Genomic DNA, 57,671 nt, shown 5'->3' with positions numbered 1-57,671 from the left:
GGCATTTAGCAGATATTATTGGACGGCGGAAGTTGATGCTAACAGGAGAAGTGCTTAAAGTTTTTGCTTTTCTTGGAATGGTTCTTTGTAATTCTCCTCTATACCATTCGCCGTGGCTAACTTTTGTAATGTTGCTTATTATTGGTGTAGCACAAGGGCTGATTAATCCAGCGGGAGAAGCAATGCTGATTGATGTAAGTACACCAGAAAACCGAGCATTTATGTATTCCATAAGTTACTGGGCGAATAATTTGTCCATGTTAATTGGGATAATGGTTGGAGGATGGTTTTTTGTGGGACATCTCTTTCCACTTCTCGTAGCGTTGTTTATTATGTCGTTTGTGACTGCTTGGCTAACATTCAGCCTAATTTCTGAAACCTTAAAACAAAAGAAAACGCTAAAAAAAGGGTCTTATGGATTATTAGAAATGTTTAAAAGTTATGGCCAAGTTTTACATGATTATCGCTTTCTTCTATATACAGTTGGTGGAATTGCGATTATGTCGATTGAATTTCAAAGGAGTAACTATATTTCAGTGCGTTTAGCAGAAGATGTTCATAATTTACTTGTGAATTTAGGACCACTTGGAGCGATTCCTCTTAATGGCGTCCAAATTGTGAGTGTTTTGACGGCGGTAAATACGCTGTTTATCGTGCTTTTCACAGTACCAATTGCGAGATGGGTAACAAAACGAGCGCAACAACCGATTATGTATGTTGGTTTTGGATTATTTGCAATTGGATTTGCAGTGTGCGCTTTTGCTAATAGTATGCTAGTTTTATTATTTGCTACAGCCGTATTGTCGATTGGTGAGTTGCTCTATGTGCCAACGCGACAAACGATTCTTGCCTTGATTGTAGATGATAATAAACGAGGAGCTTATATGGCTTTTAATGGTATTATTTTTCAAATCGGTAAAATGATAGGCTCCGTAAGTCTTGTTTTTGCACCTTTCATCGGTAAGTATGGGATGGGGATTTTTACAATTTTATTAGGTGTTGTTGCTATCGGTTTCTCTGCAATAGCACTAAAATCAGGATATGAAAAAGTGCTTGCGAAATGATTTTTTGCAAAAAAGTGGGGAATGCCTCCACCAAGCCCCACAATCATTTTTATTCTTAAATACTAGTATAAATGGCTTTAAATAAAGGTTTGATCATTCTATTGTTTCGAAGGAATGATTTTTTTTTGCCCTTTTTTAAGTTTTGGGTGGTGCAAAGTGGGGAGATGTGGTAAAGTGGTATGGAGGAAAGTGGGTGAAGTCTAATGTTCATGGGAGAATATCAACATAACATCGATATAAAGGGCAGATTAATTGTGCCAGCTAAATTCCGTGAGCTTTTGGGGGATAATTTTGTTATAACCCGAGGACTTGATAAGTGTCTATTTGCTTATCCACAAGAGGAATGGAAAAAGCTAGAAGAAAAACTCCAAACCTTACCACTTACCAAAAAAGATGCTCGTTCCTTTACACGTTTCTTCTTTTCCGGTGCGTCTGAATGTGAACTAGACAAACAAGGTCGGATTAATATTCCATCCAACTTACTACAGTATGCGGATTTGGAAAAAGAAACCGTGATTATCGGAGTTTCTAGTCGTATTGAAATTTGGAGTAAATCAGAATGGGAAGATGTCTTCAATGAGGCAGAAGAATCATTTGCTGATTTAGCTGAAAATATGATTGGCTTTGATATTTAAGGAGGAAATCATATGTTTAAACATGAAACAGTTTTATTACATGAAACCGTAGATATGCTTGAAGTAAAACCAGATGGGATTTATGTCGATGCAACACTTGGCGGCGCAGGTCACTCAGAGTATTTACTAAATAAGCTTAATGAAAAAGGGCACTTATTTGCTTTTGACCAAGATCAAACAGCAATTGATAATGCAAAAATAAAGTTAGCAGCGTATAGCGATAAGGTCACCTTTGTAAAATCGAATTTTCGTTATATGAAAGAAGCACTAAACGAACGTGGGATTAGTGAAGTGGATGGGATTTTATATGATTTAGGTGTCTCTTCCCCGCAGCTAGATGAAAGAGAACGTGGATTTAGTTATCATCAGGATGCTGCACTTGATATGCGAATGGATCAAGAGCAAGAACTTACAGCAAAAATAGTTGTAAACGAATGGTCCTACCAAGAGTTAATTCGAATTTTCTTTCAATATGGAGAAGAAAAATTTTCCAAACAAATTGCTCGTGAAATCGAACGTCGCCGTGAAGTAAAACCAATTGAAACAACTGGCGAACTAGTTGATATCATTAAAACAGCTATTCCGGCACCTGCAAGAAGAAAAGGTGGACATCCGGGAAAACGAACTTTTCAAGCAATCCGTATTGCAGTTAATGATGAATTAGGCGCGGTAGAAGATTCACTTGAAAAAGCATTAACTTTATTAAAACCAGGCGGCAGAATTAGCGTAATTACGTTCCATTCATTAGAAGACCGCATAACAAAACATTTATTCCAAGAAGCGACAAAAGGACCAGATTTACCACCAGGTCTTCCAGTCATTCCAGATGAATATAAACCAGACTTTAAGCTTGCGACAAGAAAACCAATTTTACCAAGTGAAGAAGAACTGGAACAAAACAATCGAGCACGTTCAGCCAAACTACGTGTCATTGAAAAAATTATTAAATAGCAGGAGTTGAAAAAATGTGAGCAATGTCGCCTATAAATCTAATCTAGAACCAAATAAGGTACATAGAGAAGCAGAACAACCTAAAAAACAAATACTAAGACGAGGTCAAATGACACTTGGCGAAAAAGTAATCATCACGATAGCGCTTGCGATTGTTTTAGTTGTTGCTTTCCAAATTATTAGTGTACAAGCACAAATTTACACAGTAAACCAAGAAATTCAAACAAAAGAAGAGAAAATTGTCGAACAACAAAAATCAAATGAAGATTTAAAAGTAGAAGTAAAAGATTTAGGAAGATATGAACGTATTTTAAAAATCGCCAAAGAAAAAGGGTTAAAACTTGATGGTGATAACGTGAAAGTGGTAGATGGTCAATGAAACGGCGTATAGGTAACATGAGAAGGGGAGCGCTAGTGCTTTTTATCTTTTTCACTATTCTCTTTCTCTTAGTTTCTGGCCGTTTTCTTTATTTGCAAATTACGGGAGAGGCAAATGGGGTCCCGCTTGCAGCTAAAGCATCCAAGCAACATTTAAAAAGCAGTGTTCTTGAAGCAAAACGCGGCTCCATTTTAGATCGAAAGGGAGAAGTGCTAGCTGAGGATACGGCTTCTTACACGATTGCTGCGGTAGTTAGCGATAAACTTTCAAAAGCAACGAAAAACCCGATGCGAGTAGTTGACGAAGAAAAAACAGCTCGTATTTTAGCAAAATATATTCCAATGGATGAATCTGATATTTTAGATAAACTCAATGAAACCGGAAAATATCAAGTCGAATTTGGTGCTGCTGGGAAAAATATTTCTACAGAAACAAAAGCGAAAATCGACAAAGAAAATCTACCTGGTATTGAGTTTACACGTCAATCAGAACGTTTTTATCCTAATGGTACTTTCGCAACGCAATTAATTGGTTTTGCGCAACAAGAAGAAAAGAAAAACACCACTGTTTTAGAAGGGAAAATGGGTATCGAATCTCGTTTTAATAATGCGTTAACAGGTACTAATGGGAAAATTGACTATAGTACGGATCGCATGGGATATATTTTACCTAATTCTAAAAATAAAGTAACGAAAGCTCAAGATGGCAAAGATATTACTTTAACACTTGATAAAAAAATTCAAACCTTTTTAGAAGATACAATGACAACCGTGGATGCAAAATATAATCCGAAAAATATGATGGCAGTTGTGGCTGATCCAAAAACAGGAGAAATCCTTGCAATTAGTCAACGTCCATCCTTTAATCCAGCTGATCGTTCTACAATTACCGGAAACAGTTCAAGCATCTGGCAAGATTTACCTGTTGAATATGCCTATGAGCCAGGATCAGTAATGAAAATTATTTCACTAGCTTCTGCGATTGATACAAATGTTTATAATCCAAACGAATATTATCAATCTGGTTCTTATAACGTAGGAGATATCGCTATTCATGACCATAATAATGGTGCTGGATGGGGTTCCATTCCATATCGCGAAGGTGTAGAACGTTCTAGTAATGTCGCATTCGCTAAACTTTTAAACAAAATGGGTACAGATACATTCCATACCTATTTAGATAAATTTGGTTTTGGAAAGAAAACTGGGATTGATTTACCAAATGAAACAAGTGGGAAAATCCTTTATAATTATCCAATTGAAAAAGTAACTACTGTTTTTGGACAAGGGACGACCGTTTCCATGATGCAAATGATCCAAGCTGCATCAGCCATTGCTAGTGATGGGACGATGAAACAGCCTTATGTTGTTTCAAAAGTAACCGATCCAAATACTGGAACAGAAACCGAAACGAAAACAAAAACAACTGGAAAACCGATTAGTGCTGAAACCGCCAAAAAAACTCGAGATGAGCTAAAAAATGTTATTAGCGGAGAGCATGGTACAGGTAAACTGTATGCAATTCCTGGTTATGATGTCGCTGGTAAAACAGGAACATCACAAATTCCTAATCCGAAAACTGGAAAATACATGACTGGAGCAGATAATTATATTTTCTCATTTTTAGGTATGGCACCAGCAGATGATCCAGAGTTGGTTATTTATGTAACGATGCAACAACCACAATTATCTGGAAGTGAAACAGGCGGAGAAGCAGTATCGGAAGTTTTTAATCCAGTAATGAAAAATAGTTTGCAATATATGAATATCAAACCTGCTGACATCGAAAAATTAGCATCTGAAAAAGTCCCAGTTTTAGCAGAAAGAACTGTAGATGATGCTAAAAAAGCTGTGACAGATAAAGGTTTAGAACCAGTGATTGTCGGAAATGGTAAAAAAATTGTCCAACAATTACCACAAGCTAATAGCGATTTAATGCAAGGACAAAAAGTGATATTAATGACTGATGGTGATATGACAGCACCTGATATGGTAACTTGGTCCAAAGATGACGTTTTAAAAGTGTCGGAAATCACAGGAGTGCCTTTTGAATTTAGTGGTTCTGGCTATGTGAAAAGTCAAAGTGTATCAGCAGGTAGCATCATTAATAGTGAAACTAAAATGAAAATCACACTCGCTTCACCTGAACAAATTAGTCAATTTAATCAAAATCATGATCAAGATCAAGCTGAAAAGAATAAAAAAGCAACTGACATCCAAGAAAATGCCGGCATTGGAGATTTGCTTAATCAATAGTAGGAAGATAGAAGTATGTCGGCTCAAAAAACTGGCATACTTCTAGCTTTAACTACAATATGTGTCTTTAGTCGTGGTAGATATCATTTGTTGTTTTTGCTAAGATAGAAAAGGATTCTTTTTGATTTTAGCAAAAATAACAGAAAGAATAAGTTTGAGGAGATGGCAAGAATGAAGTTAAATGAACTAATGCGAGCTATCCCGGTATTCTCTGGGGAAGCAAGTGCTACAATTGAAGTTAGTCAAATAGCTCAAGATAGTAGGAAAGTGAAACCAGGCACACTTTTTATCTGTATTGACGGGGAATTAATCGATGGGCATCAATTTGCGAAAAAAGCAGAAGAGCTCGGAGCAGTTGCAATTATTGCTGAGAAACAACTAGATGTGGCTATTCCAGTTATTTATGTTAGAGATTCAAAACGCGCCATGGCAATGCTAGCTGATTATTTTTATGGTTCACCAACACAAGCATTAAAATTAGTCGGAATTACTGGTACTAATGGAAAAACTACTGTTAGCCATTTAGTTGAACAAATAGTCCGCGAAAATGGAGAACAGACAGGCTTGATTGGGACAATGTACCGTAAAATTGGCGATGAAATTTTGGAAACAAAAAATACAACTCCAGATAGCCTAACTTTGCAAGAAACTTTTCGTGAGATGCTTCTTCATGGCGTTAGTACTGCTGTAATGGAAGTTTCTTCTCATGCATTAGTTCAAGGTCGAGTATATGGTTCTGATTATGATGTGGCAGTTTTTATGAATTTATCACAGGATCATTTAGATTATCATCATACAATGGAAGAATACGCCTATGCCAAAAGTTTACTATTTGCGCAATTAGGCAATAGTTACGATACGAATAATCCGAAAATTGCTGTTTTAAATGCAGATGATAAAGTCAGTGCACGAATGAAAACAGCAACAGCTGCACATGTTATCACGTTTGGTATACATGCGGATGCTGATTTCAATGCATATAACATTCATATTTCAAGTCATGGTTCGAGTTTTGACTTAGCTACACCTGAGGGCAATTTTAAACTTAATATAAAAATGATTGGTAATTTTAGTATATATAATGTGCTTGCAGCGATTGCAACAAGCTATGCATTACATATTCCATTAGAAAAAGCGATTACAACTGTAGAAGCTATTCCAGGAGTGAAGGGGCGCTTTGAATTAGTAAATGCAGGACAAGATTTCCCTGTCATTGTTGATTATTCTCATACACCTGATAGTTTACTCAATGTATTGCAAACAATTGATGAGTTCGCGGAGAAACGTGTTTTTGTAGTCGTTGGATGTGGTGGCGACCGAGATAAAGGAAAACGTCCCCAAATGGCACAAATTGCCGTTCAATATGCAACCAACCCAGTATTTACATCAGATAATCCGCGTAGTGAAAATCCGTATGCGATTATTGAAGATATGATTAAAGGTGTTCCAGAAAGCGATTCATATGTAGTTTATGAAAATCGTCGTGATGCGATTCAATTTGCTATAAATGAGGCAGAAACAGGGGATGTTATTCTGATTGCTGGAAAAGGTCATGAAGATTATCAAATTATCGGCAACGAAGTAATTGATTTTGATGACCGAGTGGAAGCACGAAAAGCTATTGAAAAAAAACTCGGACTCGCATAAAATATGAAGTGCGTTGACAAACAGATTGGGGAGAATTTATTGTGTCTTTATACATGTTAGTATCAACATTTGCAGTGGCCTTTATTATTACAGTTATAGGTATCCCACTATTTATTCCATTTTTAGTAAAATTAAAATTTGGGCAAAGTATTAGGGATGAAGGTCCAAAAATGCATGAAAAGAAATCAGGGACGCCTACAATGGGAGCAGTCGTTTTCATTATTGCTATGCTTGTTAGTTTCTTGATCTTTTCTTTTATCAGCGGGGAAGCAAGTGCGGCAACTTGGCTATTATTTATTGCGTTAGCTTTGTTTGGTGCATTAGGTTTTCTGGATGATTATATTAAAGTAGTTCAAAAACGTAACTTAGGTCTAACTTCTAAACAGAAATTTTTAGGTCAGGTAGCGATTTCGATTTTATTTTATGTAGTGTATCATTTTAGTGGTTTTGCAGAAACGCTTAAAATACCATTTACCAACACCGAAATTGATCTGGGCTTTTTCTTTGTTATCTTTATTCTTTTCTGGTTAGTTGGGTTCTCCAATGCAGTTAATTTAACGGATGGTTTGGATGGACTTGTATCTGGACTTACCGTGATTGCTTTTTCTGCTTTTGGTGTGATTGCTTTTTATCAAGAACAAATGGATGTCGCTATTTTCTGTTTTGCGATTGTCGGAGGGATGCTTGGTTTCCTACTATTCAATAAAAACCCTGCGAAAATCTTTATGGGAGATACTGGATCACTTGCGCTTGGTGGAAGTATTGCAGCCGTTTCAATTTTACTACATCAAGAATGGTTATTACTTTTAATCGGCATTATCTTTGTTATTGAAACTGCATCCGTTATTTTACAAGTATTTTACTTTAAAGTCACTGGTGGTAAACGGATTTTCCGAATGACACCAATCCATCATCACTTTGAACTAGGTGGTTGGTCTGAGTGGCGTGTTGTTCTTACATTCTGGGGAATTGGACTAATTGGTGCAATTATTTCTGTTTGTATGGTTATCTTTTAAATAAAGCGCCGCGATTTTTGCGGCAAAAGCGTCTCTAGTTGACTGTTTTTAAACAGAATCTGGTTGGCGCTTTCCGTCGTTTTTGTGAATTTCATGAATCCGACCGCCAATTTTGATATAAATGGGGGAACCAAAGGAAATGAAAAAAATTGAAATGTACCATCACAAAAAAGTGCTTGTTTTGGGTTTAGCAAGAAGTGGTGTTAGCGCAGCAACAATTATGCATAAACTGGGAGCATTTGTAACTGTAAATGATCAAAAACCTTTTAGTGAAAATCCAGAAGCACAAGGTCTTCTTGAACAAGGAATTAAAGTTATTTGTGGTTCGCATCCGATTGAACTTTTAGATGAAGGATTTGAGCTTGTAATTAAAAATCCGGGTATTCCATACAATAACCCGATGATTGAAAAAGCGCTAAAACTGAAAATACCAGTTATTACAGAAGTAGAGTTAGCTTACCAAATTTCTGAAGCGCCAATTGTCGGAATTACAGGTACAAATGGGAAAACTACCACCACAACAATTATTCATCATATGTTAAATGCACATAAAGAAAATAGTTCCCTACTTGCTGGGAATATTGGTTTTCCAGCATCTGCAGTAGCCGAAAATGCGACAAGTGAACAATTTATTTCAATGGAACTTTCTTCGTTTCAATTAATGGGTGTAAACACTTTTAAACCGCATATTTCAGTAATTACGAATATTTATGAAGCGCATTTGGATTACCATACTGATCGAAGTGAATACGTTCAGGCAAAATGGCACATCCAAAAAAATCAAACAGCAGACGATTTTCTAGTTATTAACTGGGATCAAGAAGAGCTAATAAATTTAACGAAACAAACGAAAGCAAAAGTAATCCCTTTTTCAACAACGCAGCGTCTAGGTCAAGGAAGCTATGTCCAAAACGGCAATATTATGTTTGGTGATGAAGTGATTGGAGCACGTGATAGGATTTTACTTCCAGGTGAACATAATTTGGAAAATGTGCTGGCATCTGTTGCAGTTGCTAAAATATTAGGCGTAACAAATGAAGAAATTATGCAAGTTCTTGAAACTTTTAAAGGCGTAGAACATCGCACACAATTTGTTGTTGAATGGCAAGGACGGAAATTTTATAACGATTCTAAAGCAACCAATATTTTGGCTACTCAAAGTGCGCTAAAAGGGTTTAAAAATCCAGTCGTTTTACTAGCAGGCGGACTAGATCGTGGCAACTCTTTTGATGAGCTACTGCCATTTTTTAGAAATGTAAAATCCTTAGTTGTTTTTGGAGAAACAGCAGATAAAATTGGTCGTGTTGGAAAAATAGCGGGAATTGACGTACATTATGTGGATAACGTAGAAGCGGCTGTTCCGGTTGCTTATAGAGAATCGGCGCCAGGAGATATTATCCTACTTTCACCAGCATGTGCGAGCTGGGATCAATACCGGACATTTGAAGTTCGTGGTAATGCCTACATGGAAGCAATAAGCGAACTAATAGAAGAGGTGGAAAAATGAAAGTAGCCATAAGTGGTGGAGGTACGGGTGGACATGTTTATCCAGCTCTGGCATTCATCAGAGAATTAAAAAAATCACATCCAGAAGCAGAGTTTTTATATATTGGAACGGAAAAAGGTCTTGAAGCTGACATTGTTAAACGCGAAGGAATTCCTTTTGAAGCCATTGAAATTACTGGTTTTAAGCGTTCGTTATCACTTGAAAATGTAAAAACAGTAATGCGTTTCTTAAGTGGAGCTAAAAAAAGCAAACAAATTCTTCGGGAGTTTAAACCAGATGTTGTAATTGGTACAGGCGGATATGTTTGTGGTCCAGTCGTATATGCGGCGGCCAAACTAAAAATCCCAACATTGATTCACGAACAAAATAGTGTTGCAGGTTTAACGAATAAATTTTTAAGTCGATATGCAGACAAAGTAGCAATTTGTTTTGAAGAAGTAAGCGATTCTTTTGCATCAGAAAAAATTGTTTTTACTGGAAATCCGCGAGCTTCAGAAGTGATTGGTGTAGATTCTGACCAAGCTTTAGAAGCATATGGACTTGTCACTGGAAAACCAACTGTTCTCGTTTTTGGTGGTAGTCGCGGAGCACGTGGAGTGAATGAAGCGATTGAAGCGATTTTACCAGAATGGAATAAACGTGATTTTCAACTGCTATATGTAACGGGTGATGTTCATTATGAAAAAATAAAAGATACACTAGCCAGTTTAGAACTTGGAAATCATATTAGTATTCAACCATTTATTTATGATATGCCTAAAATTTTAAACGCAGTTACACTTGTGGTATCAAGAGCAGGAGCAACTACCCTCGCAGAACTTACGGCATTAGGAGTGCCTAGTATTTTGATACCAAGCCCCTATGTTACAGCGAATCATCAAGAATATAATGCTCGTGCACTAGAAAAAAACAATGCCGCAATCGTGATTACAGAAGCAGAATTAAAAGAAACAGATTTAATGGGAACGATTGATTCTATTTTAACTGATACGGAAAAGTTAAATGAAATGCAGGCTAGCGCTAAACAAATGGGTCGAGCGGACGCAGCTAGCAAACTTGTCGAAGTGGCAATAAGTATAATGAAATAAATCGTAGAAAGGAGCGAATAAAATGGCGGAAAATAGAAGAGTAGTATCTATTGAAAACCGTATTCCTGAATTAAAAAAATACCGGAAGAAAAAATTAATTAGACATCTAGCCATTTTAATCGGATTTTTTGCGATTTTAATATTAATCACGTTGTATTTTCTTTCCCCGCTTAGTAAGCTTGACGAAATAAGTGTAAGCGGAAATAAGCAATTGACTGAAAATGAAGTTCGGAAAGAAAGTGGACTAGTAATTGGTGAGTTTGTACTTGGAATTAGAAATAGCAAGACTGAAGAGACACTCAAGGAAAATACATTAATAAAAAAAGCAACAGTTTCTAAAGAAGGCATGAATAATGTCCAAATTGATATTACCGAATTTAAAACAATCGGTTATCAAGAAAAGGATGGCAAATATTATGATATTCTCGAGAGTGGCATCTTATTAACGGACCAACCAAGACAATTTCCAATTGGGAATGATCTACTGTTCCAGAATTTTGAAAATGGCAAAACACTAAAGAGAATGGTAGCGCAAATAAATCAATTATCAAATGATGTTGTTAGTTCGATTTCTGAAGTAATTTACAGCCCAACCGAAAGCGACAATAATCATATTGAACTCTATATGAATGATGGAAATAGAGTTTCCGCAACAATTGGTACTTTTGCTGAAAAAATGCAACATTACCCATCTATAGTTGCTCAATTATCAAAAGGACAAAAGGGCGTTATTGATATAGAGGTAGGTTCATACTTCCAAAGTTACTATCAACAAAATGCAGAGAAAAAAGCGGCAGAGGAGAAGAAAAAGAATTAATATAGTTTCTTCTCTGCCTTTTATACAAAAAGAAATAACAGATGTTGCAGAAATGTGACAAAATGATAACTGAAAAGCTATATATACCAACACTTGTTCGCTTTTTGAATAAAATAAAAAAAATATCTTAAGAATTTGCCAAAAATTGTTCTTTGTGCTTTTATTACCTTCTTTCTTAGTGTAGACTGTAAATAAGTGATTTTATATGTTAGGCAGAGTGGGCAATCATTCTACACTAACACCATATAAATAGAAAAGTAACAACGCTTTTCCAAGCAGGTTAAAAACCGGTTTTGATCGGTATAAAAATGAATTAGATATAATATTAAATGACTAGAATAAAAGGAGGTGCCGATAAATGGGTGATAGCGAAATTTATGTAAGTTTAGACATTGGAACAGCATCAGTGAAAGTAATCATCGCGGAAATGGCTGACGATCGACTCAATATTATCGGTGTTGGTAATGTCGAGTCTTCAGGAATTAAAAAAGGGATTATTATCGACATAGACAAGACTGTAGAATCCATTAAGAAGGCAATTGAACAAGCAGAAAGAATGGTTGGCGTTGAAATTTCTCAAGTAATTGTTGGGGTAGTATCGAGTCAAGTTCAATTAGAAGCTTGCCGAGGTATTGTAGCAGTTAGCAGTGAAAATCGCGAAATTACAGATGAGGATGTCTGGAACGTGATGGACGCAGCTCAAGTTGTTCCATTATCTCCCGAAAGAGAAATCATTAATACAATACCAGACCAGTTCGTAGTGGATGGTTTAACTGGCATTACCGATCCACGTGGTATGATAGGTGTACGTCTAGAAATGGAAGGCACACTTATTACTGGCTCAAAAACAATTTTACATAATACGTTGCGTTGTGTGGAACGTGCTGGCCTTGAGATTTCTGATATTGCTTTACAACCACTAGCGGAAGCGTCGATTTCTTTATCTGAAGATGATAAAGAATTTGGTACGGCACTAATTAATGTTGGTGCAGGAACGACTACCGTTAGCGTATTCGAACAAGGCAGATTAACGTATACGGGTGTTATTCCAGTTGGTGGAGATAATATCACCAAGGACTTATCGCTTGGTCTAAATACTTCAACAGCAAATGCAGATCGTGTGAAACTTGATCATGGCTATGCATTTTATGATGATGCTTCCCCTGATGAAGTTTTTGCCATTGATGTAATTGGTAGCGACCAAAAACAACATTTCACACAAGTGGAAGTTGCAGATATTATTGAGGCACGTATGGAAGAAATTTTCCAATTAGTTTTAGAAGAACTAGCTCGAGTTGGAAAAACACATCTTCCAGGTGGTTATGTTTTAACAGGGGGTTCGATGGCTATTCCAGGTGCGATTGATTTAGCTGGAAAAACGTTAGCAGCCCATGTTCGACTTGCCATTCCAGATTATATAGGTGTTCGCGAACCATCCTTTACAACTGCGGTAGGCTTGATTAAGTACGCTTATCAAATGGCTGAGTTAGAAGGTCGTGATGTTAGCAGTACAGCAAGTGAACCACAAAATGAGGATGCTCCAAAACAAAAACAACCTAAACAAAAGAAATCAGATGACGAAAAAGTTTCTACAAAAATGAAGAATTTTTTCGGCGCATTTTTTGAATAAACGTGAAAGCTGGTAAATCAGCAAGGAAAAATCATATCGTATAAATCGGCAAATAGGAGGCAATAATATGTTGGAATTTGACACTAGTTCAGAAAGTTTAGCAACAATAAAAGTAATCGGTGTTGGCGGCGGCGGAAACAATGCTGTAAACCGTATGATTGAGCATGGCGTTCAAGGTGTAGAGTTTATCTCAGTAAATACAGATGCACAAGCGCTTAATTTAGCAAAAGCAGAAATAAAATTACAAATTGGTACAAAGTTAACACGTGGTTTAGGAGCAGGAGCTGTACCAGAAATTGGTAAAAAAGCAGCGGAAGAAAGTCGCGAACAAATTGAAGAAGCTTTAAAAGGCGCTGATATGGTATTTGTCACTGCTGGAATGGGTGGCGGAACAGGAACGGGAGCGGCTCCGGTTATCGCTCAAATCGCCAAAGAAATGGGCGCATTAACAGTTGGTGTTGTAACTCGTCCGTTCGGTTTTGAAGGTCCAAAACGTACAAAACAAGCTCTAACAGGAACAGAAGCAATGAAAGAAGCAGTAGATACATTAATTGTAATTCCAAATGATCGTCTACTTCAAATTGTTGATAAAAATACACCAATGCTTGAAGCTTTCCGTGAAGCAGATAATGTTTTACGTCAAGGTGTTCAAGGTATTTCAGACTTAATCGCTGTACCAGGTTTAATAAACTTAGACTTTGCTGATGTAAAAACAATTATGACGAATCGTGGTTCTGCGTTGATGGGAATTGGGATTGCGACAGGTGAAAATCGTGCCGCAGAAGCAGCGAAAAAAGCTATTTCGTCTCCACTTCTTGAAACTTCTGTGGATGGTGCAAAAGGTGTCCTAATGAATATTACTGGTGGATCTAACCTTAGTCTTTATGAAGTACAAGAAGCTGCAGAAATCGTATCTAGTGCATCTGATGAAGATGTTAATATGATTTTTGGTTCTGTTATTAATGACGAACTAAAAGATGAACTTATTGTCACAGTAATTGCCACTGGATTTGATGAAACGAAGCAAGCGCAACAACAAGCGCAAGCAAATCGTCGTCCAAACCAATCTATTCAAGTAAATCGTCCAAACTATGCAGTACAAGAAGAACCGCAAACTGATTATGCGCAAACTGCACCGCAACAAGCAAATAATCCAGTTCATGAACAACCAGCGGAACCACAACAAAATAGTTCAGACGTGGATGTACCAGCATTTATCCGTAACCGTAATCGTCGCGGATAATTCTTATAACAGAAATTACACCCGGCCGCTTTTTGTTTTCTGAGTGACCGGGTATCTGATTATAACAAGAAGCGTTTTAAAAAAAGGGCTTCGGGAATTATATAAGGTGATAAAACAAATGACAAAACAAACAAATTTAGAAAAAGTAACCAAACAAATCGAGCTTGCTTGTGCAAAAAGTAATCGTAGTCAAGCGGAAGTGACACTGGTTGCTGTAACAAAAACGATTGATGCAACGGGAATGATGGAATTATATCATTTAGGTATTCGCCATTTTGGTGAAAATCGTGCAGATGTATTTCTTGAAAAAACAGCACAATTTGCAGATAAAGACGATATTTGTTGGCATTACATTGGTTCTTTGCAAACACGTAAAGTAAAAGATGTATTGCCAAAAATAAATTATTTGCATTCACTTGACCGAGTTTCTCTTGCGAAAGAAATCGAAAAACGAGCGACGAAACCGGTGAAATGTTTTTTACAAGTGAATATTTCAGGTGAAGAAAGCAAACATGGTTTTTCCACAGAAGAGGCGTTTTCATTTGTACAAGAAGCAAATTTTCAATTCATTGAGATTGTTGGATTGATGACAATGGCACCTATTACAAATAGTGAACAAGAGCTGCATCACGTATTTCATGAGTTAAAGCATTTGCAGCAAGAAATTCATGCGCTTCAGTTAAAAAATATTCCTTGTACAGAGTTATCCATGGGGATGACTCAGGACTTCGGAGTAGCGATTACAGAAGGTGCTACATTTATACGAGTAGGAAGAGCTTTGGTGAGTGACGAAAATATGGAGGTGTAACAAATGGGACTATCGAATAAATTTAAGTCTTTCTTTTTCTTAGATGAAGAGGAAGAATATTATGAAGAAGAAGTAGCGAGGGAACCAGAACCAATGCAAAAGAAAACGAAGAAAGAAAAACCAAGTAAAAATCGTTTCTATGCTGTGGAAGAAGAGGATGCGAAGGTGGTTAGTATGCAGGGAGCTCAGTATTCTAGTCGAATGGTACTCGCAGAACCGCGTGTATATGCAGAAGCCCAAGAACTAGCAGATTACTTAAAAGAATATAAAACGGTTGTTGTTAACTTACAACGCATTAGCCATGACCAAGCGACACGTATTGTGGACTTTTTAAGTGGAACAGTATATGCGTTAGGTGGAGATATCCAACGTGTGGGAAATAATATTTTCTTATGTACCCCAGACAATGTAGAAGTGGATGGCTCTATTTCTGAAATGCTCGATGAACAAAACTTTATGTGATGAATTAGAGGTGTAAACTAGATTGCAAAGTATTTTATATCAAGTGGTGGAAGTTGTTTTATTCATTATCAGATGGTTGCCAACCTTAATGTTTATTTATTTCTTAATGAGTTGGTTTCCAGGGGCAAGAGAATCAAAAATTGGTCGATTTTTAGCTCGTATTTTCGAACCGATTTTAGAACCATTTAGGAGGATTATTCCGCCGATTGGTATGTTTGACATCTCATCTTTAATTGCTTATTTTATTTTCCAATACGCAATGAGAGTTTTAACAAGTTTAATCCAAGTTTATGTTGTTCCAATGCTGTTCTAAAAAGCACACCCGTCTTCAAATGGGTGGCTTTTTTTTGAATAAATAAGCAGGAGTGGGATAGAAGCAGTCATTTTCATGGTATAATAGGGCTAAAGACTTGGGACGGATTGAAAGGGAGAAATTATTATGGACGCAATTTATCAACATTTTCGCGCAGAAGAATACGCATTTATTGATAAGATTCTTGGTATTACGGTGCAAGTGGAGAATGAGTATACACCACAATTAACGGATTTTTTAGATCCTAGACAACGTTATATAACGGAGACAATTATTGGCGGTTATGAGCAAATTAAAGTTCAGTTTTTTGGTGGAGTAGAACATGCTGAACGGCGTCGCGCGCTGATTTATCCAGATTATTATACACCAACAGAAGCTGATTTTGAGATTGCCTTATTTCATATTCGCTATCCAGTGAAATTTACTACATTGACACATCAAAAAATTCTTGGGACGCTAATGTCACTTGGTATGAAACGAGATATTTTTGGGGATATTTTAAATAATGGAACGGAATGGCAGCTTTTAGTAGAAAGTAATATGAAAGATTATTTAACTTTACAATTAGAAAAAATTGGCAAGGTTAATGTGATGTTAGAGGAAACCAATTTAACAGAAGCAGTTTTTACACCTATTGATTGGGAAGATTTTGGGATGACTGTTTCTAGTATGCGACTTGATGTGATCATTAGCAACGCGCATCATATTTCTAGGCAGAAAGCAAAACAAATAATTGTGGCAGGTCTGGCAAAAGTAAATTGGAAAACAGTAGAGAATCCTGATTTTGAATGTGAGCAAGAAGATGTATTGTCGGTTCGTGGTTACGGGCGGGTGAAAATTTTAGAAATTGCTGGTAGGACGAAAAAAGATAAAATCCGCATAGAGATTGGCTATATAAAATAAGAAAACGAAAGCTTCCAGTTATGGTGGCTTTCGTTTTCTTTTTTAACTAAGTTGGAGCATTCGTTCTAATGCTTTTAAGGCGAATTTGGTTGTCTGCTCATCCACTTTAATTTGATTTCTTTTTTCATTATTTTGAATGGATTCGAGTGTCCAAAGTAGATGGGGTAAATCTATTCTATTCATGGTCATGCACGGACACATAAATGGATTTAAGGAAACAATTTTCTTATCAGGATTTTCTTGTATAATTCGACCAACTAGATTCGCTTCTGTGCCTATTGCCCACTCTGTACCAGGCGCGGCATTACTTATCTCTGTCACAATTTTTTTTGTTGAACCAAAATCATCTGCTAAAGAAACAACTTCATGCGTGCATTCCGGATGAACGATAATCCGCATATTTGGTGAGTTTTTACGGATGGTTTCAATATTTTTAACAGTGAAATGTTGATGAACGGAACAATAGCCTTTCCAGAGAATCACTTTACAATCTTCTAAATTACCTTCGTATTCCAGCTTGTTTTTTATAGGATCCCAGATAGCCATGGCATCAAGTGGAATACCAAGTTCAAAAGCTGTATTACGACCTAAATGCTGGTCAGGAAGAAAGAAGATTCGTTCTTTTTGCTCCAAAGCCCACGCAACGATTGTGGCGGCGTTGCTAGAGGTAACTGTTGTTCCACCATATTCGCCAACAAATGATTTGATTGCCGCAGTTGAGTTAATATAGGTGACAGGGAGAATGGTGTCACCAAACAGATCTTGTAGTATTGGCCAAGCGTTTGTTAATTGATGAATATCGGCCATATCAGCCATGGAACAACCAGCGCGCATATCTGGCAAAGTTACCATTTGCTCGTTTGTTGTTAGCATGTCAGCAGTTTCGGCCATAAAATGAACGCCACAAAAGACAATATGCTTGGCTTGTTTATTACTAGCTGCTATTTGCGCTAATTGTAGAGAGTCACCAATCGCATCAGCAAACGGGACAACTTCATCTTTTTGGTAATGATGGCAGGGGATAAAAAGGTCTTCTCCGAGTTGTTGCTTAATTTCCATCACGCGGTTTGCTATTTCAGTTTTGGACATTAATTTATAATGTTCTGGCATAGTATCACTTTTTACTGTCTCTAGTAAATTCAATTTTTTAGTCCTCCTTGGCTATTAAAGCTAATATCAAGTGCACGTACAGAATGAGTTAACGATCCTAAAGAGATATAGTTAACACCACAGTTTTGGTACTTAGAGATATTATTTAGCGTAATATTGCCAGATACTTCGGTTGTAATATGATCTGGGACAAGTGCTACCAATTTTTTGATTTCTGCTGGTGTTTGATTATCAAACATAATAATGTCTGCGCCAGCTTGGACTGCTTCGGTTACTTGGGTTGCATTTTCAGTTTCGACTTCTATTTTTACCATATGTCCAAGTTTAGCACGCACATTGCTTATCGCCTCCGTTATGCCGCCAGAGAACGCAATATGGTTATCTTTTAACATAACGCCATCAAATAGACCATTCCGATGATTAAAGCCACCACCGACCTTTACGGCATACTTATCGAAGACTCGCAGACCAGGTGCTGTTTTTCGGGTGTCACAAATTCGAATCGAGGGGTCAGCTAGTTTTTTTAAAGCGAGGTTAGTCTGGGTGGCGATACCACTCATTCGCTGCATTAAGTTTAAAATAACACGTTCAGCAGTTAGAAGCGTGCGTACTGGTGCTGTTACTACACCAATAATTTCGCCTGCTTGAATAAAGTCGCCATCTTGTTTGTAGGGCTTATAGTCAAATTTGCTATCAAGAAGTTGATAGGCTATTCTAGGGATTTCAACGCCACACAAAATGCCAGTTTCTTTTGCGAGAAAAACACCTTCCCCCATAATTGTATAATCAAAAATACTATCAGCGGTTATATCGTATTGTCCAATGTCTTCTAATAAAAAACCTTGAATTGCTTGCTTTATAAGTATTGGATTCATTTTATTACTCCTTCTAAAATTCGATGTGCACCGAGACTTTCCGTGCGTTTTAGAGCGCTAGTTGCGATGAGTTTTGCAACTAGAAGCATATTGCTTATTTCGGCTTCTTCACATGTGCTGTTTGCCTGTTCAAAATGATTTGCCCAGTGTAGAAATTCTGTTAATTTTTCTTCAGTTCTCGTAATGCCTAATGCTATTCCGATTTTTTCTTGGAGTTGTTGCTTATCTGGTAAAGGATGTGTTAATAAATGTTTTGGAGGAGCGGGTGTAACTGATTGATTTCGTTTTTTTGCAGGATTTGCTTGGATATATGCAGCGACTTTCTCCCCAAAAACAAGTGTTTCAAGTAGCGAATTACTAGCTAGCCGATTTGCTCCGTGGACACCAGTATTGGCAACTTCACCGATTGCGTATAGTCCTTTAATATTCGTTTTGCCGTGAAGATCCGTCCGAACGCCTCCCATTAAAAAATGTGCCCCTGGATGAACTGGAATTCGTTTTGTTTTACGAAAAGGGACTTGATGTTTATCTAAACTAGCAGAAATTCCAGGAAAACGGGATTCAAAGTTTTTTACCGCTGTAATTTCAAGGAAAATTAGTTCCCCTTGAGCGATTTCATTAGCTAGTGTTGCGGACACAATATCTCGCGGAGCAAGGTCAAGTAGCGGATGAACGCCTTCCATAATGGCGGTTCCATCATCGCGAATAAGTTTTGCTCCTTCTCCGCGCACAGCCTCTGAAATAAGCCCATGGCAATGGCCGTCTATAAAAAGTAATGTTGGATGAAATTGAATAAACTCCATATCAGATAATGTAGCACCAGCATTTAAAGCAAGCGCTAAACCATCTCCTGATATAGTTCTAGCGTTTGTAGTAACCGGGAAAAGTTGACCTAATCCTCCAGTTGCTAAAATGATATGCTCTCCGTAATAATTATGTAACTGATTATTGCTATCTAAACAACAAACACCAACTGCTTGATGACCTTGTTTTATAATTTGGATGGCCATTTCTTGTTCGCGCCACTGAACAGCTGTTAGTTGGTTTTGTATAAAAGTAGTAAGAACTTTCCCTGTTTGATCGCCGCCAGCATGCAATATTCGTGGCATTTGATGAGCACCTTCTAATCCAAATAAAAACTCCCCATTTTGTTGGTCAAATGTCATGCCTTCTTTAATAAGTTTTTGAATGACAATTGGTCCATAAGTGGTAAGTTCACAAACTGCAAGTGGTTTGTTATGATAACAGCCAGCTTGAAAAGTATCGCGAAAGTGTTTTTTAGGAGAGTCATCTTTTGTTATTGCTGCTGCAACGCCACCTTGTGCTAACATCGAATTGCTTTCTTGTTTAGTTCCTTTTGTGATTATCGTCACATCATAATCCTGCATTAAGCGAAGTGCTGCAAGACTACCTGCAATACCACTTCCAATAATGATGATGCGTTCTTTTTTCATATTTTCCACCTCTTGCATAGTAGGGTCGATTAATTGTATACTTTTATAGCGAATATACAGTTGTCTTGTCATCTATAATCACACAAAATCCAACTTAATTCAAGCATAAAATTTCAGGAGGTAAAAAAGATGATTTATTTTGACCATGCTGCAACGACACAAATTAGTGATGCTGCGTTAAAGGTTTTTGTAGATGCATCAAAAGATTTCTTTGCTAATTCAGAAAGTTTGCATGATGCAGGGACTAAGGTGGCGACACTGTTAGAGCGATGCCGAGAAAACTTTGCAACATTATTGAGTGTTCCAGCAAGAGGAATTATATTTACAAGTGGCGGAACAGAAAGTAATCAAATTGCAATTCAAACTTTATTACATACTAGTAAGAAAAAAGAAGTATTAGTTAGTCCGCTTGAGCATGCTTCGATATGGCAGCAATTAGAAGCACTTGAACGAGAAGGGAAATGTGAGATTCGTTTGTTACCTGTAGGAAAAAATGGACAGGTGAATCCGACTAATTTAGCCAATATGATTTCTAAAAATACCGCGTTAGTAATTATTCAACATGTAAACTCGGAAATAGGAACTATCCAACCCATTGCAAAATTAGCGCAAATTGCGAAAAATGCCGGGGTTCCATTTCATACGGATATTGTTCAATCGTTTGGGAAAATTAATGTAGATTTAACGGATGTAACTAGTTTTAGCATTTCTTCGCATAAAATATATGGGCCAAAAGGGGTGGGATTACTTTTTATTAGACCAGATTTCCCTTTTCAAGCTATACTAGTAGATGTACATCATGAATTTGGCTTTCGGGCGGGTACTGTGAATGTCCCAGCAATTGCTGCCTTTACAACAGCTGCCTATGATATAATAAAAACTAGAGAAAAAGAAGCCCAGCGAATTAGTAACTTAAAAAAGGCGATTTGTTCCGCATTAACAAAACAAGTTACGATAGAGGGCGGACCAAATACATCTCCGTTTATTTTGGGACTAACCTTACCTAATATGCAGGGACAAGAGGCTTTGCTTGCCTTAAATGAAGCAGATATTCAAATTTCAACGACAAGTGCATGTAGCATACGTGATGCAAAACCATCCAGAACCTTACTTGCTATGATGAAAACGGAGGAAGAAGCAAGTCGCTTTATCCGTTTATCTTTTGGAAAAGAAAATGAATTAAAAGATAGTTTGATTTTTAACGAAGAAATGGCAAAATTACTAAGAAAAAGGTGATAAAATGAAAAAAATACTTGGTGATGAGCGTAGACATTTGATTTTAAATTGGTTAAAAGAGGCAGATTCACCTATTTCGGGAAATCAGCTTGCGAGTCGAACCAATGTAAGTCGACAAGTAATCGTACAAGATATTTCCTTACTTAAAGCTGGAAATGAACCAATAATGGCTACACCACAAGGATATATTTATGCAAAGGAGACAAGCTTCTCAGGAGAGCGACGAGTTATCGCCGTTAAACATACAAAAGAACAGACAGCCGAAGAATTAACTATATTAGTTGATCACGGGATTACAGTGGTGGACGTGATTGTGGATCATCCAATTTACGGTGAAATTACTGCTTCACTCCATTTGAAAAACCGTTTTGATGTAGAAAAATTTGTTAAAAAATTGCAGACTACGGGAGCAACAATGCTTTCTGGATTAACTGATGGAACGCATTTACATACAATTGAAGCAGATACATCGGAACAAATTGAGCAGGCTATTCATGCACTTGGTAAAGCCGGATTTTTAATCTAGCGTTTTTTCAATATAAATTCTAGGAAAAAGCCAGTATCTATGTTAGAATGTATGTTAGGTATTTATAAACAAAAAGTTGTATGGAGGTGCTAAATATGCCATTATCGCCGCTGGATATACATAACAAAGAGTTTACCCGTGGTTTTAGAGGTTATGACGAAGATGAAGTAAATGACTTCCTCGATCAAATCATTAAAGATTATGAACAAGTAATTAAAGAGAAAAAGCGTATTGAGGACACTTTAAATAATAGTGAAGAACGTCTAGGTCATTTTACCAACATTGAAGAAACATTAAACAAATCATTAATCGTCGCACAGACAGCTGCTGAAGAAGTGAAAGCTTCCGCTGAAAAAGAAGCAAAACTTATTATTCGTGAAGCAGAAAAAAATGCCGACCGAATTTTAAGCGACTCGCTTTCAAAAGCTAGAAAAATTGCGATTGAAATTGAAGACTTAAAACGTCAATCCAAAGTATTCCGTGAGCGTTTACGGATGTTAGTGGAAGCACAAATGGACTTGATTAAAAGTGAAGATTGGCAACAAATGATGGCTTATGATGTAGATGCAACAGAACTAGCATCTATTAAAGAAGTGGAACAGACTGAATCTGAAGAACGTTAAAAACGATAATTAGAGACAAGTATATTTTTTAGATAATGGATATGAAGCGAGTTGGTAAATGGTGCGAGACCAGCTATCCTCTAAAAAGTAGAAATCACTCTTTAGTTCTAACCCGAAAGAGCAATCGCTTGAGTAAGTGTTAGCGCGAGCCAGCGTTATGGCCTAAATGAAGTGGACAGGCAGATTAGATGCATGTCAACAAGGGTGGTACCGCGAATCTCGTCCCTTTTTGGGAGAGATTTTTTTTGCGTTTAAAAATAACAATTTGAAGGAGAAGAAAACATGGAATATAAAGATACTTTATTAATGCCAAAAACAGATTTTCCAATGCGTGGCAATTTGCCGAATAAAGAGCCTGAGTGGCAAGCAAAATGGGAAGAAGAAAAACTATACGAAAAAATTCAAGAAAAAAATGCAGGACGTCCAAGCTATATCTTACATGATGGCCCTCCGTATGCGAACGGAGAGCTTCATATGGGGCACGCTTTAAATAAAACAATTAAAGATATTATCGTTCGTTATAAATCAATGGCTGGCTTCCGTTCACCGTATGTACCTGGTTGGGATACGCACGGACTTCCAATTGAAACAGCGATTGCCAAAAAAGGCGTAAAGCGTAAAGAAATGTCTGTTGCTGAATTCCGTAAGCTTTGTGCTGAATATGCTATGACTCAAGTAGATGGTCAGCGCGCTGGCTTCAAACGTTTAGGTATTAGTGGCGATTGGGAAAATCCATATATCACAATGTTGCTAGAATACGAAGCAGAACAAATTAAAGTCTTCGGTGAGATGGCGAAAAAAGGTTATATCTATAAAGGGAAAAAACCAGTTTATTGGTCTCCTTCTAGTGAATCTGCGCTTGCTGAAGCTGAAATTGAATATAAAGATAAAAAATCAGCTTCCATCTTTGTTACTTTTAAAGTAATAGATGGTAAAGGTGTGCTAGAAACTGGAACAAACATTGTTATTTGGACAACAACGCCATGGACAATTCCAGCAAACCTAGGAATCACAGTGAATCCAGATTTAGAATATGTAGTGCTAGAATCTGATGGCGAAAAATATGTAGTTGCGGAGGCTCTTTTACCTGGACTGCGTGAAAAACTTGGCTTTGAAGATGCTGTTGTTCTTAAAACAGTGCGTGGTTCTGAACTTGATCGTATCACTGCAAAACATCCATTTTATGATCGTGAATCCTTAGTAATGAACGGGGAACATGCGACTGCTGAAGCTGGGACTGGTGCGGTTCATACGGCTCCAGGACACGGGGAAGATGACTTTTTAATTGGTAAAAAATATAACTTAGATGTATTAGCTCCACTAGATGATCGTGGTGTGTTTACAGATGAAGCACCTGGATTTGAAGGCGTATTTTATGATACAGCAAACAAAATGGTTACAGAAAAACTAGAAGAAGTAGGCGCATTACTAAAACTAGAATTTATTACTCACTCCTATCCACATGATTGGCGTACGAAAAAACCAGTCATTTTCCGTGCAACTGCCCAATGGTTTGCTTCTATTGATGCTTTCCGTGATGATTTACTAGAAGCAGTGAAAAGTGTAAACTGGACTCCAGCATGGGGAGAAACTCGTTTATTTAATATGGTCCGTGACCGCGGTGATTGGGTAATTTCTCGTCAACGTGCATGGGGCGTACCGCTACCTATTTTTTATGCGGAAAATGGAGAAGCAATTATCACTGATGAAACAATTAGTCATATCTCTGACTTATTCCGTGAACATGGATCGAATGTTTGGTTTGAACGAGATGTGAAAGATTTGTTACCAGCTGGATTTACCCATCCTGGCAGCCCAAATGGTGAATTTACAAAAGAAACGGATATTATGGACGTATGGTTTGACTCAGGTTCTAGTCATCAGGCAGTTCTTAATGCGCGTAAAGGATTAAGTCGTCCTGCTGATTTATACATGGAAGGTTCTGACCAATATCGTGGCTGGTTCAACTCGTCATTAACAACAGCTGTTGCAATCACAGGTGAGTCCCCATACCGCAATGTGCTAAGTCATGGTTTTGCGCTTGATGGAGACGGCCGGAAAATGAGTAAATCTCTTGGCAACACAATTCTTCCTGGAAAAGTAATTAAACAACTTGGAGCAGATATTGTCCGTCTTTGGGTAGCTTCTGTAGATTATCAAGCAGACGTTCGGGTGAGTGATGAAATTTTAAAACAAGTTTCAGAAGTATATCGCAAAATCCGTAATACAATGCGTTTCTTACTAGGAAATATTCATGATTTTGAACCAGCAAAAAATAGCGTTTCCTATGAAAACTTGCGCGAAGTTGACAAATATATGCTTATTAAATTAAATGATTTAGTAAAAAATGTGAAAGATAGCTATGAAGCCTTTGAGTTTTCTACTATTTATCACCAAATTAACAATTTCTGTACAGTAGAATTAAGCCAATTTTATCTGGATTTTGCAAAAGATGTTGTTTACATCGAAGCGATGGATATGCATGATCGTCGTGCTATGCAAACAGTCTTTTATGAATCAGTGATGACTTTAACTAAATTACTCGCACCAATTTTACCGCATACAACAGAAGAAGTATGGCATAATTTAATTGGTGAGGGAGCAAAAAGTATTCATTTACAAGATTTACCAGAAGTTAAAGTGCTAGCGGGTAGTGAGGAAATTACTGCTAAATGGAGTGCCTTTATGCAAATTCGTGATAATGTCCAAAAAGCATTGGAATTTGCTCGAAATGAAAAACTAATTGGTAAATCTATGCTTGCAAAAGTGACGCTTTATGTGGATGGAGAAGCAAAAACACTCTTTGACTCACTGGAAGGCGATTTTGCACAACTATTTATTGTATCTGATTTTGAATTAGTTGAAGGGGTCGAAAATGCTCCAGAATCTGCGCTAAAAGTGAACCAAGTAGCTGTTCAAATTACCGTAGCTGAAGGGGAAACTTGTGAACGTTGTCGTGTAGTGAAAAAAGATGTTGGTGCAAATCCAAACCATCCAACACTATGTGCTCGTTGTGCTGATATTGTTGTAAAGAATTACGAAGCATAAAAAATCCGCTTGAGGAAAATCCTAGTAATTAAAAAGGGGTTTCCTCAAGCATTTTTATTTTAAAATGTGGTATTATAGACATAATTCTAAATAAAGGAGTGGCTTTGAGTAATGGCAATAATCCACTATACGAAAGTGCATGGCTCGCAAAACAGCTTTTTCTTAGTAGATGAAGAAGAAAATAATATACATGATTGGTCTGACAATGAGCGCGCTGATTTTGCAATAAAATTATGTGATAAATCGCATGCCCTTGGCGGTGCTGATGGAATATTATTTGTTGCGAAAAGTAACGAAGAGGGAACTATCGGTCAAATGAAAGTAGTTAATTCTGATGGATCCTTTGCTTCGATGTGTGGCAATGGTTTAAGAACCGTAGCTCGCTATTTACTAGAAAAACACCAATTAACAGAAGCAAAAGTGGAAACAATGAAAGCTGTTTTAGATGTAAAAAAAGCAGACTCTCTTGGATTTAATATTCCAACTTATCAAGTCGAAATCTCTCCTGTTAAGTTTACACCAGCAAGTTTGCCGATGAATTTACCAGTTGAGAAATTGATGAATCAGATTGTGCCTGAACTAGATGAAGAACTTGCTTTTTCAGCTGTCTCAGTGCCGAATCCGCATTTAATTACTTTTGTTGATCAAGCTGTGTTAGATTCTGATAAACAGCAAAAATTAGCTAGCTATTTAAATGGTGAAAATCCATTTTTCCCTGATGGCGTAAATGTTAGTTTTGTCAAAAGATTAAACGATAATGCTATCTATGTACGAACTTTTGAACGTGGTGTTGGTTTTACAAATGCCTGTGGAACAGCAATGTCTGCTTCTAGTCTAATTAAAAAAATGTTGGATAATGATCCACTTGAAACACCGCTTAATGTATATAATGACGGCGGAAGAGTTCAAGTTACTGCAAAAGAAGATATAACAGGAGAACTATCATTGCAATTGATTGGAAATGCTACATTTGTAAGTAGTGGAACATTGAGCTATGATGGGGAAGAAGTAATAGCTTTAACAAATGAAAATACATCCGAACAAGCTAACTATACGCAACTTGCAGAAGAAGTAAAACAATTTTTAAAAACAACAGAATGAAAAGGAGTTAGTCATGAACACAAATCGAAAAAAAGCAACACCACTATTTGTTATCGGCGGATTTTGTCTAATTTTATTTATTACAATTGCCTCAGCTATTGCTATAGAAAGTAACTGGGTAGCACGTTTTGATTTAAATTGGATTGAAAAAATTCGCGGTGGAATTCAACCAGATAAAACTTCCATTGTAAAATTAGTAACCCATCTTGGAAGCGCAGAGACAACGATTATCCTAACTATTATCGTCGTTTTAGTTCTATTCTTTTTACGCAAATTTGTCGTTGGTCTTTGGTTTGGCGGAACAATGTTACTTTGCGGTGTGATACTAAATCTGGCTTTAAAAAGCTTAGTTGCTCGTAATCGCCCAGCTGGCATTAATTGGTTGATTAGTGAATCGGGTTTTAGTTTCCCAAGTGGACATGCGACAGCTACTGCCGTTTTTTACGGACTGGCAGGTTTATTTTTAATTTTTACGGTTCCTAAGATTTGGCAAAAAATCGTTATTGGAATTATTGCCTATGGTTTTATTTTATTTGTTATGTATACACGTGTTTATCTTGGAGTTCACTTCCCAACGGATGTACTCGGTGGGTTCTTCCTAGGAACAGCATCTGTATGTATTTCACTCGGAGTTTATTTTGTTGTTCGTAAACCGCTACATAACTTACTTGTGAAATGGCGCATTAAAGATAGAAGTATTATCGAATAAAAAGAAATCCTGCTATGAGTAAATTCGCTGATAGCAGGGTTTTTCACTTAGTAGACTGAATAATCTATTTTGTAACCGTGTGGCTTTTTCACTTGATTTATTTAGCAGATGGCGTTAATATATAAGTGTTGAAGCAAGCTGGTTTATGTATTATCAAGGGTATTGATTTCGATGAGTACATTTGATAATATGTGAATTTTGTAATTGAAAATGAAGTTAGCTTGTTGTTAACACGTTTTTCGTTAGTAAAAGAAACATATTAAGAAAATTTTTTGGAGGTTTGTGAAATATGCAAACAGGAACAGTAAAATGGTTTAACAGTGAAAAAGGCTTTGGTTTCATCGAAGTAGAAGGCGGAGATGATGTATTCGTACACTTCAGCGCTATCGAAGGTGAAGGATTCAAAACTTTAGACGAAGGTCAAAGCGTTGAATTTGAAATCGTTGAAGGTCAACGTGGCCCACAAGCAGAAAAAGTGACTAAACTTTAATTTGCTTACGTTAAACAAGTAAAAACACTCAGCAGACTTCTTAGGGAGAAGTTTTGCTGAGTGTTTTTTTACGCTAAATGAACTCGGTAGGTTTTAATTTCAAATGGAGTGATTGGGAAAGTTTGGCTTTGTTGTTCTGTTTCATTTTCTTCCAATAAATTACATTCGATCATGGTTGTAATGTCATAGTCACTCGTTAATGTCACTTTTCCGTGCGTACCAGCAAATTCATGTAAACGAACAATAATCCCGTCGCCATCTTCTGCTTGTTTCACACTATCAATCATCACATAGGGGTTGCTCACTTGGAAAAGGGAAAAGGACGCTACTGCTCCATTAGAGGTGAAAATTGGGTTATTAAGTTCCCAAGCAGCTTTTACTGTTTCCCCGTCAAGGAAATCACCTCTGTGTGGATAAAGCGAATAGGTGAATTTTTGGATACCTAAATCTGCATGCGTATCCGGATAACCAGCTGCTTTAAGTAAAGTTAAACGGATAGTAGAATCTTTGATATCATAGCCGTATTTTGATTCATTTAACAAACTAACCCCATAATTTTTCTCAGATAAATCGGCCCATTGATGTGCAACTGTTTCAAACCTGGCGTAATCCCAGCTTGTATTCCAGTGGGTAGGACGTTTAACATTGCCAAACTGAATATCATAACTAGCTTCACTTGCATGAACTGATACTGGAAAAGCAACTTTAAGCAATTGGTTTCGATCTTGCCAATCCACCTCTGTTTCAAAACGAATTTCCGGACTATCATGATAAAAATGAATAAGCTGTGTGATTTGAGATTTTTCAGAGTGAAGTATTTGTTTTATTGTTAGTCGAAGCGGTCCGTTTTCTACTAGCTCAAAAGAACTTAGATTAGTAATTTCTATTTGTTTTTCCTGATAAAATAAATCAATATCCCAAGCATCATGCCACATAGGTTTATCTTCAAACAACTGGAAAACATTACCACGAGCATTTTTCGCTAAAACTTGGCGATTATTTTTTTTATCAAAAATCGATGTAAATTGACCTTGTTCATTCCAGCTAATTTGATAAAAATTGGTTTCCAGTTGTTTATTAGTATAGTTAAAAGAAGATTTTTCTAATATTGTGGATGTTTCCCTAACTGAAATACTAGCTGCTCCAAGTGCGGGAAGAGCGGGATGTTGGATAAGCCACTGTCCACTTGCTAATTTTTGCGCTGGCAGTGGAGAATTTGTTTCATCAAAAAATGCCAATGATTCGGATGTGTTTTCTGGTGTAATCTCAATATAGCGTGCACCTGACCAAGTAGAGCTGTTCCAAAGTGCTATTTTTTCTTGCTCTGTAGTTGTTAAATGTGTAAGTTGTTCGTGGATAAGCGTCGTATTTTTTGTCATTGCTTCTGTGTATTCAAGAAAAGCATCTTCATAAACTTCTTTGATAGACGAGCCAGGAATAATATCATGAAATTGGTTTCGCAATAAAATTTGCCAAATATTAGCTAATTTTTCTGCTGGATAGCGCATTCCTTGTTTTAAATTTGTAAGTACTGAGAGCCATTCGCTATTTTTAAGGGCAAGTTCAATTTTACGGTTCATTTTTTTAGTAAAGGCTTGGCTCGTATAAGTTCCGCGGTGATATTCAAAGTAAAGTTCACCATTCCAAGTGTGAACATATTGATCGGTTGTTGCGATAGTTTGATGTAAGTCATGGAAATAATCTGTAACACTTTTTGGTTTTACTTCTGGAATTCCGGGCATGTTATCATAGCGACGGCGCATCTCAAGCATTTCCCGGTTTACTCCGCCACCCCCGTCTCCATAGCCATAAGCCAGCAAAAGTTCCTGATTAATATCTTTGTCTTGATATTTTGTCCAAAGTCCAGCAAGCTCTCGAGCAGTCATTTTGCCATTATAAGTGGAAATGGAGCTATTTTTTTCAGGAGCCGTTATAAAATGGGTTAGTATTTCTGTTCCATCAATCCCGCGCCACTGAAAAGTATCATGCGGCATTCGATTGTACTGGTTCCAACTTATTTTAGTAGTCATAAATGTTTTAATACCTGATTTACGAAGGATTTGTGGTAAGGCCCAACTATAACCAAATACATCAGGTAACCATAAAAAACTGGAGGGTTTCCCAAATTCTTCACGTAAAAACTTCTGACCATAAAGCATTTGGCGAACTAAAGATTCTCCGCTTGGGATATTGCAATCAGCTTCAAGCCACATACCGCCATCTGCTTCCCAAGCACCATCATTAATTTTTGTTTTGATTTTTTCATAAATTTCTGGATAGTCTTCTTTTAGATAAGCATAAAGTTGTGGTTGTGATTGTAAAAATAAATATTCTGGATAATCCTCCATTAAATGAAGTACCGTTGAAAAGGAACGTGCGGCTTTTTCGCGAGTATGTTTTAAACGCCAAAGCCAAGCAACATCAATATGCGTATGTCCAACTGCCGCTACTTTGATAGGAAAGTTTTTTGGTATCGTTTTTATTTCATTTTGAAGGAGCTGGTTTGCGATTTCCATGGATGCGATATTTTTCTCGGAGCCAGGGACAGCCCAATCAATCGCTAAATAAGCACGATTAACTGCATGCAGGAGACTGGCATAGCTTGGATTATTTTCTTCTAATACATCTAAAGTTTTAAGGGCTGCTTTACTAGTAAAATATAAATCGTCTATCGCTAAGTTTAAATAGCCAATAAATGCTTCTTTTAGCTGATGTGTTTGTACGGTTGGAGCGCCCCCTCCTTCAAGACCAGACCATAGGCGAAAAGTAAGTTCTATGGTTGTTCCAGCAAATTTATCTGGAAAAAGAACTTCTTGGTGATTTTGATCCACACCTTGGAATGGTTTTCCATTAACAAATAATAAAGATTCAAAGCCAGAATTATGACCATCCCCCGTGTTTCCAAAATCAAAGTAACCAATTAAACGTGTATGCTCTTTTAATTCTGGAAAAGTGACGGTTGTTTTTAACCATAAATAACGATCTCGCCCAGCCCAGTTTGCCCCAATGGAAAGTTCGCTATCAAAGACCACATTTTCGGGTCTTGCGGAAATCTCTCCAGCAATATCTTCCGCTGTTTGAAAAATAGTAATTGGACATTTTTTGTGATAACGATAGTGTGCAACTTCATCCAGCCTACGCCACAATTTCTCTTTAGTAAAAAACATCTATATACTCAGATCCTTTCTTTTTAAAATGGATTTATTTCACTAGAACGGTTTCAATATATCATAGCGAGAATAGAAGTCAATTTCACTTTTACAGGAGTATTTTCAGCTTATTTTTGCATATAGCTAGAGCGATGGGAATTTCGCTTTTAAGAAATGGACAAATCAAGGGAAAATGGATTATTCATAGTAGTTTTTCTAGGAGCATTGCAATTCAATCTATCCCTTACTATACTTAGCTTGAAAGCGAATACAAAAAGGATATTTGGAGGGGCAAAATGACTAGAAAGAAAGCGCATATTATTTCTCATTCTCATTGGGATAGAGAATGGTTTTTACCACTAGAAAGTTTAAGATTTAAGCTCGTAACATTGATGGACGAGGTAGAAGAGTTACTCGATATGGAAGCGGGTTTTAATCATTTTCATATGGATGGACAAATGATTATGCTAGAAGATTATTTAGCTGTAAAACCAGCGAAACGTGAAAAAATGAAGCAACTTGTGACTGAGGGGAAATTAAGAATTGGACCGTGGTATATGTTGCAAGATGCTTTTTTAACAAGCGGAGAAGCGAACATTCGCAATTTGCAATATGGTTTAGAGATGGCAGAAGCGTTTGGTCATGTTGAAAAAATTGGTTATTTTCCAGATACATTTGGTTTATACGGTCAAGTTCCGCAATTAATGAGTCAAGCTGGGTTTGATACAGTCGTTTTTGGTCGTGGGGTTAATCCAACTGGTTTTAATAATCAAGTTTTTGATAGTGCATTTGCCTCGAAATATTCCGAAATGTTCTGGGAAAGTCCAGATGGATCCAAGGTTTTAGGTATTCTACTGGCAAATTGGTATTCGAATGGTAACGAAATTCCAGTTGAAAAAGAAGCAGCAAAAATTTTCTGGGATAAAAAGTTAGCAGATGTAGAACGTTTTGCTTCCACAGATGAATGGCTATTTATGAATGGGTGTGATCATCAGCCAGTGCAAACAGATATCGCAAAAGCAATCGAGGTTGCTAACGAGCTTTATCCAGAAATCGACTTTGTTCATAGTCATTTTGAGCGATACCAAGATGCGGTAAAAGAAAAATTGCAACCGGAAAAATTACAAACTGTTTATGGGGAACTGACTAGTCAGCAATCGGATGGGTGGTCAACACTTGCCAACACAGCTTCTGCTCGAATTTATTTAAAACAAGCAAATGAGAAGATTGAACGTTTATTAGAAAGGCTAGCTGAACCAATGTCGGTTATGGCGAGTGAAGTTGGTGTTCCATATCCGCACGAATATCTGGCATTTGCTTGGAAATTATTAATGGAAAATCAAATACATGATAGTATTACCGCTTGTAGTTTGGATGAAGTGCACCGAGAGATGGAAATAAGATTTGAAAAAGTAGAGCAAACAACGATGTCACTAATTACGAATGCGGCTCGCAAACTAACAGAGCAAATAACTACTTCTGATGCTGGAATTCCGATAACCATTTTTTATGCTGGAGGGATTGAACTAGCGAAAACGATTGAAATGGAATTGGAAACAGATAAGATTCATTTTTCTGAAATGCCTTTTGAGAAAATACCAGATGAACTAGCGAAACTTCCAGCTCAAAGTTTCCGTCTTAAGACAAGTGAAGGTAAGGAAATTCCGGTTGTTGTAGAGTCACTTGGAATTCATTTTAACTATGATTTACCAGATCGGAAATTTCGCGACTCCTACTTTGCAAGAAAATATAAGCTAAGTTTTACTATTGAAAATTTACCAGCAGTTGGCTATGAAACGATATATGCAACGGCCATCTCTGAAATCGAAACAAAAGAGGAAGCAAGTTCCGGACATATTCTAGAAAATGACTTTTTAAAAGTAGAAATTGCAGCTAATGGGACTTATTCAATGTTAGATAAAGTTAGTGGTGTAGAAGCTTTAAATCTTGGTTCATACGAAGATGTTGGTGACATTGGTAATGAATATATGTTTAAGGAAACAGGCGATAAATTACGTATTAACACGCTTCAATCAAAACCAGCAATACGTGTGTTACGAGAAGATAAGTTAGGTAAAACTATCGAAATTCAGCATAACTTGGAAATTCCAGAAAGTGCTAGTGATGCTTTTGCTGATGAAAAAAGACGATTAGTATGGCACCCAGAACGAACAAGCCCTCGCTCTTTCAAACGGACGACTTTAAAAGTGATAACTGAAATCACATTAAATAAACAAGATAGACAACTAGCTGTTCGGGTTAAAATAGATAATCAAGCAGATGATCATCGTCTTCGTGTGTTATTTCAGTCAGGGAAATCAAGTGAGACCCATCAGGCGGGCAGTGTTTTCGAAGTAGTAACTCGTCCAAACAAACAAGTAAAAGAATGGACAAACCCAGCAAAAGACAATCGTAGTCAAGGTTTTGTCGCATCTGGAAATGTGGTTATTGCAAGTCACGGTTTGCCAGAATATGAAGTAAGTGAAACAGGTGAAAAAATCGAATTAACTTTATTACGTGCTGTATCAGAAATTGGTGATTGGGGAGATTTTCCTGCCTATGAAGCAGAGTGCCACCGAGAAATTATTGCAGAATTTTTTGTGATGCTAACAGATGAGACAAATATCGGAAATAGTGAAATCCCTGCCCGAGTAAATGCTCTTTTAGCACCAACATTTGCCATGCAACATCAATCATCCACCAAAGAAAAAATTCTCCCAGAAAGCCAAAATTTTGCTAAATGGAAGGCGTCAGAAGGACTTGTCTTCTCTACATTAAAACTTGCAACAGATAATAAAAGAATCATCCGCTTTTACCAGACGGCGACAGAACCTGCTAATTTGCAAACGACTCATACGTGGGGAAAATCCACTATTTTGGAAAAAGTAAGCGAAGGCCAGGAAACTACATTTACTGTTCGTCCAAATGAGATTATCACATTAAAAGGAGTGTAATGAATGACCAAAGAATTTCCAGCAAGTTTTAACAAATGGATTGATAAAGTAAAAACCGCTTTTCCAGAAAATGAAAAGTTACATCGGATGTTTGAAAAATGCTTTACTAATACGTATACAACGACTTTACAAGAAACAGAAGAAGGGTTGCCATTTGTTATTACTGGTGATATTCCGGCGATGTGGTTACGTGATTCTACTAGCCAAATTAGACCGTACTTAATTGTGGCGGAAGAAGACGAGGAAATGGCGATTTTAATTGGGGATTTAGTGAAACTACAAACGAAATGTATTCTTCATGATCCCTATGCAAATGCGTTTAATAAAAGTGCAAACGGGGCAGGCTTTCAAACAGATAAAACAGCAATGACTAGCTTTGTTTGGGAACGTAAGTATGAAATTGATTCGCTATGCTATCCGGTCCAATTAGCCTACCTTCTCTGGAAGAGTACCAATCATACCAATCATTTTACAGAAGAATTTAGACAAGCTTTACACCAAATTATTCAAGTTTTTCAAACAGAACAAAATCATTCCAAAGCAAGTCCATATCAGTTTGAACGAGAAAATGTTCGACAATCAGATACGCTTAATAATGGCGGTAAAGGAACGGAGGTAAGTTATACTGGTATGTCTTGGAGCGGTTTTAGACCAAGTGATGATGCTTGCCTTTATGGTTATTTAGTTCCAAGCAATATGTTTTTAGTTGTAGTAATGGACTATATACAAGAAATTGGAGCAAGCTTTTTTCCAGAAGATCAACTGCTTTTAGAGACAAGCTTACAATTGAAAAAGGAAGTTGCGACAGGAATTGAAACTTTTGCAAAAGAAGCACACCCATATTATGGTGATGTTTATGCTTATGAAGTAGATGGAACTGGTCGAAAACTCTTTATGGATGATGCCAATGTGCCAAGCTTGTTAGCAGCCCCGTATCTTGGTTATTGCGCGAAAGAAGATGAAAGATACGAAGCAACCCGAAAGCTAATTCTTAGTCGAGATAATCCATATTATGTGGAAGGAACTGTTTTAAGTGGAATTGGTAGCCCTCATACGCCAGACCATTATGTATGGCCGATTGCATTAAGTATTCAAGGCTTAACAGCAAAAACAACTGATGAGAAACTGGCTATTTTAGAGATGTTAATAGCGGGAGATGGTGAAACAGACTATATGCACGAAGGGGTGAATGCATCTAATCCAGCTGAATTTACGAGAGACTGGTTTGCCTGGTCTAATGCGATGTTTAGTGAATTTGTTTTAAGCCTGTGCGATGTTTATGTTAAAGGAAGCCCATTAAGTAAATAAAAGAAAAAGTCTGGGCGATAAACTCAGGCTTTCTCTTACTAAGAAAGGAGCGAAACAATGAAACTTATTGATAAATTTTCCGTTATTAGCGATTGGATTATACGACTTGTTTGGACTAATTTAGTGTGGCTTTTTCTTGTTTTAATGGGTGGAATTATTTTTGGATTTATGCCAGCAACCATTGCCCTATTTACTATTACTAGAAAATGGGCGCGAGGAGAATTAGATGTTTCTGTTTGGAAGTTAGCTTGGTCAACTTATAAGAAAGCTTTTGTTTCAGCAAATTTAGCCGGTGGAATTTTCGCTGCCATAGCCTTATTCCTATATGCCGATTTACGTATTGTTTTTGAGTTAATGCAAGGTTTTTGGTCAACAATTTTATATTTTTTCCTAATGTTTTTACTGTTTTTAGTTGGGATTGCCTTGCTACAGTATTTTAGCGTATTTGTTCATTTCCAAATGAAAAATGTTCGTGCTTATGTCGGGCAATCGTTTTTACTTGCTTTTACTAGCTTGAAAAACACATTGATAATTGTTGTCGGTCTGATTTTTTGTGGATGGTTGATTTCCAAAATGCCAGCGTTTATATTGTTTATTTCAGGTGTTTTTCCTAGCTATTGGATTATGAAAATCAACTTGCAACGCTTTAAGCAAATGGAGCCGAAGTAACCCCTTACAATATTGGTGATAGTATGTAATAATCAGAAAAGAAGAGGGGGCGGTAAACAAAATGACGCAAGAATTACCACGCAAAAGGGTTTTTAAAAGAATGTTACTAATTTTTTCCTTAACAAGCCTTTTTACTGTGAGCTTGTTGCTTTTTTTCATTTACAAATACTATACCAATATTCAACTAGATGCTAATTTACAAGCAACAGAAACAATTGCAAGTAAACAGCTGGATATACTTAGGGAAAAACAAAAAGCGCTAATTAATTTAACACAAGATATTTATAAAAATAGCGATTTAATGCAAGATGTGCAAATTACAATGACAAATGATTACAATAGCTATACCGAACAAAATATTGATAATTATTTCAAAAGCAAGAGTTTTTATTCTGTAGATATGCAAACCTATTTACAGTCTTATTTTTCGTATGATGAAGACATTATCGCGCTCCAACTTGTATCAAATGATAGTAGTTATTCCTATACATTTCCAAGTCGTTACCGGGAATGGCAAGAAACAGTGGATACATATGGAGAAATACCTATTGTTAAACAAGCCTCAAAAGAAAATAATTTTTACACCATTGGAAATAAAATTGTCGTTAAACAACCTATCAATGATCCAAGTACGTTAAAACAAATGGGCTTTTTGCTGCTTTATATTGATTCAGCAGTTTTAAATAAAGCAATTACAAAAGATTATAAGCAGTCCATTTTTCAAATAACTAATGCAAAAGGGGCGGACTTATATTCTAATCAGCCAATGAAGCAACATGATTCCTCAGCAAAACAAGGCTGGGTAAACGTACATAATCAAAAAATGTACTTACAAAAAACGGAAGATGAAACGAGCGGTTTAAAAAGTAACGTTTTTTTGTATAGCGCAAGTGATGGACATATTCCTCTTATTGAAATAGCTTTATTTGGTATTGGACTGCTTTTAGTTATTTTTTCCATCAGTGTCAATTTTATTATTAGTCGGCGCTATTCCAAACGGATTTTGACAATTATTGGTGGAATGAATTTGGTAGAAAAAGGGACACTTGATGCAAAACTTCCGGTGGATAATTATGGTGATGAACTAACAATGATTAGCGAGCGGTTTAATCATATGACGGAAAATTTAGATGCCTATATTAAAAAGGTATATACCCTTGAAATGGAAGAACAAAAAGCAAGAATGAAAGCGCTTCAAGGACAAGTTCAGCCACATTTCCTTTATAATTCACTAGAAGCAATACGAATGAATGCACGGGTGGAAGGAGCTAAAGCGACTAGTGATATGATTTATCAACTTGCTACTTTACTTCGCTACACAGCAAACCATCGCGAAATTACGACGCTAGGAGAAGAAATCAATTACGTTAAACAGTATGTTCGGTTTATGGAAATGCGACATGAACAACCGATTGAGCTAGAAATTAATATCGAAAAACGCCTTAATAAAACATTGATTCCGCGATTTGCTTTACAACCATTAATTGAAAACTTTTTTAAATATGCTTATAAAGAAAATAGTCAGCCAAAAGTGACAATTACAGTTACGGTAGAAAATAATAATTTGCATTTTGAGATTATTGACAATGGATTAGGAATGGATTCTAGAAAATTAGCAGAAGTTCAAACAATGATAGACAGCCAAGCAGAAACTAATCATATTGGACTAGCGAATTTGAATAAGCGGTTAAAATTACTTTATGGTGAAGCCTATCAACTAACTATCAAGAGTAAGACAAATGAAGGTACTATTATCTTATTTCAAGTACCAGAGCATATGGGAGGAGAAAAGTAATGCTAAAAATTCTATTAGTAGATGACGAGCCTCTTATTGTCAAAGGTTTGGAGCGTATTATTCCAGAGCTTGAACAAGAAATTGAAGTTATTGGAACAGCAAAAAATGGGGCAATTGCGTTAGAAATGTTTAGTGAACAAGAAGTAGATGTGCTTTTAACGGATATTCAAATGCCTGTAATGAATGGATTAGAGTTAATTGATGAATGGAAGAAACGGCAGCCAACAACAAAAACAATTGTGCTTTCGGGCTTTGAAGATTTTCATTATATTAAACGAGGACTTTCAGCAGGTATTGAAAATTATTTACTAAAACCATTAAACGAGCAGGAACTTAAAGAAACACTTATTCAAATTGAGAAAAAGCAACTGGCGAATAATAGCCTAACGCCAAGAGAAGAAGCTTATTATATTTTACGCGACAATACAATATGGCGTTGGTTGCATTTGCGGATAAATAAAGAAGAGTGGGAAGAACGACTTGCTTTATATGATATGACACTTGGACAAAAAAGAAATGCTGTATTAATTCAAATTCAGCCAACAAACGATTGTGATAACGAAGAATGGAAAGAACTTTTAGAATCCTACCGAAAAAAATATCCATTTATGCTAGTGACACCTGATAATGAAATGATTGTAGGGATAGAGGAGACGACTTCCTTATCTGAACAGATTTTAGTAATTCAAAGCGAGATAAAAAGCTATTTGAAAAACGAGGAATTTTACTTATTTGTAAGTGAATTAGTGCAAGGCGAAATAATGTATCCACAAGCTTTTCGACAATTAACACGTTTGTTACCAGAGCGTTTAGTCCAAGATAAAGGAAGCTTAATTGCCTTACAAAAACGGACGAAACATACTTGGCGACCAAAAAGAAAACAACATCAGTTAGCTAAATTACTCGTGATGAATAATGAAAAAGAGATTAAAGCTTGGATTCGAAGTTTCTTTCAGGAGTGGCTGGACCATAAACTGGAAAGTGATCCACATCAAATGCTCCATATTCTTAATGAATTATTAGTAATGCTTTCGGAATCTGATCCAAAAGTATTAAGTGAATCAATGGAAAAAATGGCAGGACAAACAAGTATAGAGGGGTTAGAAGAAACAACCTTAACCTATGCGATACGTTATTATAATCATAAAAAACAAACCGATGAAGCAAAAAGTCCGATTATCCAAAACGTACTTACTTATATTAAAGAACACTTTTCGGAAGGGATGAGTTTAAAAACGCTTGGAAATGATTTTCATATTAATGCAGTGTACTTAGGTCAACTTTTCCAAAAAGAAATGGGAGAGCATTTTACTGATTATCTTAATCGTTACCGAGTGAATTATGCCAAAGAAGTATTACTGCAAACACAAGATAACTTAACGATAATTGCGCGCAAATCTGGTTATACGGATATGGCTTATTTTTATCGCCAATTTAAAAAACATACAGGTGAAACCCCGAACCGCTACCGGAAAATACATCAATAAAAACTAATATTTGTCTATAAATCTAAACATCAGCAACTGTTTAAACCTCTAAAAAAACGATAAACTTAAGATATTGAAAGCACTTACAAAAAGAGGGGTGAATGGATTGAAAAAAGCTTTATCACAAATTCGAGCAAACAGAATTTGGCTATTAATGGTGCTTCCGGGAGTTCTTTGGTTCTTAATTTTCTCCTACTTACCGATGTTTGGTACAGTTATTGCATTTAAAGATTACAAAATTGATGGAAAAGGATTTTTATCCAGTATTATGAGTAGCGATTGGGTAGGACTTGAAAATTTTAAATTCCTATTCCAAACAAACGATGCTTTTATTATTACCCGAAATACCGTTCTTTATAATTTAGTATTTATTATTGTGGGGTTAGTTCTCGGTGTAGCTCTAGCCATTGTATTTAATAGTTTACTAAATAAACGAGGAGCAAAAATTTATCAAACAGGGATGCTTTTCCCACATTTCTTATCATGGGTTGTTGTCAGTTATTTCTTATTTAGTTTTTTAAGTGAAGACAGCGGTTTGGTAAATAATCTTCTTGTTGCTTTAGGACAAGATCCAATTGCATGGTATAACGACCCGAAATATTGGCCGTTTATCTTAATTATCATGAATGTTTGGAAAGGTCTTGGATATGGAAGCATTGTTTATTTAGCAGCAATTGCCGGAATTGATCGGACTTATTATGAGGCAGCAATGATAGATGGAGCAGGAAAATGGCAGCAAATTCGCCATGTGACGATACCTGCATTAACGCCTTTGATGGTTATTTTAACAATTTTAAATGTCGGGAAAATTTTTAACTCTGACTTTGGATTGTTTTATCAGTTGCCGCGAAATTCGGGACCACTTTATCCGGTGACAGATGTAATTGATACATATGTATACCGAGGATTAACATCGCTCGGTGATATGAGTATGAGTGCCGCAGCAGGTTTTTATCAGTCTATTGTTGGTTTTATCCTCGTGATGCTCACCAACTATATCGTCAAAAAAATAAATCCAGAATATGCTTTATTCTAAAAAAGGAGGTGAGCTTACTTGGCAGATCAGCTTGAAGTAGTCAGTGAAATAGAACAAGTGCGAGGCGATATGGAAAAACCAGAAAGTAATAAACCACCAAAAGACATTATTGGTTTTAGTAAAAAAATGAATATTGCAATGAATATTTTGCTCGCTTTTTTGGCACTTATTTGTATCTTTCCATTTTTATATATTATTGTTATCTCGTTTTCAAGTGAAACATCACTTGCGGCAAACGGCTTTCAATTGATACCAAAAGAGTGGAGCACGGAAGCGTATGAATATTTATGGAATATGAAAGGGCAACTATTACAATCCTATGGTGTGACTATTTTAGTTACCGTTATTGGGACTGTGTGCAGTGTAGCAATGATTGCACTTTACTCCTATGCAATATCTCGACCACAATTTAAATATCGACGTCAGTTCACTTTTATCGCATTTTTCACAATGTTATTTAGTGGTGGTATGGTGCCAGCGTATATTGTAATGACACAGTTTTTGCATTTGCGAAATAGTATCTGGGCACTTATTTTACCACTTGCAATGAATGCTTTTTATATTATGATCATGCGTACTTTCTTCTTACGTTCTATTCCTGAGCCGATTCTTGAAGCCGCTCGTATTGAAGGTGCGGGGGAGTTGCGAATATTTTTGCAAATGGTTATTCCGCTATCTTTACCAGGACTTGCGACAATTGCACTCTTTTCTACATTAGGATATTGGAATGATTGGTTTCAAGCATCCCTTTACATTGATAATCCAAATTTAGTTCCTTTACAATCGCTACTAATGAAAATTGAGAACAACTTAGAATTTATGCGGCAAAACTCGTCAATTGCTTATACTGCCGGCGCATTTCAGTCCATACCACAAGACGGAGCAAAAATGGCAATGGTTGTAATTTCGACATTACCAATCGCTGTTACATATCCGTTTTTCCAAAAATATTTTATTAGTGGACTAACAATCGGCGGCGTTAAAGAATAAAAAAATGGAGGGAAACAAATGAAAAAAAAATGGGGAATCATTCTCGCGTCACTATTTGTGTTAGTAGGTTTAAGTGCTTGTGGAAGTGATGAAAAAGCAGATGCAAATGAAGTTCCAACACTGAAATGGTACATGATTGGTACACCGCAAAAAGATACAAAGGAAGTTATGAAAGAAGTAAATAAATATACAGAAAAAAAGATTGGTGTCAAAGTAGAAATGACCCAAATTGACTGGGGAGACTACGGTAAACGGATGCAAACCGTTATTAACTCAGGAGAAAACTATGATATTGCTTATAGTGCTGCTGGAGAATTTGTTTCTTATTCGCAAAAAGGCGCATTTTTACCGTTAAATAAATATCTCGATAAAGAAGGTAAAAAAATGAAAGCCGAGTTAAATGAAGTGCTTTGGGACGGAGCGACAATAGATGGTAACATTTACGGTGTTCCTTCAAATAAAGAAATCGGCGAACAACAAGTATATGTTTTCAATAAAAATTTAGTAGATAAATATAAAATGGACATTACAAAAATAAAAGATTTTAGTGATTTAGAACCACTATTAAAAACAATTAAAGAGAATGAACCAACCATTACACCAATTGGCGGAAATAAAGACTTTAAGCCAGCATTCTCCTATGATTACTTGATTGATAATGCTGTACCACTTCCATTTGCGGTAAACCAATACGAGGATGACGGCAAAATTGTGAATTTCTATGAGCAAGCAGATACTTTAGAGACACTTAAATCGCTTCATAGCTACTATCAAAAAGGTTATGTAACGAAAGATATAGCAACATCAACTGATCCATGGTCTTATGATAAAGAAAATTGGTTTGTACGTATCGAAAAATATCAACCATACGCAGAAAATATTTGGGATAAAAATACTGGAGGTAAATATAAAGTAGTTACACAGCCAATCGCTGAAACACCAATCATTAAAAATAATTCGGTTACAGGTGCAATCCAAGCAGTATCTGTAACGAGTCAACATCCAGAAGAAGCAGTAAAATTCTTAGATTTACTTAATACAGATGAATATCTACGTAATCTAGTTGATAAAGGAATAGAAGGAACACATTATAAAGAATTAGAAGATGGGAAAATTCAAGATTTACCAGCGCGAGTAGAACGCTATAGCATGCCTACTTATGCCCTTGGAAACCATTTTATTTTAAAATTATATGAAGATGAACCGGTAGATAAATGGGATCAATTTAAAGCTTTTAATGATAAATCAGTCGCATCACCTGGACTCGGATTCTATTTTGATTCATCAAAAGTAAGAACAGAGATTGCATCAATTACCAATGTTTGTAATGAATTTGCACCTGCACTTCTTACAGGGACAGTAGATCCAGTAGAATACACAGCGAAATTCAAAGACAAACTAAATGATGCTGGAATGAAAAAAGTTATGAAAGAAATGCAGAAACAATATGATGATTATCGCGCATCGCAAAAATAAAAAAGAAAGAGAACTTAGTGAGTGCTAAGTTCTCTTTTTTATATAACAGTTTAATTATAATTGTATAACAGTTTCCAAGTCGCTAATCTTGCAATAATTGCTTTAAGTAGTATAATTAGTCTTGTAAATAGGATTTAATTGTTAACTGTACTATTTAAAATTAATTATTTTATATAACAAAGGATGATAGAGATGGAAAAGCAAGAAATAGAACAAGAAAAAATGGTTAATCAAGGAAAATCGGGTGCTGATTTAGTTGTCGATAGTTTAATTAATCAAGGAGTTACCCACGTTTTTGGCATTCCCGGTGCGAAAATTGATAAAGTATTTGATGTTATGGAAGAGCGAGGACCAGAATTGATTGTGAGTCGTCATGAACAAAATGCCGCATTTATGGCTGCTGCAATTGGTCGACTTACAGGGAAACCAGGAGTGGTATTAGTAACTAGTGGTCCAGGGGCTTCAAATCTTGCCACAGGTCTTGTAACAGCAACGGCAGAAGGTGATCCAGTTGTTGCTATTGCTGGGAATGTAACGAGACAAGACCGCCTAAAAAGAACACATCAATCAATGGACAATGCTGCTCTTTTTCGCCCAATAACAAAATATAGCGAAGAAGTAGTGCATGCGGAAAGTATACCAGAAGCGATTACAAACGCATTTCGCTCTGCTGCTGAGCCTAATCAAGGTGCGGCGTTTATTAGTTTACCTCAGGATATTGTGAATGAAGCAAATGTTCCTGTAAAAGCAATTCGTCCATTAGCAAAACCGGAAAATGGACCTGCTTCAAAAGAACAAGTCGCTAAGTTAGTTACTCGTTTGAAAAAAGCAAAATTGCCTGTGTTATTATTAGGAATGCGTGCTTCAAGTCCAGAAGTAACCGGGGCAATTCGACGCTTGCTTCAAAAAACAAGTATTCCAGTAGTAGAAACATTCCAAGCTGCCGGCGTGATTTCCCGTGATTTAGAAGATAATTTCTTTGGACGAGTAGGTCTGTTTCGCAATCAACCAGGCGATATTTTGCTTAATAAAGCAGATTTAGTTATTACAGTTGGTTATGACCCTATTGAATACGATCCAAAAGCTTGGAATGCATCAGGGGATAGAACAATTGTCCATTTAGATGATATTCGAGCAGATATAGATCATTATTATCAACCTGTAACCGAATTAGTAGGGAATATTGCGCTTACGTTAGATCGTGTAAATGCTAAGTTTAGTGGGCTAGAGTTAGCAGATGAAGAACTAGCTACTTTAAAAGAATTGCATGATCGACTAGAAGAAAGAGATGTTCCGCCGGTTAGCGATGAAACCAATCGTGTTCACCCGTTATCTGTTATTCAAACGCTTCGTTCAGCAATAGATGATAATGTAACGGTAACTGTCGATGTAGGCTCACATTATATTTGGATGGCTCGGCATTTCCGCTCCTATGAACCACGCCGCTTACTTTTTAGTAATGGCATGCAAACGCTTGGTGTAGCACTTCCTTGGGGTATTGCAGCTACTCTTGTCCATCCAGGGGAAAAAGTAGTATCCATTTCTGGGGATGGCGGCTTCCTGTTTTCGGCAATGGAACTAGAAACAGCGGTTAGATTACGGGCGCCACTTGTTCACCTTGTGTGGAATGATGGTAGTTACGATATGGTCGCCTTCCAACAAAAAATGAAATATGGTAAAGAAGCCGCTGTTCGTTTTGGTGATGTTGATATCGTGAAATTTGCAGAAAGTTTCGGTGCCAAAGGACTTAGAGTAACCAAACCGGAAGAATTAGCAGATGTTTTAAAAGAAGCACTTGAAACAGAAGAACCGGTAGTGGTAGATATACCAATTGATTATCGCGATAATATCCAACTCGGGGAAACATTATTACCAGATCAATTTTATTAAGAAACAAAAGAAAACCTTTCTATTCTCGTAAAGGTTTTCTTTTTTTGTGGTTAAATTTGACTTGGAGTGGACTTTAAGGTTTATGCTATAAGTATCATAAATAACGGAGGGGTTTCAATGGAATATGTAAAGTTTGGAAATACCGGAATGGATGTTTCAAAAATTTGCTTAGGAACAATGGGGTTTGGTGACAAAGATAAATGGTTACATAAGTGGGTTTTAGATGAAGAGAACAGTCGGCCAATTATTAAAAAAGCACTTGATCTTGGAATTAACTTCTTTGATACCGCAAATATTTATTCTTATGGCGAAAGTGAAAAAATTGTTGGACGTGCTTTAAAGGATTATGCAAATAGAGATGACGTCGTACTTGCGACTAAAGTACATTCAAGCATGCGTCCAGAACGTCCTAATGGTGGTGGCTTATCTAGAAAGGCGATTTTAAGTGAAATTGACCATAGTTTGAAACGGCTAGAAACAGATTATGTAGATTTATATATTATTCATCGTTTTGATGGAAATACACCGATTGAGGAAACCATGGAAGCATTGCATGATGTTGTTAAGTCGGGGAAAGCTCGCTATATTGGAGCAAGCGCAATGTATGCTTGGCAATTCCAAAAAGCGCAGCGAGTTGCCGAAAGAAATGGTTGGACTAAATTTAGCTCCATGCAAAACCATTACAATTTAATTTATCGTGAAGAAGAACGAGAAATGATTCCATTTTGCCGAGATGAAAAATTGGCCATTACACCGTATAGCCCACTTGCTTCTGGGAGATTAACTAGAGACTTAGCAGCGACTACTTATCGTTCGGAAACAGATGCCATCCAAAAATCCAAGTATGATAGCGCGGTGGACTCGGATAAAGGTATTATAGAACGTGTTGCAAAACTAGCGGAAGAACATCAAGTGACAAGAGATAAGATTGCGCTTGCTTGGATGTTAAATAAAAAAGAAATTACCTCACCGATTATTGGTGCCCAAAAAGAAAGTCATCTAATAAGTGCAGTAGCGGCTCTTGATATTAAATTGTCTACTTCAGAAATAGACTACCTAGAGGAATTATATATTCCGCATCAAGTTGTGGGAGCCTTGCCCGTAAACAAATAATTTATATTGCGAAGAAAGTGCCGTTATATGCACTTTCTTTTTTTATCTAAAAAATACTATTGACAACATTGATGCAACCGTTTACAATTAAGTTGGTATTAGAAATCAAACAACCTGTATCTTTTATAAACCGAAATTAAATAGATGATTTAACTAAGAGGTGTGTATATGGAATACAAAGATTTATCTCCAGCGATACAAAGTGAGGAGCAATTAAGGCGACTTATTGAGGACAAGATGGCAAAAAATGAAATGGATTTCCCATCTGAGAGAACGTTAGAAAATGAATTAGGTGTGAGTAGAACCACACTACGAAGATCACTCGATACATTGGAAAAAGAAGCGGTTATTAAAAAAAGAAGTCGCAAAGGAATTGAAATTAATCCCAAGAAAACCATCAATATTTTACAAATGAATTCAATGAGTAGTCAATTACCAACTAACCAAACCGTGGTTGTCTTTTTAAATGAAATAACCGAGGGCGTGGAAGAGGTAAATCGTTTTTTGAAAATAGCTATATCGGCTCCACTTTTTAAAATTACCAGATTACGGATTGTTGAAGATAGTCCTTTTTCTTATGAAATATCCTATTTAGATAGCGCACGTTTTTCAGGTATTGAAAAAATAGATTTTAATAATACCTCCCTTTATCGCGTGTTAGAAGAACGCTATCACATAAAGCCTACCTATGGGCGTGAAGAACTGCGATTTGTATCAGCAACAGAAGAGTTAGCAAGTATTTTAAAACGGCCAGAAAAAACACCTCTTTTTGAAGTAGTAAGTAAGGCGTTTGATCAAAACGATGAGCCGTTTGAGTATAGCAAACAATATTTAATTGGTGATCAAATGAAATATAAAATCAATGCAAAAAATATATTTGATTACTTGGAGGATGAGTGAGGATGGCTGCCAAAAAGCTGTTATTTGAAGTGATAGCTAATGAAATAAAAGAGAAAATTAATCGAGATGAGTATAAACCGGGAATGCTTATGCCAAGTGAAACCGAACTACAAGAAATTTTTTCGAGTAGCCGAACTACCATCCGTCGAGCGGTTGATTTACTTGTTGCTGAAGGATTAGTTATACGTAAAAATGGAATCGGGCTTTATGTGGAGCCAAAATTAACTTCCCAAAACATTCTTGAAATGACAGGTGTTATGAAAAATGATACCAATGAAAACGTAAAAAAAGATATTAAAGATTTTTATATTCGTAAAGCAGGAATTTTTTACGCGGAGAAATTTGGTATAAAAGAAAATGAACTCGTGTATTCCATAAAATTTATTCAAAAAAAGGAAAACACGACAACGCTTGATCGTTTAATATTACCACTTGGTTTATACCCTGATTTACAAGCAAAAGACTTTCAAATTATCAACATCATTGAGCTTGTCAATTCAGGTAAATATAAATTATTTGAGCTTGAACAGGAACTTCAACTTATTTTAGCTGGCAATGAGCAAATGAAAAATATGCATTTAAACGAAAATGATCCAGTTTTTAAATTAAGTAGTCATTTTTATGCTGAAAATCAGTTGCCAATTGCTATTCAATATCACTATGAAGATGCTGAGTCAACCAAATACGTAGTTGATTTTAACTAACTAAAGGAGGAAAAGAAAATGATTCAATTTCTACGAGTGGACCACCGTTTACTTCATGGTCAAGTGGCGGTTTCATGGTTCAATGCATTAGACGTAAATACAATTTTAGTGGCAAATGACGGGGTAGCAGCAGATGATTTTCGTAAGTCAGCCATCCGTCTTGCGAAACCAGAAGCAGCAAAGTTGGTGATGAAAAGCATAGATGAAAGTATTGCTTCCATCAATTCAGGGGTTACCGATAAATATGATTTATTAATCGTAGTGGAATCAGTGGAGGATGCCCATAAATTAATACATGGCACAAATGGAAAAATTTCCATGCTAAATCTCGGTGGCACAAAACAAAGAGAAGGAACAACTAATTTTTCCAAAGCAGTAAATTTAACTGCTGATGAAGTGGAAAAGTTACAAGAATTAAAAGACGAGAAAGTGGATGTATTTATTCAACAAGTCCCAAATGAGAAAAAAGTGAAATTTGAAGCATAAAAACCGAAAGAAGGGATAAATTATGGAACAAATTGGAACAGCAATTTTGCTTGCGCTCGCAGCTATGCTTGCAAATGGAGAGTATTTGTTTGGTTCATCGATGTTATCACGACCACTTGTGACATGTACGCTCGCAGGACTTATTATGGGCGACGTACAAATGGGGATTATTATGGGAGCAACTTTAGAATTAGCATTTGTTGGTTCATTTTCGATTGGTGCATCCATTCCACCAGAAATTATTTCAGGTAGTATTTTGGGAACAGCTTTTGCGATTGCTACAGGTGAGAGTACAGCAGTAGCACTAGCTCTAGGTATTCCAATTGCATCACTTGTATTAATTGTTAAAAATCTATGTTTCATTTTTGTATTACCTTATTTTGTACATAAAGCGGATAGGTATGCTTTAGAAGGGAACTCTAGAGGGATAAGTCGAATGCAACTTTTAGGTGGTTTCTTGTCTATCAATCTACCAATTGGAATTATTGTTGCAACTTCCTATCTAGTGGGTAGCCCGGTTATTCAAAACGTACTTGATGCGATTCCAGCTTTTGTTATTGCAGGCTTAGGTATTGCAACAGGACTTTTACCTGCTTATGGTTTTGCCTTACTACTCAAACTAATGATCAACAAAAAGAACGCGGTATTTTTCGTTTTTGGTTTTGCACTAGCCGTGTATTTAAAAGTACCGGTTACTGGAGTAGCTATTTTTGGAGCTTGCCTAGCGTTAATTTTAACAGGTTATGCAACACTTAAAAATAATGATCATAATGGTGGCTCTGGCGGAGGTCAAACTGAACCAGCACTTGCGAATGATGGAGGGATTAATTATGAAGATGAAGAATTCTGATGTATTAACGAAAAAAGACTTGATGAAAGTTTTTTGGCGCTCATTCACAATGGAATGGTCATGGAACTATGAACGACAATCGAATATGGGTTATGGTTTCTCAATGCTACCGGCGCTAAATAAAATATTTAAAAATGATAAAGAAAAGCGAATTTCATCTTACCAACGCCATCTAGAGTTTTATAATGTGACACCTTGGCTTTCCACTTTCCCATTAGGAATTTCGATAGCAATGGAAGAACAATCAGCTAAAGATGATGCATTTGATACAGACTCCATTAATAACATAAAAGTAGCCTTAATGGGTCCACTAAGCGGTATTGGTGATTCTTTCTTCTGGGGAACACTGCGAGTAATAGCGACTGGGATTGGAACATCACTTGCATTACAAGGAAATATTTTAGGACCGATTTTATTCCTTCTTATTTTCAATATTCCAGCTATTCTGACGCGTTACTACGGTTTATTTATTGGTTATAATATCGGTGCAAATTTTATTGAAAAAATTCAAAAAACAGGATTAATGGATAAATTGTCATATGGTGCTTCGATAATTGGTCTAGGTGTTGTTGGAGCAATGGTCGCCACGATGGTAAATATCAATATGCCAATGAAGTTTGGTTCAGGGGATGATGCGGTTAGTGTACAAAGTATTTTTGATGGTATCGTACCAGGAATATTGGCATTAGCATTCACATTCTTTATCTTCTGGTTAGATAAAAAAGGCGTAAAAGCACATTGGATTCTGCTTTTAATCGCAGGAATTGGTATTTTAGGTGCCTTTACAGGATTATTAAAATAAGAGGGTGAAGTTATGAAAAACATGGATTATTATATTAGATCGGAACAACAAGTCTATCAGCAAATTATTGAAAATCGTCAAAAGCTACTACAAAATTTACTTGAAATGAAACACACAGACTATCAATCTATCGTGATTTTTGCCACTGGCTCTAGTTCAAATGCCGCTTTTGCAGCACAGCTTTATATGAGTGCAAAACTGCAAATCCCAGTGTACATTGAAGAACCATCCGTATCCGCAAATTACATGTTACATTTAAATAAAAACACTTTGTATATTGCGATTTCTCAAGGCGGACATAGTTATTCTACTATTCACATGGTTAAAGAAATTGAACGAAGTGGTGGCACAGTGTTCACCTTAACTAGTGATTTAACAAGTCCAATTGCTATGCAAGGATCTCACGTAATTAGTATGGGGATGGGGAAGGAAGAGATGCCTTATGTCACACTTGGTTATAGCGCAACCATCCTCCTGTTAGACTTATTGGCACTTGAATTGGCGCATATACAAGGGAAAATCAGTCCAAATGATTATCAAGCAGATCTTTCTGAAATTCAAAAAATCACGACAGATTTACCAAATGTTATTGAAAAAGCTGCAAGTTGGGTTGATGCGCATACTGCTGAATTATTGGCAGCAAAACGAATCTTCTTTATAGGTTATGGTGCTGCGTATGGAGTTGCTCGTGAAGGCGAGACAAAAGTAACAGAGACCATTCGAATTACTGCTTTTGGTAAAGAGCTTGAAGAATATATGCATGGACCATACATTGGTTTGGATCCAGAAGATTACATTATCTTCATTGAGCCACAAGGATTACTTGAAAATAGAGCGGAAAAGCTAAAAAGATTTTTAGCAGGACATATTAAAAAAATTCGCACGATCTATGCTGGAACGGATAAAAAGGAACTAAATAACTTAGCGCTTGGTTTAGACGTAAGTGAGTTATTAACGCCATTATTTATGACAATTCCAGTACATTTATTATCCTTTAAAATTTCTCAAGAAAAGAAAGTGAATCTAGAAATCTCTGCTTATCCTGAATTTGATGAAATAACTAAATCCAAAATTTAAAATAGAAAGAAGGAATGAATTGTGTTGAAGTTTGATGAGCAAAAAGTATTAGAAAATATAGAAGGAGCGTTAAAATTACGCCCAGAAATTAATGAGGTAGTTGATCAGATACACAAGCGTGGTTTTAGTAATATTTGCTGGCTTGGAATTGGCGGAACATACGCGTCTGCAATGCAAGCAGTTGTTCATATGAAAGAAAAAACTGCCTTAGAAACTTTTTATGAAAATGCAGCGGTATTTTTAACAACAGGAAATAAACGAGTAACCAAAGATACACTTGTGGTAATTTCCTCAGTAACAGGAAGTACAGAAGAAGTAGTGGATGCTGTAAAAAAATGTAATGAAATTGGTGCTACCGTATTTGGTTTTATTGATAAAGAAGAAGCGGAACTCGCTACACTTGTTGATCACTTAATTTCCTACCCACTGAATGAACAACTGAAATTTTTCATGGTGGCGGATCGTTTCATGCATTTAGCAGGAGAATTTGATGAATATGACGAGTTTTATCATGAAATGGATCAACATTTTGCCAAAGGGATTGTAGCAGTTGAGAAGTCCGCAGATGAATTTGGACAGGCGTTTGCTTTAAAACACCATCAAGATGACATTCATTATTTTGTTGGAGCGGGAAATCAGTGGGGAGCAACATATTCCTACGCAATGTGCTACTGGGAAGAACAACATTGGATTAAAACAAAATCCATTGAGGCACATGAGTTTTTCCATGGTATGTTTGAAATTGTGGAACGTGACACACCGGTTACTATTTATGTAACGGAAGATAGCCAGCGCTCGCTAAGTGAACGAGTGGTTAATTTTATCCCTCAAATTTGTGCTAATTATACAGTAATTGATGCAAAAGATTATGAATTACCAGGCATTTCTACCAAATTTAGAGGAGTACTTTCACCATTTATTATTCATGCAGTTAATAATCGAATTGATGTGCATGTAGAAAAAATAAACTGCCATCCGATGGAAATTAGAAGATACTATCGTCAGCTAGACTATTAAAAAGGCGGTTAGAAAAATGAAAGCAATTTTTGTTTGTACTCATGGGAATGCCGCAAAAGAATTAATTCAATCAGCTGAAATGATTTGTGGCATGCAAGAAAATACAAGTTCTGTATCATTTGAAGTAGGTGAATCAGCTGATAATTTACAGGCAAAAATAATCGCCGAAGTAGAAAAGCTTGATAGAACAGAAGGAATCTTATTTTTAACGGATTTAAAAGGTGGGACTCCATTTAATGTGCTAGTTCAATTGTTAGGCAACTATAGCCAAACAGAACTTATTACAGGAGTAAACATTCCTCTTTTGCTCGAAGTGTTTTTAGGCAGAGAAAGCCTTCCTTTAACAGAATTAGCAAAACAAGCAGTTGAAACTGGACGAGTAGGAATCTATCAATACGAAGCGCCATTGGAAGAAATTGAAGAAGATTTTTAGTTGGAAAGCAGGAATTCTTAATGAGAATTTCTGCTTTTTCTATTTAGAATCATTTTTAGCCTCGAACTCTTTCTATTCTTGCGTTATACTAAAAAGAAAAGCGGGAGGGACGAAATGGATAAACAAAAAGAACAACTAAGTATAGAAGTTGCGAGACTTTACTATCAAGCGGATTTTAGCCAACAGGAAATTGCTGCTAGGCTTGGTGTATCACGTCCAACTGTTTCAAGATTACTACAAAATGCCAAAACAAAAGGCTATGTCAAAATCGAAGTCCAAGATCCATTTGCGAATCTCGCCGAACTAGCAACGGCGTTAAAAGAAAAATATAAATTAAAAAACGTCTCTGTTACTTTTAGCCAAACAAATGATTATCCTGAAATAACGAAGCAAATTAGCCAACGTGCTGCAGAATATTTATCAGAAATTATTCAGGATGGAGATATTCTGGGTGTGAGCTGGGGAACAACGATGTATAAAATAGCCCAAAAACTACCCCCTTTAAAAGCTGAAATAAAAATAGTGCAGTTAAAAGGTGGAGTTAGTCATTCAGATGTGCATACCTATGCTGCAGAAACATTAGCATTATTAGGTTCGGCTTTTGATACAGCACCAGTCTCCCTACCACTCCCAGTAGTGCTTGATAACCCTGTAGCTAAACAAATGGTCGAAGCAGACAGACATATTAAAAACATTATTGAATTAGGCAAAAAAGCAAATGTAGCGATTTTTACAGTAGGAACAGTTCGCGAGGAAGCATTATTATTCCGTCTTGGTTATTTTACGGAACAAGAAAAAAATCGCTTAAAGGAAAAAGCAGTTGGTGATATTTGTTCTCGATTTTTCACAATTAATGGTGATATTGCAGATCAGCAAATGAATGAGCGAACCATCGGCATAAATTTACAAGATTTAAACCAAAAAGAAACAACTATTTTAGTGGCAGGCGGCGAGCGAAAAGTTCAAGCAATTCACGGAGCTCTTCGTGGCGGGTATGCCAATCACTTTATCACAGATCAATTCACTGCAAAACACTTACTTGAACATAATTTCAACGATTAGTTTACAAATGTTCTATATTACGCTATGATAAAGGCAAATCCAACAATAAAGGAGTTTTTTGAAATGAATATTGCTAAAATGATTGACCATACAGCATTAAAACCAGACACAACAAAAGAACAAATTTTAACTTTAACTAAAGAAGCAAAAGAATTTGGTTTTGCTTCCGTTTGCGTAAATCCAACCTGGGTAAAATTATCAGCAGACCAGTTAACAGGTGCTGATTCTGTAGTTTGTACCGTTATTGGTTTTCCGCTTGGAGCAAACACACCAGAAGTGAAAGCTCTTGAAGTAAACGATGCAATTAAAAATGGCGCAAAAGAAGTAGATATGGTTATTAATATCGGTGCATTAAAAGATAAAAATAATGAATTAGTTGAGCGTGATATTCGTGCAGTAGTTGATGCAGCTAAAGGTCATGCCCTAGTAAAAGTAATTATCGAAACATGTTTATTAACGGACGAAGAAAAAGTACGCGCATGTGAAATCGCTGTAAAAGCAGGAACGGACTTCGTAAAAACATCTACTGGATTCTCAACAGGAGGCGCTACTGTAGAAGACATCGCCTTAATGCGTAAAACAGTTGGTCCCGATATTGGTGTAAAAGCATCGGGAGGAATTCGCACAAAAGAAGACGTAGAAAAAATGATTGCAGCTGGTGCATCTCGAATTGGTGCAAGTGCAGGAGTAGCAATCGTTTCCGGCGAAAAACCAGCTAAACCGGATAATTACTAATTTTCCCTAAAACCCCTTTATTATTATGCTTAAGTATGGCAAAATAAAAAGGATAGATAAACTGACTGGGGGAGTTTAAATGGCTGCAACCATCCGCGAAATAGCAGAAAAAACGGGTGTTTCAATTACGACTATTTCTCAAATTTTAAATGGCAAAGGAGAACGATTTAGTGACTTAACTCGCGAAAAAGTTCTTAAAACTGCAAAAGAAATGTCCTATAAACCAAATTTTTTTGCTAAAAATATGATTGTTAGTCACACAAATACCATTGGAATGATTGTCCCAGAAGTTACCGATCCATTTTTTTCGCAAATGGTTAAAGGGGCGGAAGATTACCTAAATAGAGAAGGGTATATGATTATGCTCTGTAACTCTTCTAATGATAAAGCACGTGAAGATTTATATGTAGAAGAATTATTACACCGGGCTGTGGATGGTTTAATTATCGCCAGCCCAAATATTCTTCTTTCAGGAGTTATTAGTCGCATGGAAGAAAAGCGGGCGCCGTATATTTTGTTAGATCGACAGCGGAATCCGCGACCAGAAGGAAATATTACGATTGATGACTTTAAAGGCGGGTTCATGGCTACAGAACATTTAATAAAGCTAGGACATAGGAAGATTGGTATCATAATTTCAGATACTTCTTTTTATAATGTACATGAGCGATATGAAGGATATTTGGCTTGTATGAAAGAATACAAACTGACAGTACAAGATAGTTGGATTGTTAGTGGTGACCAAACAATGAGTGCTGGCTACTTAGCAACGCAAAAATTATTAAAAGAAAATGTTACCGCTATTTTTGCAACAAATGATTTAATGGCAATGGGAACATATCGCGCAGCTCTGGAAAAAGGTTTAGTCGTACCCGATAACTTAAGTGTGATTGGTTTTGATGACATTGAACTTTCCGAATATATGACACCACCACTAACAACGATTCGTCAACCAATATACCGAATTGGGGAAGTTGCCGCAGAACTTTTACTGAAAAACATTCAAAATCCAACTGAAAAATTAGAAGACCGACTATTAGATATTTCATTAATCAATCGAAGCAGCACAAAAAGTATTGACAATTAGTGAATGAGTACGATATAGTGAGCATGTTAAGGACATGTTCTTGTTTAGTAAAACGGTTTACTTAAAATGTGTAACCGTTCTCAAATGTGATACATAGAAATGCTAAAATAGGTGAAAAGAAAGGGTGACGAAGAAATGAGAATGGTAGATATTATTTCTAAAAAAAGGGATGGAAAAGCTTTATCAACGGAAGAAATTCAGTTTTTTATTGATGGATATACAAATGGGGACATTCCAGATTATCAAGCGAGCGCACTTGCAATGGCAATCTTTTTCCAAGATATGAATGATGAGGAACGCGCAGACTTAACAATGGCCATGGTTGATTCTGGTGAGACCATTGATTTATCCGAAATTAAAGGCATTAAAGTAGATAAGCATAGTACAGGTGGAGTTGGTGATACTACCACACTAGTTCTTGCACCCCTAGTTGCGGCAGTAGGTGTTCCAGTCGCTAAAATGTCTGGTCGCGGGTTAGGTCATACAGGTGGTACAATTGATAAATTAGAATCCATCGAAGGCTTTCACATTGAATTAGATAAACAAGATTTCATTAATTTAGTGAATCGCGATAAAGTAGCAGTTATAGGTCAATCTGGCAATCTAACCCCTGCAGATAAAAAAATGTACGCGCTTCGTGATGTAACAGGCACGGTAAATTCAATTCCACTAATTGCAAGTTCGATTATGAGTAAAAAAATTGCCGCTGGTGCTGATGCAATTGTGCTGGACGTGAAAACAGGCGCTGGTGCATTTATGAAAACAGATAAAGATGCAGAAAATCTTGCCCATGCAATGGTCCGTATCGGTAATAATGTTGGTAGAAACACGATGGCAGTCATTTCTGATATGTCTCAACCACTTGGAGAAGCAATCGGAAACGCACTGGAAGTAAAAGAAGCCATCAATACACTTAAAGGACAAGGACCAGAAGATTTAACAGAATTAGTTTTAGTATTAGGTAGTCAAATGGTCGTACTAGCTAAAAAAGCAGAAACATTAGCCGAAGCTCGTGCTAAGCTAATCGAAGTAATCGAAAACGGTGCAGCCTTGGAGAAATTTAAAACATTCCTTTCCAATCAAGGCGGGGATGCAAGCATTGTGGATAATCCAGAAAAACTTCCACAAGCTAAATACCAAATCGAAGTACCAGCAAAAACAGCTGGTTTCGTAAGTAAAATTGTTGCAGATGAAATTGGTATTGCAGCAATGATATTAGGCGCAGGTCGAGCAACCAAAGAAGATGAAATTAATTTAGCAGTTGGCTTAATGCTTCGCAAAAAAGTAGGCGACCCTGTCAAAGTAGGCGAGTCACTAGTAACCATTTTTGCAGATCAAGAAAACGTAGCAAGCGTTCAAGCAAAAATTTACGAAAACATTGAAATCGCCGACCACGCAACTGCTCCAACCCTAGTTCATAAAGTTATTACTGAATAATATTTTTTATGCTGTGAATATAGCTTGTATGTTGATGTTAAGCTATTTTCACAGCTTTTTTTTGTTATTATATTGTAAATTTCGCTATTTTTTTTGCAAATGATACTTTTTTCACACAAAAATATGTTATTATAAATATACAAAATAAAAGCGGTTACAAATTGTATCGTTTTTTTATTTTGCATCAAAAGAATAGGGAGATGGAGAAATGAAAAAAGTTATATCAGTACTATGCATTTTTGCGATTGTACTTGGGATGTTTACCCCGTTTACAATCAAAGCCAGTGCGGCAGTTAATACGAATAGCACATTTGAGGAGCTTTATAATGAAGCGAAGAAACATTTAGGGAAACCATATTCTCGAGTTAATAGAACGGGACCGGATTCTTTCGATTGTTCGGGTTATACACAATATGTATATAAAAAAGTTACAGGAGTGAAAATTGATGATACATCAGGACCACAATATAATAATTCTGATAAAGTGAAGACTGGAAATCAAAAACCAGGAGATTTAGTTTATTTTAAAGGGCATGTAGGAATATACATAGGTGATGGAAAAATGATCAATGCACAAAACGATGGTGTTAAAATTGATAATATTAACGGTAGTTATTGGAAAGAACATTTTGTTGGTTATGCAAGACCTTTCAACTTCAAAGAAAAGCTAGGCAGCAAATACTATTACGCGGTCTCAGACTTGAATCTACGCTCTCAGAACAATTGGGATAGCTCGGTTGCTGGGAAAGTACCAAAAGGAGCAAAAGTCTCTATTGATTTAGACAGCGATAAGAATGGCTGGTGTATGGTAACCTATGGTAGCGTTAAAGGTTATATGCTAAATACAACAAGCTATTTTTCAACCACACCTGTATTAAAAACATACTATGCAAAAGACAACATTAATTTAAGAACACAAGCTTCATGGGATAGTAGTGTAGCTCAAAAAGTACAAAAAGGCGAAAAAGTAATTGTGGATTTAAAATCAAATAACAATGGCTGGTACAAAGTCACTTATGCTGGTAAAACAGGTTACATGATTTTAAATGATAACTACTTAGTGGCAACTCCGTTAAATATGAAAACTTATTATGCGATTAACACATTAAAACTAAGAAGTGCCGCTAAATGGGATAGTAGCGTCAGCCAAACAGTACCAGAAGGCGCACAAGTAAAAGTTGAAATGGACACCAATACAGGCGCATGGTACAAAGTGACCTATCAAAATAAAACAGGTTATATGCCGCTAACTAGTGATTATCTATCTGAAACAGCGGTATTAAAAACTTATTACGCGAAAGATAACTTAAATCTAAGAAGTGCA

50 protein-coding genes and 1 other annotated feature (1 of these 51 running past the window's edge) are annotated in these 57,671 nt (G+C 36.5%); of the genes, 46 read left to right on the top strand and 4 right to left on the bottom strand.

Annotated elements, in window-relative coordinates; genetic code table 11:
* The 16 genes from HCJ45_RS10945 to HCJ45_RS10870 form a co-directional block, all read left to right on the top strand.
* Positions 1–1,064, top strand: the 3' portion of a protein-coding gene (locus HCJ45_RS10945) for an MDR family MFS transporter (RefSeq protein ID WP_187124822.1). 184 nt of this gene lie to the left of the window's left edge; only the last 1,064 of its 1,248 coding nucleotides appear in the window; its start codon lies off the left edge, out of view; the stop codon is at positions 1,062–1,064.
* 203 nt (positions 1,065–1,267) lie between these two features.
* The gene (gene mraZ, locus HCJ45_RS10940) at positions 1,268–1,699 is read left to right on the top strand and encodes a division/cell wall cluster transcriptional repressor MraZ (protein WP_014093376.1); all 432 of its coding nucleotides are present in this window, start codon (positions 1,268–1,270) and stop codon (positions 1,697–1,699) included.
* A gap of 12 nt (positions 1,700–1,711) precedes the next feature.
* Positions 1,712–2,650, top strand: a complete 939-nt coding sequence (rsmH, locus tag HCJ45_RS10935) for a 16S rRNA (cytosine(1402)-N(4))-methyltransferase RsmH (protein ID WP_187124821.1) — start codon at positions 1,712–1,714, stop codon at positions 2,648–2,650.
* A 16-nt stretch (positions 2,651–2,666) separates the two neighbouring features.
* Entirely contained in the window at positions 2,667–3,029 is a 363-nt protein-coding gene (ftsL, locus tag HCJ45_RS10930; protein WP_185346232.1) for a cell division protein FtsL, read from the top strand.
* A complete protein-coding gene (locus tag HCJ45_RS10925; RefSeq protein WP_187124820.1) occupies positions 3,026–5,284 on the top strand; it encodes a penicillin-binding protein in 2,259 nt (752 codons plus the stop codon). Before ftsL ends, HCJ45_RS10925 begins: the two co-directional genes overlap by 4 nt.
* 171 nt (positions 5,285–5,455) lie before the next feature.
* Positions 5,456–6,931 carry a UDP-N-acetylmuramoyl-L-alanyl-D-glutamate--2,6-diaminopimelate ligase gene (locus tag HCJ45_RS10920; RefSeq protein ID WP_187124819.1) on the top strand — a complete coding sequence of 492 codons (1,476 nt, stop codon included), beginning with the start codon at positions 5,456–5,458 and terminating at the stop codon, positions 6,929–6,931.
* Positions 6,932–6,972: 41 nt separating this feature from the next.
* Entirely contained in the window at positions 6,973–7,947 is a 975-nt protein-coding gene (gene mraY, locus HCJ45_RS10915; RefSeq protein ID WP_185346238.1) for a phospho-N-acetylmuramoyl-pentapeptide-transferase, read from the top strand.
* Between the two features lie 139 nt (positions 7,948–8,086).
* Positions 8,087–9,454, top strand: coding sequence for a UDP-N-acetylmuramoyl-L-alanine--D-glutamate ligase (gene murD / locus HCJ45_RS10910; RefSeq protein ID WP_187124818.1), 1,368 nt, complete (start codon positions 8,087–8,089; stop codon positions 9,452–9,454).
* A complete protein-coding gene (gene murG, locus HCJ45_RS10905; RefSeq protein WP_185398191.1) occupies positions 9,451–10,542 on the top strand; it encodes an undecaprenyldiphospho-muramoylpentapeptide beta-N-acetylglucosaminyltransferase in 1,092 nt (363 codons plus the stop codon). The genes murD and murG overlap by 4 nt, the downstream gene beginning before the upstream one ends.
* Positions 10,543–10,564: 22 nt before the next feature.
* Positions 10,565–11,359, top strand: a complete 795-nt coding sequence (locus HCJ45_RS10900; RefSeq protein WP_187124817.1) for a cell division protein FtsQ/DivIB — start codon at positions 10,565–10,567, stop codon at positions 11,357–11,359.
* A gap of 358 nt (positions 11,360–11,717) precedes the next feature.
* A complete protein-coding gene (gene ftsA, locus HCJ45_RS10895; protein ID WP_187124816.1) occupies positions 11,718–12,989 on the top strand; it encodes a cell division protein FtsA in 1,272 nt (423 codons plus the stop codon).
* A 67-nt stretch (positions 12,990–13,056) separates the two neighbouring features.
* Entirely contained in the window at positions 13,057–14,232 is a 1,176-nt protein-coding gene (gene ftsZ / locus HCJ45_RS10890) for a cell division protein FtsZ (RefSeq protein ID WP_187124815.1), read from the top strand.
* Between the two features lie 118 nt (positions 14,233–14,350).
* Positions 14,351–15,040, top strand: coding sequence for a YggS family pyridoxal phosphate-dependent enzyme (locus HCJ45_RS10885; protein ID WP_187124814.1), 690 nt, complete (start codon positions 14,351–14,353; stop codon positions 15,038–15,040).
* 3 nt (positions 15,041–15,043) lie between these two features.
* A complete protein-coding gene (locus tag HCJ45_RS10880; protein WP_185346249.1) occupies positions 15,044–15,502 on the top strand; it encodes a cell division protein SepF in 459 nt (152 codons plus the stop codon).
* A gap of 22 nt (positions 15,503–15,524) precedes the next feature.
* Positions 15,525–15,815, top strand: coding sequence for a YggT family protein (locus HCJ45_RS10875; RefSeq protein ID WP_185346250.1), 291 nt, complete (start codon positions 15,525–15,527; stop codon positions 15,813–15,815).
* 126 nt (positions 15,816–15,941) lie between these two features.
* The gene (locus HCJ45_RS10870; protein ID WP_187124813.1) at positions 15,942–16,718 is read left to right on the top strand and encodes a YlmH family RNA-binding protein; all 777 of its coding nucleotides are present in this window, start codon (positions 15,942–15,944) and stop codon (positions 16,716–16,718) included.
* A 42-nt stretch (positions 16,719–16,760) separates the two neighbouring features.
* Here the strand turns inward: HCJ45_RS10870 and nadA are convergent, their stop codons facing one another.
* From nadA to nadB, 3 genes are read right to left on the bottom strand one after another with little or no spacing between them, the layout of a single operon-like run.
* A complete protein-coding gene (gene nadA / locus HCJ45_RS10865) occupies positions 16,761–17,861 on the bottom strand; it encodes a quinolinate synthase NadA (protein ID WP_187124812.1) in 1,101 nt (366 codons plus the stop codon).
* A complete protein-coding gene (nadC, locus tag HCJ45_RS10860; protein WP_187124811.1) occupies positions 17,858–18,703 on the bottom strand; it encodes a carboxylating nicotinate-nucleotide diphosphorylase in 846 nt (281 codons plus the stop codon). Before nadC ends, nadA begins: the two co-directional genes overlap by 4 nt.
* Complete coding sequence (nadB, locus tag HCJ45_RS10855; RefSeq protein WP_187124860.1) at positions 18,700–20,157, bottom strand: L-aspartate oxidase; 1,458 nt, start codon at positions 20,155–20,157, stop codon at positions 18,700–18,702. The genes nadC and nadB overlap by 4 nt, the downstream gene beginning before the upstream one ends.
* A gap of 129 nt (positions 20,158–20,286) precedes the next feature.
* On the opposite strand from nadB, the gene HCJ45_RS10850 reads away from it, so the two are divergent.
* From HCJ45_RS10850 to cspB, 7 genes are all read left to right on the top strand, one after another.
* On the top strand, positions 20,287–21,393 hold the full coding sequence (locus tag HCJ45_RS10850; protein ID WP_187124810.1) for a cysteine desulfurase family protein: 1,107 nt from the start codon (positions 20,287–20,289) through the stop codon (positions 21,391–21,393).
* Positions 21,394–21,397: 4 nt separating this feature from the next.
* Complete coding sequence (locus tag HCJ45_RS10845) at positions 21,398–21,919, top strand: transcription repressor NadR (protein ID WP_187124809.1); 522 nt, start codon at positions 21,398–21,400, stop codon at positions 21,917–21,919.
* A 95-nt stretch (positions 21,920–22,014) separates the two neighbouring features.
* Positions 22,015–22,542 carry a septum site-determining protein DivIVA gene (gene divIVA, locus HCJ45_RS10840; protein ID WP_185346262.1) on the top strand — a complete coding sequence of 176 codons (528 nt, stop codon included), beginning with the start codon at positions 22,015–22,017 and terminating at the stop codon, positions 22,540–22,542.
* Positions 22,539–22,772: a binding site (T-box leader), on the top strand. Its footprint overlaps the gene before it by 4 nt.
* A gap of 52 nt (positions 22,773–22,824) precedes the next feature.
* Positions 22,825–25,590: an isoleucine--tRNA ligase gene (ileS, locus tag HCJ45_RS10835; RefSeq protein ID WP_187124808.1), complete on the top strand. Its 2,766-nt coding sequence runs from the start codon at positions 22,825–22,827 to the stop codon at positions 25,588–25,590.
* Positions 25,591–25,701: 111 nt separating this feature from the next.
* Positions 25,702–26,691, top strand: a complete 990-nt coding sequence (gene dapF, locus HCJ45_RS10830) for a diaminopimelate epimerase (RefSeq protein ID WP_187124807.1) — start codon at positions 25,702–25,704, stop codon at positions 26,689–26,691.
* A gap of 13 nt (positions 26,692–26,704) precedes the next feature.
* Entirely contained in the window at positions 26,705–27,400 is a 696-nt protein-coding gene (locus HCJ45_RS10825; RefSeq protein WP_187124806.1) for a phosphatase PAP2 family protein, read from the top strand.
* A 289-nt stretch (positions 27,401–27,689) separates the two neighbouring features.
* Complete coding sequence (gene cspB / locus HCJ45_RS10820; protein WP_003723180.1) at positions 27,690–27,890, top strand: cold-shock protein CspB; 201 nt, start codon at positions 27,690–27,692, stop codon at positions 27,888–27,890.
* Between the two features lie 68 nt (positions 27,891–27,958).
* On the opposite strand, the gene HCJ45_RS10815 is transcribed toward cspB, so the two are convergent.
* The gene (locus HCJ45_RS10815; RefSeq protein WP_187124805.1) at positions 27,959–31,057 is read right to left on the bottom strand and encodes an alpha-mannosidase; all 3,099 of its coding nucleotides are present in this window, start codon (positions 31,055–31,057) and stop codon (positions 27,959–27,961) included.
* A 278-nt stretch (positions 31,058–31,335) separates the two neighbouring features.
* Here HCJ45_RS10815 and HCJ45_RS10810 point away from each other — a divergent pair, with 278 nt between their 5' ends.
* The 23 genes from HCJ45_RS10810 to HCJ45_RS10700 form a co-directional block, all read left to right on the top strand.
* On the top strand, positions 31,336–33,993 hold the full coding sequence (locus HCJ45_RS10810) for an alpha-mannosidase (protein ID WP_187124804.1): 2,658 nt from the start codon (positions 31,336–31,338) through the stop codon (positions 33,991–33,993).
* Positions 33,994–33,996: 3 nt separating this feature from the next.
* Complete coding sequence (locus tag HCJ45_RS10805) at positions 33,997–35,301, top strand: glycoside hydrolase family 125 protein (RefSeq protein ID WP_187124803.1); 1,305 nt, start codon at positions 33,997–33,999, stop codon at positions 35,299–35,301.
* A 57-nt stretch (positions 35,302–35,358) separates the two neighbouring features.
* On the top strand, positions 35,359–35,970 hold the full coding sequence (locus tag HCJ45_RS10800; RefSeq protein WP_187124802.1) for a YesL family protein: 612 nt from the start codon (positions 35,359–35,361) through the stop codon (positions 35,968–35,970).
* A 61-nt stretch (positions 35,971–36,031) separates the two neighbouring features.
* Complete coding sequence (locus HCJ45_RS10795; RefSeq protein ID WP_187124801.1) at positions 36,032–37,765, top strand: sensor histidine kinase; 1,734 nt, start codon at positions 36,032–36,034, stop codon at positions 37,763–37,765.
* Positions 37,765–39,252 carry a response regulator transcription factor gene (locus HCJ45_RS10790; protein WP_187124800.1) on the top strand — a complete coding sequence of 496 codons (1,488 nt, stop codon included), beginning with the start codon at positions 37,765–37,767 and terminating at the stop codon, positions 39,250–39,252. Before HCJ45_RS10795 ends, HCJ45_RS10790 begins: the two co-directional genes overlap by 1 nt.
* Before the next feature lie 106 nt (positions 39,253–39,358).
* Positions 39,359–40,288, top strand: a complete 930-nt coding sequence (locus HCJ45_RS10785; protein ID WP_187124799.1) for an ABC transporter permease — start codon at positions 39,359–39,361, stop codon at positions 40,286–40,288.
* An 18-nt stretch (positions 40,289–40,306) separates the two neighbouring features.
* On the top strand, positions 40,307–41,278 hold the full coding sequence (locus HCJ45_RS10780) for a carbohydrate ABC transporter permease (RefSeq protein WP_185381224.1): 972 nt from the start codon (positions 40,307–40,309) through the stop codon (positions 41,276–41,278).
* A gap of 18 nt (positions 41,279–41,296) precedes the next feature.
* The gene (locus tag HCJ45_RS10775) at positions 41,297–42,754 is read left to right on the top strand and encodes an ABC transporter substrate-binding protein (RefSeq protein ID WP_185381223.1); all 1,458 of its coding nucleotides are present in this window, start codon (positions 41,297–41,299) and stop codon (positions 42,752–42,754) included.
* Positions 42,755–42,946: 192 nt separating this feature from the next.
* Positions 42,947–44,644 (top strand): acetolactate synthase AlsS, encoded by a 1,698-nt coding sequence (gene alsS, locus HCJ45_RS10770; protein WP_187124798.1) that lies wholly within the window; start codon positions 42,947–42,949, stop codon positions 44,642–44,644.
* A gap of 117 nt (positions 44,645–44,761) precedes the next feature.
* On the top strand, positions 44,762–45,757 hold the full coding sequence (locus HCJ45_RS10765) for an aldo/keto reductase (protein WP_187124797.1): 996 nt from the start codon (positions 44,762–44,764) through the stop codon (positions 45,755–45,757).
* A gap of 168 nt (positions 45,758–45,925) precedes the next feature.
* Positions 45,926–46,657, top strand: coding sequence for a GntR family transcriptional regulator (locus HCJ45_RS10760; RefSeq protein ID WP_187124796.1), 732 nt, complete (start codon positions 45,926–45,928; stop codon positions 46,655–46,657).
* Between the two features lie 2 nt (positions 46,658–46,659).
* Positions 46,660–47,361 carry a GntR family transcriptional regulator gene (locus HCJ45_RS10755; protein ID WP_187124795.1) on the top strand — a complete coding sequence of 234 codons (702 nt, stop codon included), beginning with the start codon at positions 46,660–46,662 and terminating at the stop codon, positions 47,359–47,361.
* A gap of 18 nt (positions 47,362–47,379) precedes the next feature.
* Entirely contained in the window at positions 47,380–47,847 is a 468-nt protein-coding gene (locus HCJ45_RS10750) for a PTS sugar transporter subunit IIB (protein WP_187124794.1), read from the top strand.
* A 22-nt stretch (positions 47,848–47,869) separates the two neighbouring features.
* Complete coding sequence (locus HCJ45_RS10745; RefSeq protein WP_187124793.1) at positions 47,870–48,697, top strand: PTS mannose/fructose/sorbose/N-acetylgalactosamine transporter subunit IIC; 828 nt, start codon at positions 47,870–47,872, stop codon at positions 48,695–48,697.
* Positions 48,678–49,499 (top strand): PTS system mannose/fructose/sorbose family transporter subunit IID, encoded by an 822-nt coding sequence (locus tag HCJ45_RS10740; RefSeq protein ID WP_187124792.1) that lies wholly within the window; start codon positions 48,678–48,680, stop codon positions 49,497–49,499. Before HCJ45_RS10745 ends, HCJ45_RS10740 begins: the two co-directional genes overlap by 20 nt.
* A 12-nt stretch (positions 49,500–49,511) precedes the next feature.
* The gene (locus tag HCJ45_RS10735; protein ID WP_187124791.1) at positions 49,512–50,576 is read left to right on the top strand and encodes an SIS domain-containing protein; all 1,065 of its coding nucleotides are present in this window, start codon (positions 49,512–49,514) and stop codon (positions 50,574–50,576) included.
* A gap of 21 nt (positions 50,577–50,597) precedes the next feature.
* Entirely contained in the window at positions 50,598–51,593 is a 996-nt protein-coding gene (locus HCJ45_RS10730; RefSeq protein ID WP_187124790.1) for an SIS domain-containing protein, read from the top strand.
* Between the two features lie 16 nt (positions 51,594–51,609).
* Complete coding sequence (locus tag HCJ45_RS10725) at positions 51,610–52,026, top strand: PTS sugar transporter subunit IIA (protein WP_187124789.1); 417 nt, start codon at positions 51,610–51,612, stop codon at positions 52,024–52,026.
* 114 nt (positions 52,027–52,140) lie between these two features.
* Positions 52,141–53,088, top strand: a complete 948-nt coding sequence (gene deoR / locus HCJ45_RS10720) for a DNA-binding transcriptional repressor DeoR (protein ID WP_187124788.1) — start codon at positions 52,141–52,143, stop codon at positions 53,086–53,088.
* A gap of 63 nt (positions 53,089–53,151) precedes the next feature.
* Entirely contained in the window at positions 53,152–53,823 is a 672-nt protein-coding gene (deoC, locus tag HCJ45_RS10715) for a deoxyribose-phosphate aldolase (RefSeq protein WP_185349560.1), read from the top strand.
* 79 nt (positions 53,824–53,902) lie between these two features.
* A complete protein-coding gene (locus HCJ45_RS10710) occupies positions 53,903–54,910 on the top strand; it encodes a substrate-binding domain-containing protein (protein WP_187124787.1) in 1,008 nt (335 codons plus the stop codon).
* Between the two features lie 135 nt (positions 54,911–55,045).
* Complete coding sequence (locus HCJ45_RS10705; RefSeq protein ID WP_187124786.1) at positions 55,046–56,347, top strand: pyrimidine-nucleoside phosphorylase; 1,302 nt, start codon at positions 55,046–55,048, stop codon at positions 56,345–56,347.
* 208 nt (positions 56,348–56,555) lie between these two features.
* Positions 56,556–57,671: SH3 domain-containing protein (locus tag HCJ45_RS10700; RefSeq protein WP_187124785.1), on the top strand; the 1,116-nt coding region annotated here is incomplete at its 3' end.

Source organism: Listeria immobilis (genome assembly GCF_014322845.1).
GTDB lineage: Bacteria > Bacillota > Bacilli > Lactobacillales > Listeriaceae > Listeria > Listeria immobilis.
The sequence above is the reverse complement of the archived record's forward strand: the minus strand, read 5'-3'. Positions and strand labels throughout refer to the sequence as shown.

Coding starts and splice junctions, on each gene's coding strand:
- mraZ (WP_014093376.1), top strand. CDS start 1,268: ATGTTCATGGGAGAATATCAACATAACATCGATATAAAGGGCAGATTA.
- rsmH (WP_187124821.1), top strand. CDS start 1,712: ATGTTTAAACATGAAACAGTTTTATTACATGAAACCGTAGATATGCTT.
- HCJ45_RS10925 (WP_187124820.1), top strand. CDS start 3,026: ATGAAACGGCGTATAGGTAACATGAGAAGGGGAGCGCTAGTGCTTTTT.
- HCJ45_RS10920 (WP_187124819.1), top strand. CDS start 5,456: ATGAAGTTAAATGAACTAATGCGAGCTATCCCGGTATTCTCTGGGGAA.
- murD (WP_187124818.1), top strand. CDS start 8,087: ATGAAAAAAATTGAAATGTACCATCACAAAAAAGTGCTTGTTTTGGGT.
- murG (WP_185398191.1), top strand. CDS start 9,451: ATGAAAGTAGCCATAAGTGGTGGAGGTACGGGTGGACATGTTTATCCA.
- HCJ45_RS10900 (WP_187124817.1), top strand. CDS start 10,565: ATGGCGGAAAATAGAAGAGTAGTATCTATTGAAAACCGTATTCCTGAA.
- ftsA (WP_187124816.1), top strand. CDS start 11,718: ATGGGTGATAGCGAAATTTATGTAAGTTTAGACATTGGAACAGCATCA.
- ftsZ (WP_187124815.1), top strand. CDS start 13,057: ATGTTGGAATTTGACACTAGTTCAGAAAGTTTAGCAACAATAAAAGTA.
- HCJ45_RS10885 (WP_187124814.1), top strand. CDS start 14,351: ATGACAAAACAAACAAATTTAGAAAAAGTAACCAAACAAATCGAGCTT.
- HCJ45_RS10880 (WP_185346249.1), top strand. CDS start 15,044: ATGGGACTATCGAATAAATTTAAGTCTTTCTTTTTCTTAGATGAAGAG.
- HCJ45_RS10870 (WP_187124813.1), top strand. CDS start 15,942: ATGGACGCAATTTATCAACATTTTCGCGCAGAAGAATACGCATTTATT.
- nadC (WP_187124811.1), bottom strand. CDS start 18,703: ATGAATCCAATACTTATAAAGCAAGCAATTCAAGGTTTTTTATTAGAA.
- nadB (WP_187124860.1), bottom strand. CDS start 20,157: ATGAAAAAAGAACGCATCATCATTATTGGAAGTGGTATTGCAGGTAGT.
- HCJ45_RS10850 (WP_187124810.1), top strand. CDS start 20,287: ATGATTTATTTTGACCATGCTGCAACGACACAAATTAGTGATGCTGCG.
- HCJ45_RS10845 (WP_187124809.1), top strand. CDS start 21,398: ATGAAAAAAATACTTGGTGATGAGCGTAGACATTTGATTTTAAATTGG.
- divIVA (WP_185346262.1), top strand. CDS start 22,015: ATGCCATTATCGCCGCTGGATATACATAACAAAGAGTTTACCCGTGGT.
- ileS (WP_187124808.1), top strand. CDS start 22,825: ATGGAATATAAAGATACTTTATTAATGCCAAAAACAGATTTTCCAATG.
- dapF (WP_187124807.1), top strand. CDS start 25,702: ATGGCAATAATCCACTATACGAAAGTGCATGGCTCGCAAAACAGCTTT.
- HCJ45_RS10825 (WP_187124806.1), top strand. CDS start 26,705: ATGAACACAAATCGAAAAAAAGCAACACCACTATTTGTTATCGGCGGA.
- cspB (WP_003723180.1), top strand. CDS start 27,690: ATGCAAACAGGAACAGTAAAATGGTTTAACAGTGAAAAAGGCTTTGGT.
- HCJ45_RS10815 (WP_187124805.1), bottom strand. CDS start 31,057: ATGTTTTTTACTAAAGAGAAATTGTGGCGTAGGCTGGATGAAGTTGCA.
- HCJ45_RS10810 (WP_187124804.1), top strand. CDS start 31,336: ATGACTAGAAAGAAAGCGCATATTATTTCTCATTCTCATTGGGATAGA.
- HCJ45_RS10805 (WP_187124803.1), top strand. CDS start 33,997: ATGACCAAAGAATTTCCAGCAAGTTTTAACAAATGGATTGATAAAGTA.
- HCJ45_RS10800 (WP_187124802.1), top strand. CDS start 35,359: ATGAAACTTATTGATAAATTTTCCGTTATTAGCGATTGGATTATACGA.
- HCJ45_RS10795 (WP_187124801.1), top strand. CDS start 36,032: ATGACGCAAGAATTACCACGCAAAAGGGTTTTTAAAAGAATGTTACTA.
- HCJ45_RS10790 (WP_187124800.1), top strand. CDS start 37,765: ATGCTAAAAATTCTATTAGTAGATGACGAGCCTCTTATTGTCAAAGGT.
- HCJ45_RS10775 (WP_185381223.1), top strand. CDS start 41,297: ATGAAAAAAAAATGGGGAATCATTCTCGCGTCACTATTTGTGTTAGTA.
- alsS (WP_187124798.1), top strand. CDS start 42,947: ATGGAAAAGCAAGAAATAGAACAAGAAAAAATGGTTAATCAAGGAAAA.
- HCJ45_RS10765 (WP_187124797.1), top strand. CDS start 44,762: ATGGAATATGTAAAGTTTGGAAATACCGGAATGGATGTTTCAAAAATT.
- HCJ45_RS10760 (WP_187124796.1), top strand. CDS start 45,926: ATGGAATACAAAGATTTATCTCCAGCGATACAAAGTGAGGAGCAATTA.
- HCJ45_RS10755 (WP_187124795.1), top strand. CDS start 46,660: ATGGCTGCCAAAAAGCTGTTATTTGAAGTGATAGCTAATGAAATAAAA.
- HCJ45_RS10750 (WP_187124794.1), top strand. CDS start 47,380: ATGATTCAATTTCTACGAGTGGACCACCGTTTACTTCATGGTCAAGTG.
- HCJ45_RS10745 (WP_187124793.1), top strand. CDS start 47,870: ATGGAACAAATTGGAACAGCAATTTTGCTTGCGCTCGCAGCTATGCTT.
- HCJ45_RS10740 (WP_187124792.1), top strand. CDS start 48,678: ATGAAGATGAAGAATTCTGATGTATTAACGAAAAAAGACTTGATGAAA.
- HCJ45_RS10735 (WP_187124791.1), top strand. CDS start 49,512: ATGAAAAACATGGATTATTATATTAGATCGGAACAACAAGTCTATCAG.
- HCJ45_RS10725 (WP_187124789.1), top strand. CDS start 51,610: ATGAAAGCAATTTTTGTTTGTACTCATGGGAATGCCGCAAAAGAATTA.
- deoR (WP_187124788.1), top strand. CDS start 52,141: ATGGATAAACAAAAAGAACAACTAAGTATAGAAGTTGCGAGACTTTAC.
- deoC (WP_185349560.1), top strand. CDS start 53,152: ATGAATATTGCTAAAATGATTGACCATACAGCATTAAAACCAGACACA.
- HCJ45_RS10710 (WP_187124787.1), top strand. CDS start 53,903: ATGGCTGCAACCATCCGCGAAATAGCAGAAAAAACGGGTGTTTCAATT.
- HCJ45_RS10705 (WP_187124786.1), top strand. CDS start 55,046: ATGAGAATGGTAGATATTATTTCTAAAAAAAGGGATGGAAAAGCTTTA.